The sequence below is a fragment of the Vibrio phycocola genome (assembly GCF_053850235.1).
The window spans coordinates 346,030-403,700 of the sequence record NZ_JBSQDJ010000002.1 but is presented as its reverse complement, the minus strand read 5'-3'; the positions used below and the strand labels follow the sequence as shown (position 1 = coordinate 403,700).

Below are 57,671 nucleotides of genomic sequence, written 5' to 3'. Positions count from 1 at the left end.
ACAGGAGATTGGGTTTTCGTCAACGTCACGAAAGGCGAAATCCAAGGCATTGCCGTCTCTCCAGCTAAGCGCATGATATCGTGTTTCGATTCACCCACCATGCCACTTAATTTAATGCTTGGGTTGACGACTAACGGTAAACGAAAATCTCGATAATACAGCCCTTGTGCCACACTCTGTAAAACAACTGGCGTATAAAAAAACCACGTTGGAAAAAACTCAAATCGAGAAATACTCTGCTCTGAATCAATCTCTAAAACGGGCATACCTGCATTAATTTTATGCGATGGAATTAAACGAACATCTGTCAACGAACTCATGCATGACCTTTTGATAGTGAATGGTTGAGAAAACGATTAACGAAAAATAATAGGGCGATAGCAAACGGTACAATCAACCATTGTAAATGCGACGCTTGCATCCATGCCTGACTCCCTAAATAGTAAATGGCGAAAAAGACTAATGTTGTCCATATCGCGGTAGCCGAAATGACCGCGCATAAAAATATGCTCAATGGGATAGTGAAAAAACCACTAAGAGTAAAACCAACACTTCTCATTCCCGGAATAAAACGAATAACAAAAAGATTGAAGAAAGCACCACGATGGAAACGAGCTCGCATAACTTTAAAGTGGCGATTTGTTAGTGCCTTATAGCGCAAAACACGAACTCTGCGCCCCACTCGTCCCAAACAGTACAACCCAAGATCACCACTCGCAATCCCAATGAAGATTGCAAATAGAGCAACCGATGGCAGCATACTGCCTTGTGCGGCCAACGTGCCAGCCGTCACTATGGCTAAATCTTCTAATAAGTAAGACAGTAAAATGATACCGATAAACAACAGTACATTTGATGTTTCACCACTTAAAAGAAATGCTTGTAATTCATCGATCAATTTAAATTCCTTGCGTCTTCTCGTTATTGCGATGTTATTTCAAAATAGACATCTACAAAGTGTAATTCAAATCAAGTATTTTACCTTTAAACATTAGTCGCTAATGACTGCCAAAATATTACACCGCAATTGAATATATTTTTTAAAACGTTCAAATTAAATACTAACCCTTTGATCTTATAGTAATAAAAGTTAAATATTTTAACTAAAACTTGAACTAACCAAAGCGTAGATAGGGAAAAATTAAGTACTAGAACAAAAAAACCGCTCACATAAAGTGAACGGTTTTGAGTTAGATTTGAAATGTAGATACCAAGTTACAGTGACATCAGCACGTATTATTCTTGATATTGACTGTGTGATTTCTCAAGTTTGTAGAAGGTTGCTTGTACATAATCATCTGGATCACCAGTGTTATTCTGGTTGTAAACCCCAGCTTTAAAGTACATGTATCTTCCGCCTTGATCGTAGCCACTTTCACTCATATCGACGACTTGAACTGCGTCAGGCTTGCCTTCACGCATTACCGTTACTGTCATTGTGTTGCCCACAACTTTGATTTGGTAAGAGAAGACTTCACCGAGTTTAATACCATCGTTTGTGACACCTTTCATGCCACCCACTAAGTCAAAGAACTTATCTGAGCCTTCATTTGTATTTTCATGTGCGAAGTAAACCGTACCCATCTCTTGATCTGGCAGTTTACGGTAGTAGAGGCGGATAGGTTCGTCATCTTTATCGTGAATTTGACCAATGATAAAGCGTCCAACTTGGCTAGGATCACCCGTTGTTGTTGTGTGATCAATCTTAAGTGTGGCGTTCATCACACCATCGATAGCAGCCGCAGCTTTTTGATCTTCAACTGGAGCAGAACTAAATACCCAGTTGTTTTTGTTCACCCCTTTAGTTGGGATAGACATGTCACCGGCACGAAGCATTTCACGTAATTCAGTACGGACATATTTGGTATTCTTAGAGGTACGAACACCTTTAATAAACGACTTAAATACCATGCCACCATCGTCAGCAGTATAAAAGTGCTCTGGGTGCTCATAGCCTTGGTTTAAATGTTGCTCAAATACATCATCTGGTCTGCCGTTGAAGTCATGGTCAAACGGTTGAGACAAATACCAAGTCGTTAGGTCAAAGTTCTGGCCTGGTTTATTCCCCGGAATCGGTGTTGCTGGAATGGTTGGGGCTTTTAACGGCACATCCCACCACGTACAGTTTGGATCCGCTTCTACGCAAGAACAATCCGAAACAGCTGGGTCACACTCAAGAGCAACTTTTGTTCCGAAATCACCTGGACGAGCTTTATGTTCGATACTCAACTTAGAGAACGTAGCTTCAAAAGCACCGCCAAACTCCTTATAGACTTGAGGATAAAGGCCAGCTTTGAAGTAGAAGGTTTCATTCTTCCATGCGCCATCCAGCTCTTTGCCAAACGATAACTTCTTAGTCACACCACCAGCACTAAGTTCGATGCCTCGGGCTGTCATTTTAATTTTGTAGCTCCAAGGCTGGCTTGGGTCATCAATTTTGCCAAGTTTAACCGAGAATGCGCTCTTCTCTGTCGACTTATTTAGGATAACGCGGACTGGCTTATCGTTGCCTTCCCACAAAAGCTTAGCGGTTGCTGCGCTTATGTCGTGAGCATGGATTTGACCCAATACCACTTTAGGATCGGTAGGTGTAATACCATCTTTTTTCAGCGGAAGATGTGGAATTTCATCCAAACTTAATGTCGCAACCAAAGTATGCTCGCCACCGTATTCCCAATTTGCAAGAGAGGTATCACCACAAGGTGCCCAATCACCTGCTAACTCACGCAGTTCTGAACGAATATAGGTTGAGTTTGGCGTCGTTGCGCCACCATCTAATGGAGTACGGAAATGCCAGCCTTTCTCGTCTGCCCAGAAGTAATCATTTTTCGTTGCAGCTGTTAAAGAAGAACCATCAACACTGCATTCACTAGGCAAGATTTCGGCTGCTTTATTAACATCGATCTCATTTTTAGCCAGTTCTTTGGATACACCGCTATAGAAACCACCGTAATTCTCAGGAATAGTCAGCTTCCAATCATCTAATGTTGTTTGCTTACCAACATGTTTGATAAAGCGCTTTTGCTTCTCTGCTTCAATTTTCGCCGCTTTAATTACTTCTTCGGTAATAACTTCATTCACTGGACAGAGATTGATTTTACAGTTCAGTCCAGCCATTTCCGTTAAACTGTTCCAAGTATTCGACGTGTTACCAAAGCCAACATATCGAATATATTGTGCAGTAACGGGCTCAAATTCAAAACGTTCGTAGGTTGTTAATGCGCCAGAGCTTGCTCCACCGGTGACCACTTTGGTCCAGGTTGTGCCATCTTCGCTAACTTCAATATCGAACTTAGTTGAGCGTACATCACCTTTATGGAAAGCAAGGCGAACCGCATCAAAGGTCTCTGCTTTACCGTAATCATACATTGCCCACTCGCCATCGCCATTGGCTGACCAACGAGTTTTAAGGGAGTCATCGAAAAGGCGTTCTGGTGTATTACCGTCATCGCTGCTTGCAGAAATCGCAACAGGTTTAAGAATAGGAGCCGATGGAACTTCACTATCACTACACACACTGGTGTTACAATCTACCGCATGTAATTCTGTTAAACTGGTCCATTTATTGGACGTATTTCCATATCCCGTTAACTTAATGTAACGCGCTTCTATTTCATCAAAATCATAACGTTCTATATCGGTTGTTAAGCCACTGCTTGCTTGCTGACTAATAACCTTTGTCCACGTCTCGCCATCGACGCTGACTTCTAGGTCAAACGTGGTTGTGCGAGCATCTCCTTTATGAAATGAGGCTTTTATTGCGTTGATCTTCGAGACGACCCCGTAATCAAACTCAACCCATGAACCAACGCCATTGGCTGACCAGCGTGTGTTGGTATCTCCATCAACAAGACGGTCCGGAACGTTGCCATCGTCGGAACTTGCTTTTATCAAGACTGGCTTTTCTGGAACGCCTGCAGCATAAGCAGTGCCATATGCGCCCAGTGCAGCCAAGACCGATACGGTCAATACTGAACTAAGAATTTTCTTCGTCATCTGGTTACCTTTAGTCATACATTATGATTTAAGAAATGAAATACTACCTATTTTCCACCTCAAGAAAATCGATATAAGTCTCATTGTGAGAGCTGAGATAATTGAACCAAGGGTAAACTTGTCGAACTAGCTGTAACAACATTGTTATCAATTAGGTTCGCTGAACTATAAGCTAGATCCCAGTTTCATAAACTCAGTGGTGTTCTAGTGCACATTATTAGTATTATTTTAATATTAAATATTTGTTAACTTGATCTCATTTCGCTATTGAATAAGCAGGGAATTGGGCTTCCTTATTAAACTACAACGTAATATCTCTGCTTCAAATTAGGGTTAACATCACACAAAATCATGGTCAAACAATGAGCTGTTATGAAAGTGTTAACTTGATCGACCTACCCAGTTCTCAAATACGGAATTCGTCACAAAACTCATACCAATGATCATTTAATATTACTTATGTTCACAGTAACAATTCTAACAATAATAAAACTTCTAACTATTTTTATTTCAATAACAACCTTACAGGGATGAACCCAACATGACTAAACTAACCAAAACCGTCGCGACAACCGTCGGACTTCTCGTTTCAACATTCGCACTTTCAACTCAAGCGGCTTACATCCAAGATGCACAATTAAGTGAATACCGTGCAAATAAAGGAGAAAGCGAAGTATGGGTTTCTCATGAAGATTCCGATGGAGGCAAAGGCGATGTAGGCAGTTCTGGCAACACCGCGTTTGGTGATGAAGGTTCTTCAAGATTTCGTTTTAAACAAAAAGTCGCAATTAATGATTACACAGCAACACCTGGTTTAAGCCAAATAGTGTCTGGATTACCACAAAATGCCGACATGCAATTTTCTTTATATTACTGTGATGAAAAAGGCGAAATGTCAGCAAGTACGCTTCACTATGGCGTGAATGAAGTTGTGGAAGGCGCAGCACTCACTGGTGCTGTCATTGCTGATGCTCGTGCACATGTCAAAGATCTAGGCGATGCACCTGTTGCTGAAGTAAAAGCTTGCTTTAAACAGATTAGCGTTGACTTCAACTCTGGCAGCACAGGAAGTGTCGAAATATTTGCTCTGTTGGAAACCGATCCAAGTGATGGAAACAATATGGCAAAAGATTCAGAAATTCGAGTTGATGAATTTGCGATCACAGCTAAGTAACTAAGTAACTAAGTAATAAAGAGTAAATCGAAAACAGCTCTATCGCACTCGGTAGAGCTGTTATCGTTAACGCAGTAGTATTCTCGGTTTACATCGCATCAAGAAAGTGTTGATCCGAACAGACCACCGAACAGTTTCTTCCTTCCTGCTTTGCTTGATACATCGCTTTGTCGGCAAGATTGTATAAATAACTGGTCGACTCATCACCATTAGGGACCATCGAAACAAGCCCTAGAGATACTGTTACATATTTCTCTACGCTACTTTTCTCATGTGGGTAATTTAAGAGCTTTATTGCGCTCATAATTCGTTTCGCAGCGAGCTGAGCCATTTGTAAATCAGAATGACTTAACAGAACAATAAACTCTTCTCCTCCATAGCGTCCGACATACTCGCCACTTCTCGTGAACAACTGGTTAAATGTTTGACTCAATGTATAAAGGCATTTGTCGCCTTCAGTATGTCCGTAAAAATCATTAAATATTTTGAATTGATCAACATCGAATAAAATGAGACTGAGTGGCAATTTATGTCGCCCGTGCCAACTGATCATTTCCGCGACTTTCTCATCCATATATCGGCGATTAAAGATCTGGGTCAGGCTATCTTCGTTAACTTGAAGTTGAAGGATATGGTTGAGTTCTGTAAGCCGAGAACTGGTACGTTTCAGTTCACGACGCATATCGGCAATACGCGACATAGCGAGCAGTTTGGACGTCAGCACCAGATTATCGACGGGTTTGACTAAATAATCGTCTCCACCGGCTTCAATGGCTTTAGCAATCATCTCTGGTTCATGATGACTACTCAAAAAGATAATTGGCACCCAATCATCGTGCTCTAAACGAATAGCAGATGCGACATCAAAACCTGACATACCTGGCATTATAATATCAAGCAACACCAGATCTGGTTCAAATGACGAAAACAAATTAAGCGCCGCTGAGCCACTAGATACTCCCTCAACTACATGCCCAAGCTGCTTCAATCTAATTGAAAGTTGCATGCGATCAAGTTGCACATCTTCTACAAGAAGAATTCTCAATGAACAGTTCATCTTTCCCATACCCATCCTTAGATATCGAATGTAACTATATGATAATAGTTAGATATAGCACAACATTTCTAGGCTTTCACTGATTTATTAGTTAAGTTATATTGACTTAACATTATTAATGATAGTTAGATCACTTCTTAAAATATAATGAGAGGCAAACCATGAGCCAACAAGAAACTGAGAATCAAACAACAGAAGTCGATCTCGACACTCTTTCTCCTGAACTTCGCCAAGTTATAGAATTTGACGAAGTTTCAGAAGACATAATTCCGATGGTCGCCTCATTACACGAGATATCAGAAGAAGTCGTACGAGAAGCTTGGGACCACCTACCTGGTAGCGCACAAAATATCCTAGATAATTTCGAGCAATTTCACGCTTTAATTTCAGTAAGCCAAGGGTTTGCGGGAGTTAACGTAATGCAAGAATTAGCGGTAAATCAGCCTCAGGATATGGATGAAGATGCGCTAAATGATTATAGAGCTGAAATCTTAAACAAAGTGTTAACCAACTGCGTAAAAGATATGGTCAAGCAAATTAAAAAAGCTCGTCGAGATCCAATCCTAAAACGTGATTTTACGGAAGTATTTACACGGGGTTAATCTCTTTACAACACGCCACAAAAAAGCCACCGACTTGGTGGCTTTTTTTAATGAAGTTCGAATGCTCGAATGTCAACTTCAGGTAACCCGTTTATTTGCGGTCGTGCAAAATAGAACCCTTGCATGTAACGCACTCCTGCTGAGCGCAGCCAACGCATTTCCTGATGAGATTCCACACCTTCTGCAATAACGTCAATATTGAGTTGATTTAGCATACTTAATGAATGCGTTAAGATAGTTTGACGTACGGTATCACGATCTATATTGCGAACAAGGGCCATATCTAACTTCACAATATCGGTTTGCAAGTCAGCTAATAACCCTAAACCAGCATACCCTGCTCCAAAGTCATCAATCGCCGTTTTGAATCCTAATTTTTTATACAGATTCAGTACGTGTTTAACCACACCAATATCATGAATTTTTTCTACTTCGGTAAACTCGAGAATAATTTTTTCGATCGGAAACCCCATATTTTTAGCGGCGTTTACCGTCGAAAGAATACTCTTCTCTGGGCAGTTGATCGCATTTGGCAGAAAGTTAATACTCAAGTACTTATCTTGAATATTAAAACCAGCGGCAACTTCAATTGCACGCTCACGGCACAATTGATCAAACTCGTAACGGTTTGCTCTACCCACTGTATGAATCACAGATTCTGCATCTAATTCGTCTTCTCCACGAACCAATGCTTCGTACCCAAATATCTTAGACTCTAAACAATCAACTATTGGTTGGAAAGCAATGTAGAAGTCCGTTGCTTGCCCATCCACCGCTTTAAATTGATCTTTTGCTCTCTTGTCTAACAAACGACATTGTTTAATCATAATTTTCAGACACCTCATACAAGAGCACTGTTTTAACTTTAGCGTTGAGAGCTTGACGCCACAAGTAACAGTATGCATATAGATGATTAATATTTTAAAAAGCAGGTTTGTGTATCAATTTTAAGATAAAAAATTGTCACCGTAAAAACAACCCTTATTTTTTATGTATCGCATTACTTAACATCACCACAGCGTTCTAAATATAAAACGGTCGCCGCAGTACGTGATGGAACACAAAGCTTTTTCAGCAAACTTTTCATGTGAACTTTGACCGTAGATTCTGTAATCATAAGTCGATCTGCAATCTGTTTATTACGATACCCTTTTACTACTTGCGCCAGAATTTGCATTTCTCGCTCAGTTAAAAGCTCAAAACCATCTACGTGATCTCCACGCTCGCGTAAATATCGAGAGACATATTCACTGTACGCTTTACCACCAGTAACTGCTTCCTTAATCAAGGTAACTAAGTCATCGGGTTCCGTATCCTTGAGTAAATACCCATCCGCTCCAGCCTTCACTAGTTTATCAATATCAAGTGAGTTATCAGAAACGGTCAATATGACAATCGCCGCCTGAGAACCATCTGCTCGTAATGCTTTTAATGTATCTAACCCCGACATTCCTTTCATATTAAGGTCAAGTAACACTAAATCAGGTTCGACTTCGTGAACTAAGGCAACGGCATCAGTACCATTACTTGCTTCGCCAACCACATTAAATTCGGGTTCAAAATCAAGTAACTGAGCAATCCCTTTGCGCATTAATGGATGATCATCAACGAGTACAACGTTATATATCATTGCTAACACCTTCCCGTGGTTTGTTATAAGTTAATGTCACTGTACACCCTTGATTCGGTGAAGAGTCTAAGGTCAATTCCCCGCCCAATCTTTCTGCTCGTTCTCGCATTATCGCCACACCATAGTGATTTAACTCAGCTTCTTGCTTATCAAAACCTTTACCATCATCGACGACTTGTAAAACCAAACTATCATGATTATCAATGCAGTTTATCTTAATTTCAGTCGCATCGGCATGTTTTATCGCATTTAGTACGGCTTCTCTAATTAATTGCAACAAATGCACTTGCTGATGAGCATCTAGAGTTTGTGTAGAAAAATAGCTGGTCAGTTTAATGGCGACTGATGATTGATCGTTCAACTGTTGTAACATTCCTTCAAGTGCTTGATCAAAATTGCCTTCTTTAATTGTTAAGCGGAACGTTGTCAGTAATTCGCGTAATTGGATATAAGCGTCACTTAACCCTTTATCAATATCGCCAATCACAGGTTGAACTCGTGACTGATCACAGGTTATCGATTGTGTCTTTAAACCACGTTTGAGTAACGACATTTGAATTTTCAAATAAGATAGAGATTGAGCTAATGAATCGTGCAGTTCACGAGCGATTGTTGCCCTCTCTTCCATTAAAATAATTTGTTCTGCTTGCCTTTGCGCTTGGTTAAAGTAAATCGCTCTCGCCAGCATTTGTGCGAAACTACTGATCAATGCTGCGTCATAATTAGGGTGAAAGTAGCACCAAGTAAGTTCACCGAGCTTTTGATTGTCTAAAATAAGCGGCAAACTAGCCGTTTCAGTTGAATCGTTATTCTCGCAAGCACCCGTCATATCTCCATGTTCTAAGTTCCATGATGTTTCACTATTCTCACCCACTTCTAAGCGCACAGCCGCAATACCATCGATATTGACCATATTGGCGATAATCGATTTAAAGTTATCTTCTCCAATTCGTGAAGCCGTTAACTGCTGCGATGAATCATAAAGCACTTTCAAGGCGTTGTTTGCATTTTGTAACTCGCGTGTTTTCTCATATACGGCCAACTCCATACCGCGGTATAACTTACCTAAGTCTTGTGCCATATGATTAAATGTGTTGGTCAATATTCCCATTTCATTTTGACTTTTTGAATTCAAAACCACATCAAACGAATGATTTTGAATTCTGCGGCTTGCAACCAATAAAGCTTTTAATGGTTTCACTACTTCTTTACGGATAAAGTGCACCACATAAATAGAAGCGATAAGAATTCCACCTAACCCAAGGCTTCCCACCCAAGCAAGAGCGATAAGCTTTCTTTCCGAGTGACGCTGTAACTTATATACAAACCCATCTATCTGACTTACGAAATCAGCTACAATATCAATATATTGCATACGATTAGAGCTAAGTAGGTTCTGCTTTAATTCATCCCAACGCGAGATAATAGCTCGATAGTCACTGGTAATATCTTTAGGCACTCCCCACGACTCAAGAGCTTGCATGGAAGGTGAAAGGAGTGATTGTTCAAATATCTTTAAGTGAGATTCAAACTCTGGAGACTGCTGTTGAATATCATGCGATAAACGGTAGCTTTGCATTCGCATACTACCTGAAACATTCACCGCCTCAGCATCATTCAACGATGAAGCCAGCGTTACGATTGCCAACGTCGTCGTAACGATAGAAAGCAATACAATTAGCAACATTGCTTTGGCTATCGTACGTGTAACTGATTTTTCCGCTTGTGTGACCAATCTGCTAACCTCTCTGTCCAACAACCACAGCATCAACTCAAAAATGTGAATAACTCTCAACATCGAAAATATGAATTTCGATAGCAAGAATTCCCATACTACCAATAAATTCGGTTACTTCTTTGATTTATTGAGGTATTTATCAAAACACATACGTAATCAGTTGAATTTAAATCTTATGTCCAAGACTGATCAAAGACAAATCTAATTCAACTAGTCAAATTTTCTGATCCATTTTCATCTAGAACAAGATACAATCGCGCCTCTTAAACACTTGGTCAATTTTTTGCATTACGTGCATTACGCTAGCAGAGATACAAAAGGATATTCGCGTAACATGACAACTGTTCCTCTTTTAGAGTTGAAGAAGGTAAGTAAGTTTTACCCCGGCGTTATAGCCAACAATAATGTCGATTTAAAACTGTATTCTGGCGAAATTCTCGCATTGCTGGGCGAAAATGGTGCGGGTAAGTCAACCCTAGTTAAAATGATCTATGGCGTAAGTAAGCCAAGTGAAGGTCAAATTTATTGGAATGGCCAACCCATCAATATTCTTTCGCCAAATCAAGCTCGTGCCATGGGAATTGGGATGGTGTTTCAACACTTTTCGGTATTTGAAACATTAACCGTATTAGAAAATATCGAGCTCGGTTTAGATAAAGAGTTTGTCAAACAAGTGGGCAATTTACATCAACGTATTGTTGAGATGAGTAGTCGTTACGATCTACATGTTGAGCCCGACCGCTACGTTCACACCCTTTCAATTGGTGAACGACAGCGTTTAGAAATTTTACGTTGTTTAATTCAAGATGTGAAACTTCTGATCCTAGATGAACCCACGTCTGTATTGACTCCACAAGAAGTCTCTGGCCTTTTCCGAGTCCTAAAAAAGCTGGCTAGTGAAGGCTGTAGTATTATGTTTATTAGCCATAAACTGAAGGAAGTGACCGAGTTGTGCGATCGCGCAGTGATCTTACGAGGGGGGCTTGTCAGTGGTTCATGTGTTCCTGCAGACGAAACGCCAAATTCAATTGCACGTTTGATGGTGGGCAGTGATGCTGAGTTATCAGAAAGTTATGATAAAGCATATAGTGACGCCGTAACCCTAAAAACAGATAACTTGACACTTCCACCTGCTCATCCTTTTGGATGTGGTATCTCAAACATCGATCTCGAGCTTCGTGCAGGTGAAATCCTCGGTATTGCCGGTGTAGCAGGTAATGGGCAAGAAGATCTACTCGAAGCTCTTAGCGGCGAAGATCCACGAGTTCCAAAGGCGTCAGTGTTATTTAACCAACAACCCATTGGACACCTTCATGCTGGTGCTCGCAGACTTATGGGTATGGCGCACGTCCCTACCAACCGTTTAGGTCAGGGTGCGGTGCCAGAAATGACACTAGAAGAGAACACACTGCTCACATTTAGTGCAGATATGTCACGCCACGGTTTGATTAATACACGCCGATTGAAGGAACTTGCTCGTTCCCTTATTAAGTCAAATAAAGTGAAATGTCGTAACGAACATTCTCAAGCAAAAAGTTTATCAGGCGGCAACTTACAAAAATTCATTATTGGTCGTGAGATACATCAACACCCTCAAGTACTGATTTGTGCACACCCGACATGGGGTGTTGATATTGGTGCCGCTAGCTCAATTCACCGTAAGCTTATTGCACTGCGCGATGCCGGAGCCGCAATTGTGGTTATCTCAGAAGACATTGATGAACTATTTATTATCTCAGACCGCCTCGCTGCACTCTATGAAGGAAAATTATCGCCAATGGTCAAAACAGGTGATACCAATATCGAAGAAATCGGACAATGGATAGCCGGTGGTTTTGTTAAACAGGAGAATAATACTCATGTTTAAAGTTCAACCAAGGATTGAAAGCTCTCAAGTCATGAAATGGTTATCGCCGTTGATTGCGGTAACATTAACTATGCTAACCTCTAGTCTGATGTTCATTTGGCTTGATGTCAGCCCACTTGCGGCATTTGAAGTATTTATTATTCAGCCATTTAGCGACAGCTACAACATCGGTGAGCTAATGGTAAAAGCGCCACCTCTGATGCTTTGTGCTATTGGTTTAGCTTTGTGCTATCGAGCGAACATTTGGAATATTGGAGCAGAAGGTCAACTTCTGATCGGTGCAGTTGCGGCAAGTGCTGTGGCGATTCAAATGGGAGAAGAAGCAGGTTTCGGATCTCAGTTGCTTGTTATAATGGCGGGTATCGTCGCTGGCATGGGCTGGGCAGCAATTCCCACATTGCTATACCGCATCTTCAACACCAATATCATCTTAACCACCATCATGCTCAACTATATCGGCTTGTATTTGCTGCTTTGGGCAGTACATGGCCCACTCAGCGATCCTAATGGATATGGTTTTCCTGAGTCAGCGATTTTCCCTGATGGTGTAATGCTTCCTCTATTAAATGAAGAAAGCCGTGCAACCGTTAGTGTGGTTATCGCTATCATAATCGCATTCATCACCAGTTTTGTTCTGTTTAAAACCCTCCCTGGATTTAAATTGAGAGTGTTTGGAGAAGATACCTCCGCTGCAACTTACGCTGGTTTTAATGGCAATAAAATCGTTTGGGGCGTCATGCTATTCGCAGGTGCACTCGCAGGTTTCGCAGGCGCAGCCGAAGTAACTGGACCAATTGGTCAACTTATACCATCGGTTTCTCCTGGATATGGTTATGCCGCAATCATAGTGGCATATTTAGGACGTCTTAACCCTATTGGCATCGTTTTATCCGCTTTATTTATGGGGACGCTGTACATGGGAAGCGATCTCGCTCAAATCGAACTAGGACTACCCACAGCCGTTACAGGCTTGTTTCAGGGAACGTTATTGTTCTTCCTATTAGCATGTGACTTCTTAATTTATTACGAATTTGTGTCTACAAAACGTAAACCTACATCTCCAGAACAAACGTTAACATTAGACAAGGATGAGACTGCCTAATGGATATTATACTAATTCAACAAATCGCTATCGCAGCTGTAAAAACCGGCACGCCTTTATTATTAATTGCGCTCGGCGAGTTGGTGTGTGAAAAATCAGGTGTTCTTAACCTCGGCCAGGAAGGCATGATGTTGATGGGTGCTATGGCAGGATTTGCCGGGACATATTTCACAGGAAGCTTGGCCGTTGGAATGCTTTGTGCCATTTTGGCAGGTATGTTAATGGCAGCGATTTTTGGCGGTTTAACACTATTCCTGAACTCTAATCAGGTCGCAACAGGTCTCGCATTAACCATTTTCGGTACTGGGTTAAGTGCGTTCTTGGGCAGCAACCTCGTTGGTTCTACCATATCGGGGTTTGAAACAATTCATATTCCACTGTTAAGTGATATCCCGTTTATTGGCCCAGTCCTTTTCCAACATGACTTCATGGTATATCTCAGCTTTAGTGCAGTAGCCATTATTTGGTACATCATGCACAAGACACGCCTTGGATTAACCATACGCGCAATTGGCGAAAACCCACACTCAGCAAACGCTTTAGGCATTAAGGTTATCCCGTTACGCTTTGCCATCGTTTTATTTGGCGGCGCAATGGCTGGGCTTGCAGGTTCGTACTTGTCTCTCTCTTATACACCAATGTGGATGGAAAGTATGACCGCTGGTCGAGGCTGGATCGCTCTAGCATTAGTTGTTTTTGCTTCCTGGCGTATAGGGTATCTCGTATTGGGCGCCTATTTATTTGGCTTTACATCGATAATGCATTTAATGATGCAAGGGTTTGGTTTTGATATCTCTCCAAACTTGCTCGCAATGACGCCATACGTATCAACGATTGTCGTTATGGTATTGATCAGCTCAAATAAAGTACGACAAAAATTAGCAACCCCAATGAGTTTAGGTAAACCTTTCGATCCTAAAGCTCATTAATAAAGCAATTATGAAGTTTCGTTTTGCTTGATCTCAGTGCAGTACTTGCCCAGAAATCAGGCAAAACAACCGATTTGTTTTTACGTTGAAAACAATCTGCCCAAGTAGATTTGGCATATAAATGATCTACATCAGCCGTATTATGGCTCAATGGCTAAATCAGACGTATTTCATGAATAAATACACGAATTGGTCAGTAATTTGCTATAAGTCGGTACTAATACAAATATTAACCTTTGGAAACGGAGTATTTCATGAAAATTAATCAGTGGTTGTCCATGGCTGCACTTTCTGTGTCAGCAATGTTCTCTGCTTCAGCCCTTGCAGAAGATCCTGTAAAAGTAGGCTTTGTATATGTGGGTTCTGTCGGTGATCATGGTTGGTCATACGAGCACGACCAAGGCCGTCTAGAAATGGAAAAACATTTCGGTGGAAAAGTAGAAACAACATTCGTTGAAAATGTTGCGGAAGGTGCGGATGCTGAACGTGTTATCACTCAGCTAGCAAAAGCCGGTAACAGCGTAATTTTTACCACCTCATTTGGCTTTATGAATCCAACGATTAAGGTAGCAAAGCGTTTTCCAAAAGTGAAATTTGAGCACGCTACAGGTTTTAAACGTTCTAAAAACGTTGGTACATACGCTCTACGTACCTATGAAGGTCGTTACGTTTCTGGTGTAGCTGCAGCGATGACAACCAAGACAAATACCATTGGTTATATTGCATCATTTCCAATTCCTGAAGTTATTCGCGACATTAACGCAGTATACTTAGGTGCGAAAAGCGTCAATCCTGATATCGATTTAAAAATTGTATGGGTTAACACTTGGTATGATCCAGGCAAAGAAAACGATGCAGCAAATGCGCTAATGGACCAAGGTGTCGACGTGTTACTTCAACACACAGATAGCCCTGCCCCTGTTATCGCAGCTGAAAAGCGCGGCATGAAAGCAATTGGTCAAGCATCAGATATGAGCCATTTCGCTCCTGAAGCTCATATGTTCTCAATACGTGATCACTGGGCTCCTTACTACATCAAAACAGTTCAAGCAGCTATCGACGGTACTTGGACTTCAGAAGACTACTGGAATGGCTTCCAAGATGACATTCTTCAAATCGCATCGGTAAACGATAACCTTCCTGAAGATGTTAAAGCGGCGATCACTGAAACTCACGATAAAATCAAATCAGGTGAAATCGTTCCTTTTGCTGGTCCTCTAAACGACAACCAAGGAAATGAGAAAATCGCTGCGGGTGTTTTACCACCTGATGCAGAACTTGTTGGTATGAACTGGTATGTTGAAGGCATCAAAGCAACGATCCCTTCAAGCAACTAAGCTACATTGTTCACTCGCGATATCATTTAGATAGTGCTAGCGAACGATTAAAAATAAAAACGCGCTACTGAGTAGCGCGTTTTTTATCTTAATGCTGTTGCTAACTTACACGTTACCGTCATTCAATGAAACCTCTCTAACACAGAGACATATCTAGCTAAGCACTCCCTCAACTTGTTACTAAATTTCCACTTTTATGTAATTAAATTACCAAATAAGTTGACATGGGTCACATTTTTACCAATAATGTGATCAGATACTTAATAATAATCAAATTAAACAACATAAAGGATATCACTATGAATTCAACATTAGCTTCTCAAATAGAAACTACTCAGGAAACAAACGCATTTATTTCTTTCGCTAAAGAAGCCGTTAGCGTTTTAACTCTTTTTGCATGTGTCGCAGTTCCTATCCTACTTTTATCACTCACGTGGGCTGGTTAATTCCCATTCGGCCACCAATGGAAAATGTTACTCGGCTACGAGCACCCAACTGCAAATAAAAAACGGCGAACCAGATACTTCTGATTCACCGCCTGTACAAGCCGAGCCTATGCTTTCTATCTAAAACATTGTGCCTACCGAAAACACTTCTCTACATTCAGTGCAAAACCTCACCTGACTGCACTTTATATTACTGAAACCTAGCTAAAAGCCTTCTTAATCAAGTTGCTTGTTTGCTCTGTGATACTCTTTCTTCAGGCTATTTATCTCTTTAAGTTGACCACGTGCCGCATCGATATCGCCATTTGCGAGTGTTTCGTCTATTTCAGCAAATGCAACAGTTAGCTTTTCAAATCCTTCTTGGTATAACTCATTACGCTCTGGTGAATAATCGCCTTGTTTCGCTTTTTCGATTAATACATCAATGTTATCGATTCGAGACTGCATATCTTCAACGGTTTCTGCACGAGCGGCTTTTTTATAATTTAAATTAATTTCTTTCATTACTGCTTCAAGATCTATGTCTGCAGCGAATAAATTAAAACTGAGTCCGACACCAACTAATGCTAATACTATTTTTTTCATTTTTATCTCCAGCTTCCTAATTTAAAGTGAGTTTATGTAATCTCACTCTTTTAACCACACTAAATTTGTTTCAAATTATAATAGGTGTATCGTTTTATAAAAATTTAACCAAGCGTCGAAAATGCGTCGATTGGCTGATGGCCGCGTAATGCAAGAAATGAGAGAAACTGCGACGCACGGTGAGTGATCACCTGTTGTGAATCAATCCCAACTTTGTTTATTAATGCTTGGGCTAGATCGAGCTTACCGATCGCATCACAAAAATGTGCATCACTTCCTGTGGTTATAAATGCGTTGTATTGTTTTGCGATTTCACCAATTTTATAGCAACGATCGATACTTCCAACGCGGCTATGCCCAAGTAAGGTACTATTATTGAGTTCTATCGCGACATTATGTTCCGCTGCGCATGAAATAACTTCGTCAAAATCAAAATCAAACCGGGGATTTCCCAGATGCCCTAATGCATCAACACGCCCATTCTTAATCACATTAAGTAATGCGGTAGTGTGATTTTTCGTATTGTTCGGCGCAAATACCGGCTCATGGAAACTGGCAATGATCCAATCAAGGTTTTGATCCATAAAGGGCTGAATATCGATATTGCCGGTTTCATCTATTATATTTGATTCAACACCCCTAATAATCGCAACATTTTCGATAAATCGAGGGAGAACTTTCTGGTTAACAAAAAACCAAGGGTGCGGTGCGCCTGGCATTAACTCAGCATGATCCGTTGCACACATGATCTTTAATCCGTTTTCACGAGCGACTTTCGCATTCTCGATAAGCGTACTGTATGCGTGCCCACTCGCGATAGTATGAGTGTGAGTATCAACTTCTAAGTGCATTGCTTCCTCCTTGTTAACCAGATCACATTCTAACAGTGCAATGAAATAAGTAACAATGTAAATGCCAATTAAATTCCCCACTTACCTTATGGTTGAAATCAGGCTTGCGCTTACTTATAGTGACGTAGCTCACGTTATTTATGACTCGTAGGGAAGCTGATAAACTCTAGATTACAAGTAGGTCACCCAGTTATCGTTTAGTCATGAAAAAACGCTATCGAAAGTACGTTCTTGCTTGATGAAATTTAAATTGTCGTACAAAATAGAGAATTGGTTAAGACCCTATATTACGTGTTGATATCTCAACATCAAGTAGCGTCAGCCTATCAGTATGATAGAGAAAACCAATTTTTCAGTAGTCTAATGCGCTGATAGTCTAAGCAAAATTACTAGTCAGCTCGCTTTAAGGGAAGAATAATGGTTATACCTGAAAATAGTAGCATCGTAATTTTTGGTGCTTCTGGTGACCTTACGTACCGCAAACTTATTCCGGCTTTATATCACCTATATGCAAGTAATCAGCTGCCTAAATCGTTTACCATTCTTGGAGTGAGTAGAACCGTATACACTGATGACTCTTATCGAGAGAAGTTAGCTCAGTCCATGCGAGAGTTAGAGGAAACCAAACCGGAAGTCCTCGATCGTTTTTGTCAACATATACACTATCAAGCACTTGATACTGCTGATGTCGATGACTACCACAAGTTAACGACTCGCTTGGATCAATTAGCTGAGCAATATCAATTAGAACAACGTAATACTATGTTCTATTTAGCCACGCCGCCAAGCCTGTATGGTGTGATCCCAACCTGTCTTGCTGCCCATAACCTTCATGATGAAAGTGATGGTTGGAAACGTCTGATTATCGAAAAACCGTTTGGGTATGATCTTGAATCAGCACGAGCCTTAGATATTGAAATTCATAAGAACTTCAAGGAACACCAGATCTACCGCATCGATCATTATCTTGGTAAAGAGACGGTACAAAATCTATTGGTTTTACGTTTTGCCAACGGTATGTTTGAACCTTTATGGAATCGTAACTTTATCGATTACATCGAAATTACTGGTGCTGAATTCCTTGGAGTAGAAGAGCGAGGCGGCTATTACGACGGTTCAGGTGCTGTACGTGATATGTTTCAGAACCACTTGCTCCAAGTTGTTGCTATGATGGCGATGGAGCCTCCCGCAGCAATTACTGCTGACTCTATTCGAGACGAAGTCAACAAGGTGCTGCAAAGCTTACAGCCATTAACTGACAAAGACTTAGACGAGAACTTAGTGTTAGGTCAATACACCGAATCCAGTGTGCGTGGAGAATTCTTGCCCGGATATCGAGATGAAACAGGTGTTGCTGATGATTCGCGTACCGAAACCTATGTCGCATTGAAAATGTTCATCAATAACTGGCGATGGAATGGAATTCCTTTTTACGTTCGTTCTGGTAAACGCCTACCTACCCGTGTGACAGAAGTGGTCATACACTTTAAGCGTACGCCTCACCCTGTATTTGGTCAAAACGCGCCTGAAAACAAACTTATCATTCGAATCCAGCCTGATGAAGGCATTCTCATGAGTTTTGGCTTAAAAGAACCAGGCGCTGGATTTAATGCCAAAGAAGTATCGATGGACTTCCATTATGCAGAGTTGGAAGAAACCAAGATGCTCACCGCCTATGAACGACTATTGCTCGATGCACTAAATGGCGATGCCACATTATTTGCACGTACAGATGCCGTCGAAGCCTGTTGGAAGTTCGTTCAACCAATCATTGATTATAAACAAGACCCGAAATCTCTCTATGGTTATGCGTGTGGTACTTGGGGGCCAAAAGAAGCGGACAATTTATTGAACAAAAACAACCGCGAATGGCGTTTTCCATGTAAGAACTTAACAAATACGGACTATTGCGAACTATGATCAGTCATAAAATATTTCCAACATCTAATGAAGTTGTACGATCACTTGCCGATGATTTAAACATTTACAGTCAGAAAGGTACGCCGGTACACATTTCATTGTCTGGCGGCAGTACCCCTAAAATGTTGTTCAAACTATTAGCAACAGCGGAATATGCTGCAACGATTAATTGGCAGAATTTGCATTTCTGGTGGGGTGATGAACGTTGCGTTGCTCCAGAAGATGCAGAAAGTAATTATGGTGAAGCCAATACTCTGTTGTTTAGCCAAATCGACATTCCAGCCGAAAACATCCATCGCATTCGCGGAGAATCCGATCCTAAGAAAGAAGCATTGCGTTTCGCTGATGAAATGAAAGCCGTCATTCCATGTGAGAACGACACGCCCATTTTCGATTGGATTTTGTTAGGTATTGGTGGTGATGGCCATACTGCATCTCTTTTCCCTAACGTGACCAATTATCAGGATCCTAATCTATCTGTCGTTGCGACTCACCCAGAATCGGGACAGTTTCGAGTATCAAAAACAGCAAAGGTTATACAAGCAGCAAAACGTATCAGCTATTTAGTGCTAGGTTCGGGTAAGGTTGAAATTATCCAAGAAATTTCATCCACACCAGCAGATGAATTGCCATACCCAGCCGCTAAAATACAATCAACTCATGGTGAAACCGAGTGGTATCTCGATTCAGCCGCCGCCGAAAAGATGGCATAAAGGAGCAGAAATAATGAAAGGTGATATTGGTGTAGTTGGACTCGCGGTTATGGGTCAAAACCTTATCCTAAATATGAATGACCATGGTTTTAAAGTCGTGGCTCACAATCGTACAGCGGCTAAAGTTGACCAATTTCTAGAAGGTCCAGCAAAAGATACAAACATCGTCGGTGCTTACTCGCTACAAGAAATGGTCGATAAGCTAGCTTCTCCACGCAAAGTGATGCTAATGGTTCGTGCTGGAGAGGTCGTTGATAACTTTATTGAGCAGCTGATTCCACTTCTCGATAAGGGTGACATTATCATTGATGGTGGTAATACGAATTATCCAGATACTAACCGCCGTGTGGCCTATTTACGAGAAAAAGGCATCAACTTCATTGGAACAGGTGTTTCAGGTGGTGAAGAAGGAGCTCGTTTTGGACCTTCAATTATGCCAGGTGGGTCTCCTGAAGCTTGGGAAGCAGTTAAGCCGATTCTTCAAGGTATTTCCGCGAAAACAGATAAAGGCGAACCTTGTTGTGATTGGGTTGGTAACGATGGTGCTGGCCACTTTGTGAAGATGGTTCACAACGGTATCGAATACGGTGATATGCAGCTTATCTGCGAAGCGTATCAGTTTATGCAAGATGGCCTTAAAATGTCTGCCGATGAAATGCAGGCAGTTTTTGCTGATTGGAACACGACCGAACTTGATAGCTACCTTGTCGAAATCACTGCTGATATTCTTAAATACAAAGACGAAGATGGTGCGCCTCTCGTTGACAAGATTCTCGATACAGCAGGTCAAAAAGGCACAGGAAAATGGACCGGTATTAACGCACTTGATCTTGGTATTCCTCTTACTTTGATCTCAGAATCAGTATTCTCTCGCTGCTTATCTTCACTAAAAGAGCAACGTGTTTCAGCAGAAGCACTATTTGGGAAAAAAGTAGAAACGGTAGCAGGTGACAAACAAGAGTGGGTTGACGCGCTTCGTCAAGCTCTTCTGGCTTCGAAGATCATTTCCTACGCACAAGGTTTTATGCTGATGCGTGAAGCATCAAATGAAAACGGCTGGGATCTCAACTACGGTAATGTGGCGTTAATGTGGCGCGGAGGCTGTATTATTCGTTCAGCATTTTTGGGCAACATTCGTGACGCATTTGATACTGACCCAGAAATAGCATTCTTAGGTTCAGACCCTTACTTCAAAGCTATTTTAGAAAATTGCCTAAGTGCATGGCGTAAAGTGGCCGCGAAATCCTTAGAAGTTGGAATTCCAATGCCGTGTACGACATCAGCCCTTTCGTTCCTTGATGGATATACGACTGCTCGACTACCTGCTAACTTGCTGCAAGCTCAGCGTGATTACTTTGGTGCTCACACCTATGAGCGCACAGATAAACCGCGCGGTGAGTTTTTCCATACTAATTGGACAGGAACTGGTGGTGACACAGCGTCAACCACTTATGATGTTTAACAATTCGCTTTGTTCTCACTTTTGAGCGAGATTTACTCAATATTTGTATTATAATTACAGCGAAAATGAGATATTAGAATAATCAATATCTCATTTTCCTTTTGAATCAACAATTTATGATTCAAACTTACTGCATTTAGTGGAGAGATAATTATGTTCAACAAATATTATGTGTTTGTTCCGAGCGAATTAGATACTGCTCAAGCGCGACTAAGCAATGCAACGACCATATCTGATGAAGAACTGAAACGCCGACGTCTTGTTGCTGAAGCACAAGTTATTTTGCGTGAATGTCCAAAGTCAGAAGTCGCAGAGCCAGCTTATAAAAAGTGCGCTTAATTTTAGTGTTTAAGCCTTATCAAAATGCCACATATTAAATGTGGCATTTTTAATCGGGTGTCCAACCATTCTACGCGCTCTAGCGTAAACAATAAGCCAATCCTTCACTCCCGTGCAACTCCAATCAGAAGTATTTTTCTGTCTATAACATTAACGAGAAAACATTAACAAGGCTCAATATTTTACATCACCACACATTGTAAACTCTGATGTTCTTAGATATGGCCGTAGAGTACTCATTGATGGTTATCAGCGCGCTGATTGAGCTCTAACGAAAAGAAAAAACACATCACAATAGTTAGCGTGCGCACTTAGAAAGTAGATGACCATATCTAAATTTGACCAAACGGGCCATACACTGTCGATTCACTACGAGACCTCTCTGTTTAAGGAATGGGCAATAAATATAATAAGTAAGCTGTATATACAGTTTATTGATCGCCGATTTCGAACACACAGCAACACCAATAACTCGCTTAATCACTATAAACAAAAAGGTATAAATATAATGAAAAGAAACATATCCCTACTAAGCCTACTGTGTGCAACATCTCTCTTAATCTCTGCACCTAGCTTTGCTGCTGACCAACAAAAAGGTCACCCTGGTCCACCACCATCTTTTGATCAACTTGACGCAAACGGAGATGGGGTACTATCTAAAGACGAAGTTCAGGGACCATTGGTAGACGAATTTGACCACTTTGATGAAAATGGTGATGGCGTGTTATCTAAAAATGAACTTCCAGCGCCTCCAAAGGACTAACCCCATAGATACAAAGAATTCAGGTGATATCCCCCTATCATCTGGGTAAAACAGTGAGACTGTTATGGTCTCACTGTTTTTTTCATCTCAACTCTAGAAGATGATTCATTCTTGTTCTGTATGACATGTTTTAAATTCGCCACCTTCCGAATTAGCGAATGCTGCAGAGTGATATACTCAACACCTAACATCTTAGCCCTCGCCAAAATATTGTTATGTATAATTCTGTTTGACGATCCAATTCGTCTTGTGAGTGACTCGCTCTCTTAATTCCGTCGATACCGAGTAATAAAAGTTGAGCGACTTCTCGTGAACCGATATCAAGTGCCCTAAAGTTAATCAATTGCTCTTCTTGAGCTTTTTCAAGGTTCAAAACAATATGAGCCAAAAATCTTTCTTCAAACTCTTCCATCAAGTTAGGTGCCATTTTCTTCGATAAAAGAAACAGCTCTTTACCATTTGGTTTGCTAAAAATTGGAGAAAATATAACTCTCTCCATTTCCTGAACACCATGGAGCAAACAATCAAAATGATCATCTGAGCGGCCAAACCCACGAATAGCCGCTTGTTCTCCTAATTCCAACATATGATCGACCAAAGCAAGAAAAATTGATTCTTTGTTTTTATAGTATTGGTAGAGCGCTGGTCGAGAGATATCGAGCGCATCAGCGATGTCTTTCATTGACGTTTTTTTATAGCCATAAGTGCCAAAGACATCAATGGCAGCTTCAATGATCTGAAATTTTCTATCGTCGGCTAACATATTGGTAACCCTTAGGTTAAGTAACACATGCCATGTGTCACGGTTAGAGGTGTAAAAATAACATCTTGACATAAATTACACTTTTTGTCAGTATAACATTTCTGACAAAAAACGTAATTTGTGTCACCTAAAAGGAAATGATTTATGAACTCGAATAACTCAAAAACAGTTGTCGTTACGGGGATTACCGGTTTTCTCGGCAGCCATATCGCAATTCAGTTACTCAATCGTGGATTTAATGTACGAGGAACACTGCGTTCACTTGACCGTTCAGCTGACATAAAGAAAATTATTCATAGTCATGTTGCGAATTCTGACGCAACACTGAGTTTCGTTGAATGTGACTTGATGGTGGATGATGGATGGGACTCAGCAATGGTAGGAGCCGACTATGTCATTCACAGTGCATCGCCATTTTTATCTTATGTCCCCAAAGATGAAAACGAGCTAATTACGCCTGCGGTTGATGGGACTTTACGAGTGCTGAAAGCCGCAAACAAGCACCAAATTCAACGTGTCGTATTAACCTCTTCTGTCGCAACGGTGCTGTATGGTGAGGATCAAGATATTCAAACCGAGCTGAGTTGGAGCAACCCAGACAATAAACGAGTTACCCCTTATTATAAATCCAAGACACTCGCTGAGCGCGCCGCTTGGGATTACGCGAATCAATCAGGGCTAGAACTAACAACGGTGCTACCAGGAATCATACTAGGACCTGTTCTTGAGTCTGACTACGGAACGTCTGCAGAAGTCATCATAAAGCTAATGGATAAGTCACTCCCAGCGATCCCTAAACTTGGGTTTACTATCTCAGATGTTCGAGATGTCGCAGAAGCTCATATCCTCGCAATGACTTCAGACGCTGCCAATGGTGAGCGCTTCCTCGCAACGGGTGATTTCATGTGGATGAGTGATATTGCCGAGGTGCTACGTTCTGAATACCTAAATTATAAGATTCCAAAATACGCATTACCTAACACTGTTGCTCGACTGGTTTCCTATTTTGATCCAGCTTTGAAAACCGTCGTTGAAGATCTCAACTACAAACATAACGTCGACAATACGAAAACGAGAGAAAAACTTAACTGGCAGCCAAGAGCCGAGCGTGAATCTATTCTGGCCACGGCTCAAAGCCTCATTAAACATGGTGCAATCTAAAAAAGATTACTATCAACAAACAAAGGCAAATAAGCATGTTGATAAGCAATCGTGGTTGCGGCGTATACGAGTAGAATCGACATCAGCGCGTTGAAATAAGCAAAGTACTGCTGACGTTGGACTCGTTTCCCTAGTATAGAACCGACCAACGCGTAACCTGCTGGGGCCCCAAATGAGAATACCGAAAGGACGATAGACCATAGGATAATCTGAGGGCCAACGATGCCCATTGCAGGAAACTGAATGGTCGCGATGGGTAGCGTGGCAATAAATGCCTTAGGATTAAGAATATGCATCACCAAGCCATCTCGAAATGTAAGATCACCCTGCTCTACTTTCTGATCCTTCATATTCACTTTGGCTTGCGATATTTTCCAAGCGATCACCAACATATAACTGCACCCAATAATACTGATGTATGGAAGTAATGACTTGCTAATAATCTGAGACCCAAGAAATGCAATCGAAATAAATAAGATCAGCATTGCAGTACTAATACCGACGTAAAATCCAATATTGGCTTTTGCTCTACCTTGAAAACCGAGATGAAGGCCAAGTAAATTCATTGGTCCAGGACTGTACATTACGCTAAATGCGTAAGCGAATATGGCTAACATAAAAAGGCTCTTTTTTATTGGGTAAGTTGCAGTTGATACTGTTTGGGTGTCATACCGAAATAGCTTTTAAATCGCCGATTTAAGTGACTGCTATCTGCAAATCCACACAGTTGTGCGACTTCGACTGAAGACAAACCAGAATCGAGCGCTTTCTTGGCTAAGTTAATTCGGCAATTAAGAACATATTGATGAGGTGTGATACCAAATTGGGATCGAAATAGGCGTATAAAATGAAACTTCGACATGCTTGCAACATTAGCAATATCATCAATGCTAATATCGTTATTCAAATTGGCAGCAATATATTCCTTCGCTCTCAATAATAATTTATCTTTACGTCTCACCAATATCGGAGCTGATAGACTGCCATTAAGTCTGACTAATGACTGGGCAATTTGAAATATACTCGCTTCTTCCTCTAATTTTGACGTTTGTTCAGTACTGATTAGATTCGAAAGATTCAAAATCTGATGCTTTAACAATGGATCATCAAAGACTGACCCTTTTACTCTTAATGGATGTGAACTCGACACACCGAGTGCGCGAAATTGGCACAGCATCTCTTCTGGACGAAAATACAACATTTGATAGTGTAAATTCGCATCACCTCCTGAGTGTCCATCGTGTACATCTTCAGGATTAAAGATAATCACCTTACCGGGCGAACTCTTATGAAAAGCTCGTTGAGCGAAGAAATCTTGTCTTCCCTGAAGCGTAACACCTAGCGAATACTCTTCATGAGCGTGCTTCTCATAAGAAAAGTCACTCATGCTCGCTTCTAAAACCGTAACTCCAGCGAGGTGACGACTTGCAGCAAACTGAAATTGATTCTTTGACGTCATCGCTCCTCTCCTTTTCCAAGATAAATCGGTTCAGTTGATTACCATAAAATAATTATAATGAGGAACAGATAAGAAAACTTGAACAAAATTGCTGAATTGAGTTATTTAATTTCAGTTCTACCAAATGCTGAAACAAAAGGCGATAACTTCGATATAGACCACACCTATCAAGAACGTCATCATCGATTATCCATTAAATAGTCATTAAAAAAGCACTTACCTGCATATGAGATAAGTGCTCTTAAATTGCAATATAAATACGTCTAAGCTAGTGCATCTAAGCAATATCGCTTAACACCTAGTGACAAAAAAACCTGAAACTAATCACCAAAAACACTTTGTAATAGTGAAGTCGTTTGAGCAATTGGATCTTGACGAATCGATGCTTCTTTTTCAGCAATCATTGTAAACAAACCATCAATCGCCTGCTCGGTTACATATTCATCTAAATTTTGATCGCTTGATGAAGGAATATAACTGTCTACACCTAGTGACTTAGCTAAGCTAGAGACATTCGCACTCTCAACCAGTTCACTACCGTATTCTTTATAGTAATCATTGAAAGTGTCATAGTATTCAGCAACTTTATTCTCTTCCATTGTTTCTTGAATAATTGGAGATACTAACGATGTCAACGAATCGGTAGTATTCGCCGAGAAGTATTCTGTTGCCGCATTATCACCACCATTGAGAATCGCTTTTGCGTCATCAAGGCTCATATTATTGATTGCATCGACAAAAATAGACGCGGTTTCAGGCGCGGCTTTGGTAGCTGCACTGTTCATTGAGTTGATCAAATTATCAGCAATTTCATCACCACCGGCTTTGCGAATCAAAGACTCAACTGACTGTAAGTTTTCAGGTAACGCAATTTTCACCAGATCATTATTTAAATAACCATCATCAGCACCTAAGCTGGTTACTGCATAATCAACGCCGAGGGTTAGCGCTTCTTTAACCGCACTGGAAACCGTTGAATTACTAAGATCTGATGACGATGATGAATCAGTCGCACTACTCTCTGACGTGCTGTCTGATGATTCTGACACTTTACTCACAACACTTTCAGCAACGCTCTTCAAATCAAACCCATGACTAAAGGTTGAACATAAAAGTAGTGAAGAGACAATAGCGACTTTTTTCATAATAACTTCCTATAAATAAAACTGATAAACAATTAATAACGAGGGGCAATGTGCTTAGGGTTTTGCCCATATTCATTTTCGTTTGTATGGCCATCAAGAATAGCAAAGATAAATAGTACCAATATACCAATTAGGGGAACCAATAATAACAGAGCCCACCAACCTGAACGCCCAGTATCATGTAAACGACGAACTAACACAGCTAAATTAGGAATAAAGATAAATACACCGTAGACAAAGCTCAGGACGTCGGTTCCAAACATTCGGTCAACAAAACCCAATGCGATTGTGAATATCAGATTAAAGAGAAAGAACATCCAATATTCTTGGCGTCTTGCTCGACCAGAGAATACCGCGTATTTACTCAATACCAACAGATACCAACTCATATTAATTCCCGTAATTCGATTTATTTGATGTGATCGAGGCACGGCGTTTGACGAAACGATAAATCGGCCATGTCTATACTTTAATGAGTATACGTATCACACAAATATAAAAGCTAAGTTAAACCAAAGGATTAAACGCCCTCTTGATAAGTACTTGATTGATTTCGACCATGCTCTTTAGAGAAATACAGAGCTTTGTCAGCACACTCGAACCATTCAAGGTGGCTAAGAATATCACTATTCAGCTGAGCAATACCAAGACTTATTGTAAAACTAATATCTCCTGTCTCAGTTTTAACGATTAAGGCTTCAATTCGCTTTCTCATTCGCTCAGCAAAATACTTCGCTTGGTCCGCGGTTGTATCAGGCAACAGTGCGACGAACTCTTCGCCACCATATCGACCACATACGTCAGTACGTCGGGCCGTCAATAGTAACGCTTTGGCAGTCTGACGAATGACTTCATCACCTGCGGCATGACCATAATTATCATTGACTTTCTTAAAGTGGTCAATATCCAGAACTACCACACTACAGCACTGATCAGTAATGGATGATCGTTGATATTCTTCCGCAAATCGAGATTCCCAATATGAGCGGTTAAATAACCCGGTTAACCCATCTTGTTGGCTGATTTCAGATAAATGCGCATTGGATTCACGTAGTGTTATCTTATTCTTCGCAATATCAGAAACATCTTGGATCATTAGGCAAACATGAGAAATTTCACCATTTAACGATTTCAATGGCGTCAGTACCAAATTTTGGTACATCACATCCATACCATTTGAGATCGGAGAATAATTCACAAACTCGAAAATAAATGGTCGGTCTTCCCAATTTGAAAAGCTGCGGCTCCCCAACTCAGCACAGCTATCTATTTGGGATTTCAGCCACTGTTCCGGGAGACCGTCGATCACAGAAAACAGGTTATTCGACATGATCTTATCAGCACGCACACCACTATAACCCTGCATAAAGCTGTTCCAAAGGCACACATTGTATTCACGATCCACAACAACAAGTCCGACATCGATCGTGTCCATGACTTGCATAGCCCAATGGAATTCGCTCATTCCAACCGTTAATTCACCTTGCTTCATAGTGTATCCATCACAGAGTTAATCGCACCTACAGACTGTTGATCAAAGAAAAGAAGTACTTCACATTCAAAATCGGTATTCTCAGCATAATACGTAAACTCCACAGCAAACGCTGCTTCATTACTCTCTTTAACAACACACCTTTCGCTATATGAATTTTTTAACGTGACAGGTTGGCGTAGCGATAAGTCGATTCCCATTTGATCTGATAAAGAATTAAGAAATGTAGAAATCAAAAGGTTTGAGAGGTTTAAAACAATTTCGTTCAAACTACTTTGTTCAGGAGAGAACCCTAAAGAACGGCCAATACCATCAATCCCTTCACCTCGCATGCAGACAAGTGCTTCACCGTGAAAACCTGATCCAACGAACCGCTGAGCAACACCATGTAGGTTCTCTCGTTGGAGAGCATCGGTAATCGCCATATTGAGTTCGCTCGTCTCCAAAACGCCGACAGTCGGAATAGGGAGCTCGATAAATATTCCTATTTTGTCCGAAACAATAGCTGCAGCAAGTCCGAGAGCGACGTTAATCAATTCTTTGAACTTAACTTGAGGATCTATGGCGTCTTCATCTGCTGTGACCACATCAGATGCGCCCTTCTCACCCTTTTTCGTAACACCAATTTGCGACAATAAATTAAACACAGCATCGCGATTAAATGGCTTTTCAATGAAATCGATTGCACCTAATGCCAAACAACGATTTTTCGCTTCTTGCTGAACATCGCCTGAAACAACGATAACTTGAGTCGGATAATCGTTAACAGGTAGCGCTTGGAGTACGCCAAAGCCATCAACGATAGGCATAGTAAGGTCGAGAAAAAGGATATCAACAGGGTGTGCTGCGAGATGATCTAACGCTTGCTGACCGTTTTCACAAAAAACGACATCAAATTCGAATACAGCACTGATCGTACGATGTAACGATTTTCGAGCAAGAGCAGAATCATCACATATCACTACATGCATGTTTAGTACGCCATTTTAAGTAGAGTTCAAAATAATTTTAGTTTAGCTGAATATCTAGCGTTTGCAAAAAAACTATATTCATTTTAGCAAGTTATCTATATACACTTATCAATGATTAAGGCTATTCACCAAACCGAAGTCGCGATCGACCACCGTCTGTCGCGGCTTCAATCATTACCTGCTCTTTAGGGTTTCTTTTTTTATTCGTCGTGTCACTTTTTGAAGCCGACGCCTTTTTTGCTTTCTTACTATTTTTTACTGGAGCGCTCTTTCGCGGGGTACTTGGCACCTTTTCCTTAGGTGTATTATCGACGGGCTGATCACAAATCACCAAATAGTACTCTTGGTTAAATTCTATCAAATCACCATCGAATAATTTTCGACGCTTACGGATTTCTAATTCACCATTAACGGCAACATATCCTTCTGAAATTGCATATTTAGCTTCTCCACCGCCACTAACGGCATTCGCTATTTTTAAGACTTTATACAGTTCAATGGGTTGCGAATCGACCTCAATACCAATGGCTTCTACTTCAATTTCTTCTTGATCTGAACTCATTCTCATTCCTACTGTCTGTCATATAACGCAACTAAAATATTGATTTGAGGGTAGCGATTTTGAATGGGTGAGTCACGTTATTTCCAATGTTATCGCGTATAATAGCAACTTGTATGCACCCATTATCACTTACTTTTCAAATGGAAAATCTTCTAACTATTAAACGAGGCATTCTCATCAATTGGCGATATGGTTTACTGCTTTACTATTTAGAAGACTTTATAGACGTGCTAACTTAGAATACAATGTATCGTTTATGAGATACCTACTTAATAACTATATGTGAGTGAAAAGGAAAAATGGCAAGAGCCCGCAGTTTTAACAGGGAAGAAAAACTAAAACTTGCAATGGAAGTTTTTTGGGAAAAAGGATTTGAAAATACCTCTGTCGCTGATTTAGTCGCGAAGTTACAAATAAATCGATTTATTCTTTATGATAGTTATGGTGATAAACAAACACTTTATTTTGAATCACTAATTTACTATTTTAAAAAGATCTCTTGGCCTGCATATAGAGAATTGTGTAGCGACTCCGCCTCTTGGCCTGAGGTAGAGTTCTTTCTAAACAACTTTACTGAGCGTCAATCGAGCTCTAGCTTTGGGTATTATATTCTCAATGGTTTGTTTGATAACATTAATGAAAGTGAAGATATTCGCAAAACCTGTGACCACATATTAGCGTCCATCGAAGAAGCGGCATATTCGGCGATAAAACGTGCTCAAGAAGAGAACTTAATCACGGATAAGGTAGAGCCGAGAGCAATCGCCAAAGCAATATTGGTGCAAATGCAAGGCATCCGCGTTATGACAAAAGCTGAGCGCTACCAAGATGTAGAAGCTTCAAACAATGCATTTATTGAGTTGATAAAATCATCTAAATAGAAATATCAGTGAGAGAGACCCACATTTCACTCTCTCACTGATTGCGCTTGTTAAAACGTCGACAATGCCACGAGTTGCTGCGTGTACTCTTGCTGTGGCGAAGAAAATAGCTGTTGGGTTTCACCTTGCTCAATAATCACACCTTGTTTCATCACTATCGTAAAATGACAAAGTGATTTTACAACGTTAAGATCGTGGCTAATAAACAGATAAGTCAACCCATACTTTTTCTGCAACTCCTTAAGTAAATCAAGAACTTGAGCTTGAACCGTTCGATCGAGAGAGGACGTTGGTTCATCGAGTAAGATAAACTCGGGTTGCAGCACTAACGCTCTGGCAATCGCAATTCTCTGGCGCTGCCCTCCTGAAAACTCATTGGGATAGCGGTGACGCGTTTCGGGGTCAAGATCAACTTCTCGCATAACTTCGCAAATCCGCCGATCAATGTCATCGTCACTCAGTTCTGTGTGAACCCGCATTCCTTCTCCAATCACTTGCGCAACTGACATTCGAGGGTTAAGTGCCGAAAAAGGGTCTTGAAACACAACTTGCATGCGACTACGAAATGGCAGCATGGCCCGGCGATCTAAACCTTGAAGTTCGGTACCTTGATATTGAATGGAACCTTGAGAGTTAACTAACTTTAACAGAGCCATTCCCGTGGTCGATTTTCCCGAACCACTCTCTCCCACTAAACCAATCGAGTGTCCTGATCTTAAGTCAAACGCCATATCAGTCACGGCTTTGATGTGGCCGACTGTTTTCTTAAATAGACCACCTTTAATAGGAAACCATACTTTTAAGTCATCCACTTTAACCAATGATTCTGTTTGTGCGTTTATGGTTACAGGTCGCCCTCTCGGATCCGAATCAATGAGTTTACGAGTATAGGAGTGCTGGGGCGTATCGAACAAAGTTTTACAGTCGGCGATTTCCACCAGATTGCCATCTTGCATCACCGCCACTCTGTCAGCGATGCGGCGAACAATACTTAGATCATGGGTAATAAATAACATCGCCATCCCCAGCTCTTGCTGAAGGGCTTTTAACAAATCTAAAATTTGCGCCTGAACGGAAACATCCAAAGCAGTGGTTGGCTCATCGGCAATCAATAGCTCCGGTTCATTGATTAGCGCCATGGCGATCATCACACGCTGCCGTTCTCCACCGGATAGTTCATGGGGATAGGCTTCGATTTTTTGTTCCGGTTGGCGAATTCCCACCTTGTCGAGCCAACTAATCGCAAGCGCTTGTGCTTTGGTTTTTCTTAAACCACGGTGAATTTCAGCAGTTTCAACCAGCTGGCGTCCTATTTTATGCAGTGGGTTTAGCGATACCATTGGTTCTTGGAAAATCATGCCAATTCTCCCACCTCGAATGCCACGAAGCTCTCGTTCAGAGCAGGTTAACGTATTCGTACCATTAAAGTTTATCGAACCATTAAGATAGTGCGCTGATCCTTTCTCAAGTAACTTTAACACGGCATTTGCGGTTACCGATTTCCCAGAACCACTCTCGCCGACTAACGCTAACGTTTCTCCCTTATCAACCGACAACGACACCTTATGAGTGACTTCCTCGACACTCCCTTTTCGTCCAAAGCCAATAGAAAGATCGCTAATATTTAATACTGGTGTACTCATTAGCCTCTCCCCTGTTGATGCGGATCAAATGCATCACGTACTGCTTCGCCGACAAAAACCAATAGCGTTAACATTAATGACAACACAACAAACGCGGAAATACCGAGCCAAGGTGCTTGCAAATTAGCTTTGCCTTGCGCTAGCAGCTCTCCAAGAGAAGGAGAACCAACGGGTAAACCGAAGCCAAGAAAGTCGAGTGAAGTTAAGGTGGTAACCGAACCTGAAAGAATAAACGGCATCATGGTTAACGACGCTACCATGGCATTAGGCAGCATATGGCGCAGCATAATACGTCTATCGGAAACACCCATGGCCTGAGCTGCTTTGACATAGTCGAAATTTCGACAACGTAAGAATTCGGCGCGAACCACGCCAACCAGACCCATCCAACTAAACAGCACCATAATACCTAACAGCCACCAGAAGTTGGGCTCAATAAAACTCGAGAGAATAATAAGAAGAAACAACGTTGGCATACCAGACCAAACTTCAATGAATCGCTGACCTGCTAAATCAATCCAACCGCCATAGTAACCTTGTGTTGCACCAACAACGCCGCCGATAGCCGATGATATGATGGTTAACACAAAACCAAAAAGCACCGATATTCTAAAACCGTAGATAATCCTTGCAAAAACATCTCGCCCTTTGTCATCGGTCCCTAACCAGTTGGTGTCATCAGGAGCAGAAGGCACGCTTCCACCTTGAATATCATAATTTATGGTGTCATAACTAAACCGAATCAGTGGCCAAATAATATAGCCATTCTCCTCAATCAAATCAGTAACATAAGGGTCGGTGTAATCGGCTTCTGTTGGAAACTCACCTCCAAATTGCGCCTCTGGATATTCGTAAAATACTGGGTAGTACCACTGCAATTCATAAGAGACAAGTAAAGGCTTATCATTGGCGATAAATTCGGCAAATAAACTGAAAAAGAACAATAATGAAAAAATCCAGAGAGACCAAAAACCGCGACGGTTCGCCTTAAAACGTAGCCAGCGAGCGGCATTTATCGGTTTCATCGTTTCGACACTAAACAACATCTAGCGAGCCTCAAAATCAATGCGCGGATCAACCCACGTATAGGTTAAATCGGAAATAATACTCAGAATAAGCCCCAAAAGCGTCATAATGTACAAGGAGCTAAACACGACCGGATAGTCACGTTGAATTGTCGATTCAAAGCCAAGCAAACCAATGCCATTCAGAGAGAACATCACTTCAATCAACATCGAACCGGTAAAGAAAATACTGATAAACGCGCTCGGAAAGCCTGCAATAATGATCAACATCGCGTTACGAAATACGTGCTTGTATAAGATACTGCCTTCGTCTAAGCCTTTAGCTCTAGCCGTCACCACGTACTGCTTATTGATTTCGTCGAGAAAAGAGTTTTTCGTGAGCATACTTAACGTGGCAAACCCACCGATGACCATGGCAAAAATCGGCAACGCCAAATGCCAAAAGTAATCAATGATCTGTTGATACCAAGTCAACGACGCAAAGTTATCCGACACCAGTCCACGCAATGGGAACCAGCTAAAATAGTTTCCACTGGCAAATAAAATAATCAAAATAATAGCAAACAGAAAACCGGGTATCGCATAACCCACAATCACCAATGCGCTTGACCACACGTCAAAACGCGAACCATGATGAATCGCCTTAACAATCCCAAGAGGAATGGAAATAAGGTAGATAATCAGGGTACTCCATAACCCTAGGGAGATAGAAACAGGAAGACGTTCCTTGATTAAATCAATCACGTTACCGCCTTTGAATAAGCTCTCTCCAAAGTTAAAGGTAATGTAATTTTTAAGCATATCCAGATAGCGTTCTAGAATCGGTTTATCGAACCCAAACTGACGTTTTATGTCTTCGACAACTTCAGGGTCTAGTCCGCGTGACCCCTTGTAGCCAGAACTGCCACCTTTATCAAGAGCAGCGAGTTCAACTTCAGAGCCACCACCTGAAAAGCGCTCCATAATTCCCGAGGAATGCCCTTCTAAATTGGCGATTGCCTGCTCTACTGGGCCGCCTGGTGCAATCTGAATAATAAAAAAGTTAATCGTGATAATCGCCCACAAAGTAGGAATGACCAACAATAGACGACGGAATATATACGCTGCCATAGCTTACTCTCGGTTAACGACGTTTTTCAGGCAGTTTTGCCGCTTTCTCTTGCGATACCCACCACGTATCAATACCTAAATCGTATTTTGGCATCACATCTGGGCGTTCAAACTTATCCCACGTCGCAACACGGTACTGACTAATGTACCACTGCGGAATAATGTAGAAATTCCACGTCAGCACTCTATCCAATGCATGACCTAATGCCGTGAGTTTTTCGGTGTCTTCTTGGCTTTTCGCAATCTGTTCGGTTAACGCATCAACCACTGGGCTTTTAACGCCTGCCGTGTTGTACGTCGAATCGATATAACTTGAATGCCACTGAATCAGTAGATTTGGGCTAGGATAAGGATTCGCACCAAAGGACGACGACACCATATCGAAATCACGGTCACGTAGACGTTTAGTGTATTGCGTCACATCGATGGAGCGGATCTTCATATCAACACCAAGCAACTTCAAGTTTTTCTGCAGGGGCGTAGCAAGGCGTTCTGTGGTTGGGCTATATATCATTAACTCAAACGTTAACGGTTCACCGGTTTCAATGTTGGTCATCACTTTATCTTTGACTTCCCAACCGGCTTCTTTTAGCAATGCAAAAGCTGTTCTTAGTTGTTTGCGAATTCGACCTGAACCATCGGTTACAGTAGGTTGATACGATTCAGTGTAAACACGTGATGGGATTTGATCTTTGAACGGCTCTAAGATTTCTTGCTCACTCTGTGTTGGTAAACCTTGAGCCTCAAATTCGGTATTCTGAAAATAACTGCGCGTTCGAGAATATTGGTTATAGAACATATTCTTATTCATCCACTCAAAGTCCATTGCGTAGTTCAATGCTTCTCGGACTTTAGGATCACTAAACACACTGCGTTCAGTGTTGAATACAAACCCTTGTGTAGGCGCAGGATTTTGATGAGCAATTTCTTCTTTTTTTATGTAGCCAGCATCAAAATTCGCACCAGTATAAGAATTGGCCCAAAACTTTGCGGAAGATTCTCGACGTAAGTCAAACTCGCCAGCTTTAAACGCTTCAAGCATCACCGTGTCATCACGATAATAATCATATTGAACTGATTTAAAATTATTTCGACCAACGTTAACCGGGAAGTCTTTTGCCCAGTAGTTGTCGTCAAGTTCCAAGGTGACACTTTGGCCCGGTTTATAAGAGACAATTTTGTAGGGGCCACTTCCGACCGGCGGTTCGGTTAACGGTTCAGATAAATTTTTATCTTTCCAATAGTGTTCCGGTAACACTCGAGTTGTTTCTGCGAAGCTAAACAGTTTTTCTCTATTAGGTGTTTCCATCTCAATTCGCACAGTCAAATCATCAAGCGCGGTAACCGATTTAATCTCTTTGTAGTAGACACGATATTGTGCCACACCTTCGGTCATAAATTTGTCGAAGGTAAACACGACATCGTGAGCGGTAATTGGCTCACCATCATGAAAACGCGCTTTTGGATTAATTGAGATTTCCAGCCAAGAGTAATCGTCGGAGTATCGCACTTTTTCGCTAATGAGCGGATAGTATGAGTCAATTTCATCATTAGGAGAGAACATCAAGGTATCATAAAGTTCGCCAGACCCTGCTGCGGCGACACCGCGAGAAGCGTAACGATTGAAATTATCGTAAGTCCCAACTTGCCCATAAGTCACATCGCCAAATTTAGGAGCCTCTGGATTAACATAGTCAAAATGCTTAAAATCCGCTGGGTATTTAGCTGAACCAAAACCCACTAAGCTCGTGGTTTCAATGACATCAGCCAGCGCAGTTGTATGCACGGAACCTAACAGTAGACCCAATAAAAATAGACGTTGTTTTCCCATCTTAAATCCTTGTAATGAACTTATGTCCCTAGTCAGAGCTCCCTGACTAACGATTGTAAAGCGAACACTCTTCTACAGACCATCAAACTATAATGTTAGTTCCATAATGAAACCTATGCTGAGAATACTTATAAATCATGTTCTTGGGCGATTTTACGTAAGAGAAACGTCTCGCGCTCAATACTCATTCCCTTTTTTGCACTGTGCGCCATCGTCTCTTCATTGTGTTGAATTGCTTGATGGATATCGAGCCACACTGGTCTCATACCATTTCGTACTTCGTGATCTTCTAACCGAGTCTCTCCAAGTTCACGATCTATTTTGCAGGTGTAACAATGAGAAATCATATGCATCACTTCAGCATTATCACGAGCCCAAGGACGAAATTCTTCATAAATACCAAAGTCCTCGACCATCGATATATTCATCGCACCGGTTTCTTCTTGCAGCTCACGAATCACCCCTTCAATCGGATCTTCGCCTTCGTTAAGCCCACCACCCGGTAAGGTATAGTCATCATACCGCTCAGTATAAAGCAGTAGGATATTCGCCTGGTCAATAACGATCGCACGGGTTGCCTGGCGAGTTATAGTGGTTAGATTATCTAAAGAAGGTATATCAGGATGAATTGTTGTTCTTAAATGTCTCATTAGTCTCTGGCGTGTTTAGCAAGGTGGCAATGTTTCAATGCTAACACAATCCCATGCCAGCGTCCTTCTAGCAAGTGATTGAAGTGTAATCAAAATCTATTTGTCGCCTCGAGCTGAAGCGTGTTATGACGCCAGTACGCGACCTCTGCAAACAACACCTGATCTTGAGAGTTATAAAATCGCCGTGTAATCACCAAAGCTGGCGTACCTGGCGTTGCATGAAGTTGTTGACAGATATCTCCCAACAAAGCGCAAGTTGTGATCTCATGGTGAATGTTAACCACCTCGACACCATAGTGTTGCTCACAGCATTCAAGTATCCCATGCTCCACCGAATGTTGAAAAAGATCGCTAAAATGCTCGCGGTTAATATAACAAGTTGAATAACAGACCGGACGTTGCTCGAGATAAAATAGTTGATCTAACTGAAGTACTTCACTGAATGGTGCCAATTGCAGCAACTGAGTGGCTAATTTGTTCGCCATTAAGCTTTTTTGCTCAACGGTTTCGACTCGTGGCTGGCGTTGTTGATCGTTTGCTAACGTAACAAAGCTCTGCTTTGAATTTAAGTTCACACGCAGCCGTGGGTGAGAGATAAACCAACCTCTACGATCTTCTCGATAAATCAACCCGTCCGCTTCAAGTAACGAGAGAGCTTCTCTCAAAGTCACTCGAGTAGTATCAAAAGACTCCGCCAATTTACGCTCAGATGGCAGCTTTTGTCCAGACTCCAACATTCCTTGCTCAATTTGCTCCGCAATGACTTGGTTAATTTTTATATACTGCACAAAATAGTCCTTACTCTCACCAAACCAATCAGCGTTTAAATCTCGTGCCCAACAGGGTGCTTAGCCTCTTACTATAGCATTGAACCTTTGTTTTCGGATAATAAGAGTTAGCACTAAACAGCCTAACGACAATGAAGGTAGACTCGAGATCGCTCTCGTGTTTGAGTAGGGGTTTCGCCAAATAATTGCTTATAATGCTGGTTAAAAGTACTGATGTGATAAAAGCCGAACTCTATCGCTAAGTCGGAAATGACTTTGTGATGATGTGTATCTTTAAGCAGGATTCGACGAATTTCATTTAGTCGACGATCGCGAAGGTATTGAATCGGTGACACCCCAAGCTCATGTTCAAAACAGTATTGAAGTGTTCTTCGACTTACAAACGCGATATTACATAACTCGGTAATGGTTAGCGGATAATTTCCCGTTTGATCAATATGGTTGTAAATTCGCTGCAACACTCTGCGCCGAGTTGGTGCAGATGAATGAACCTCGCGTAATCCAGATTCGGTTTCAACCAATAAATCAGCAATAGCAGAACTCACCATAGGTGTTAATCGTTCAATTCTCGCTTGCTGTATATTTTCATTAGACGACAATGGCATGCTATCGAGATTATTGAGCATCATTCGAATGATTTTCGCCAACTCAAAACTGACTCTAGGGTTCGATTCGCTGACCATTACTTTTGAAATGCGATCACTCCATAAATCAGCATCCAAGCCAATCAGCTCTTTTTGTATTACTTCGCTATCCAATACCAAGCCAAAAATATGAAAATCTTGGGGAGTGATGAGTTCGAATTCAACACCCGATGGACGAATCATCAACTGCCCTTCATTAATCTGAGTACCATTAATTTTAGGACGTTGCTTCTGCAATGAAAAACCCAACCATATGCTTTGTTCATTAACGCAACACTGCTGCAATAATGTCTGGTTGGTATATTCTTCGAAGAGGTGTATTCCCCCCATCGAAAGTTCATCAAGATAACCTGCAAACGTTCCTTGGCCATGTTGATCGTAACGTTGCTCCCACTTAACCAGACTTTCTGCCTGTTGATTGACATCGAACGCATACGACTTGCACCGCTTTGGCGCAAATGAACTTTCTTCATAATGCACTTGGGGAAAACTCATTTTAACTCCTTACCTTACGCCGTGCATTAACATGACGCATCAACAAAATAAGAACATGAAATCATTAATAAAAATACAATTGCGTAATAACGTTAGTTGCTCGGAACGTGAATCGCATATTGACTGTATTTACCTGAATTCATAAATAAGCAAAGTTTACGCCTAGTTTTAATTCGTTCATGGGGCATCAATGGCAAAGTATCGTTATCAACTGGGAACTCACACCTATCAATTCAGCTCGCTTAAGGAAGTAATGGCCAAAGCGACTCCACTTCGATCCGGTGACCAACTTGCTGGCGTCTGTGCTGAGTCCGCTGAAGAAAGAGCCGTTGCACAAATGGTATTAGCCGATCTCCCACTCAAAACATTCTTGAACGAGGCGCTCATTCCCTACGAAATCGATGAAATCACTCGCCTAATTATTGATGAGCATTGCGCTAAAGCATTTCTCGAAATTGCCCATTTAACCGTTGGGGATTTTCGCAATTGGTTACTCCAAGAAACCACTACCAGTAACGTACTAGCTCGTATAAGAGCTGGGGTTACACCAGAGATGGCTGCCGCTGTTTCGAAAATAATGCGCAACCAAGATCTGATTTTGGTCGCCAAAAAATGCCAAGTGATCACCAAATTTCGCAATACCATTGGATTGCCTAAACATCTTTCCACTCGCTTGCAACCAAATCATCCCACCGATGATATGAATGGCATTGCGGCTTCTATCTTTGACGGTTTAATGTATGGCAATGGCGATGCTGTAATAGGCATTAACCCAGCAACCGACAGTGTTAGCCAAGCCATGAAGCTGATGACACTAATGGACGATGTTATTCAACACTATGAGATTCCGACTCAATCCTGCGTCTTAACCCACGTAACCAATACAATCGAATGCATTGAAAAAGGCGCGCCTGTCGATCTCGTGTTCCAATCGATTGGCGGTACAGAAGCCACTAACCAAGGGTTTGGCGTCAATGCAAATATCTTGGCGGAAGCGAACGACGCAGCACTCCAACTTAATCGAGGTACGGTTGGCAATAATGTGATGTATTTCGAAACGGGACAAGGCAGTGCGTTATCTGCCAATGGTCACCATGGCGTCGACCAACAAACCTGTGAAACTCGAGCGTATGCGTTAGCACGTAAATTTAATCCATTACTCGTCAACACTGTGGTTGGATTTATTGGGCCCGAATATCTCTTTGACGGTAAACAAATTATGCGCGCAGGACTTGAAGATCATTTTTGTGGCAAGCTACTTGGGTTACCGATGGGATGTGACATTTGCTACACCAATCACGCTTACGCCGACCAAAATGATATGGATAACCTTCTCACGCTATTAGGTGTGGCTGAATGTACGTTTATTATGGGCATTCCCGGTTCAGATGACATCATGTTGAACTATCAGACAACCTCTTTTCATGATGCTTTGTATGCTCGACAAGTATTAGGTTCTCGTCCCGCACCTGAATTTGATCAATGGTTAAAATCAATGCGGATTACCCCAGAAAATAGACAATCTCAACTTAGTGATGCACTACCATCCATGTTTGCCGATACCCTTAAGAAAATTCAGGTGGCATCATGATAAAAAAAACACAGCATGATCAATTGGTACATCAAGATCCTTGGGATAGGTTACGTCAATTTACCGATGCTAGAATTGGTCTAGGCCGAGTAGGCACCAGTATTCCCACACATGAACTACTCAAGTTTCAACTGTCTCACGCTCAAGCAATGGATGCGGTACACGTACCTCTCGATTCAGACGCGTTAATAAAGAGCTTTGAACAGAGTGATTCCATTCGCACTTTGCTTCCGGCCTTTATGTTACAAAGCTGTGCCAACAACCGAATGGAGTATTTGCAGCGCCCTGATTTTGGTCGTCAATTGAATGATGCCTCTCTGTTTCGTTTACAAAATTTTCAGAATGAACAGTCGAATGACGAACAGTATGACTTAGCCATCGTTATTGCCGATGGACTTTCATCCTATGCTATTGCTCATCACGCACAACATTTTATTGAAGCATTGCTTAATCAGTTACGTTGTGACGAAAATAAAGAATGGAATATTGCGCCTATTAGCATTGTGGAGCAAGCCAGAGTCGCGGTCGGAGACGATGTCGGAGAAGCACTAAAAGCAAAAGAAGTGTTATTGCTCGTCGGGGAACGCCCGGGCTTAAGTTCCCCAGACAGTATGGGATTATATCTGACTTGGAACCCCAAACGAGGTACGGAAGACTCACTGCGCAATTGCATTTCAAACGTACGGCCACAAGGGCTTAATTACCTCGCAGCGGCTCATAAATGTTTTTATCTTTTGAGTGAATCACATCAACGTAAACTCACAGGGGTTGAATTAAAAGACCGTTCCGACGATATACAACTCGAAAGCCAAACTAAACCGCAATTTAGCCTTACAGTGTCATAGCGTTTTCATGTGCTCTATCTACTCTTTGCAAGATATCCATAGAAACAAAAATAGCCTCTAAAGTAGAGGCTATTAAAGTATCAATTACATATTGTCAGGATTGTAGGAACTAACGCAATCCAGAGAAAAACTCCGCACGAGTGGCGGGAATAGATTTGAAAATACCGCCTAATGCTGTTGTGGTGGTTTCGCTGGTCGCGTCCATAACACCACGAGATTTAACGCAGTAGTGAGTAGCATCCATAGTCACCGCAACATCATCAGATTCTAATAAGGTTTGCAGCGCTACCAGTATCTGTTGTGTCATACGCTCTTGAACTTGAGGACGCTGCGCAAAGAAGCGCACAATACGATTGATTTTCGAAAGCCCAATGATCTTACCGCGCGGAATATACGCCACGGCCGCTTTGCCATCAATCGTGACAAGATGATGTTCACAAGTGCTGGTGACGGTAATGTCTTTTACTCGTACCATTTCACTCACATTCATTTTGTTTTCGATCATCGTTATTTTGGGGAAGTTTTTATAATCCAAACCTGAAAAGACTTCATCAACATACATTTTCGCAATTCGACGAGGCGTTTCTTCCAAACTATCATCCGTTAGATCAAGCCCAAGCAAGGTTAAAATCTCATGCATATGACGTTCAATGTGATCTTTTTTCTCTTCACGTCCGATACTGTTTAGCTTCATTGGCGTTTCCAAGCCACGTTGTTCAAGCGCTTGTTTTACCTTGATTGCTGATTCACTTAGATCTGTCATACACTTCCTCATCGACAATTCTTTTAGAGACTAGCCCTAGCCCCCCATCCGAATGGCGTAAAGGATACTCGCAATTTAGAGGAATTACATCCACAAATTCTGACAGGTATTTGATCTAGTCATGGAAAGCAACGCATCGGTTACTTGCCTATTGCATTTGTTGCAGTACTATATTGTCGACGTATTTCCTCGTTCACCGGTTCAATCTCGTTGCGATAAATACACCCCGAAACAAAAAAAGAAACACATACTAATTATAGATAGGAAGGGAATGGATATGGGAAGCTGTGATGCACCTGGATTACTGGCAATCGACAAAGCCATCGAGCAGATGCTACTGGCAACGTCTGTAGTAAACACAAGCGAAAACTTACCACTTGAAGAGTGCTTAGGCAGAGTATTAGCGCTCGATGTTTGCTCTCCAATTAATGTTCCGCCTTTCGACAACTCCGCGATGGATGGATATGCTGTCCGCATCGACGATCTCAAACAAAATCTCACCTTAGAAGTTGCTGGTCGCGCATTAGCCGGACAGCCTTTTCAAGCTCAATGGCCAGCAATGAGCGCGGTACGCATTATGACTGGCGCTAAAATTCCGTCAGGTTGTGATGCTGTGATTATGCAAGAGTACACCACTGTCACTGATAATAAGGTGACTTTTGAACTCGATGCCACCCAACTCAAACCTCTTTCAAATATTCGCCCTACTGGTGACGACTTACATTCCGGGGATATTGTTTTAGGTAAAGGACATCGTATTACACCTCGAGATTTACCCCTCATCGCTTCCCTTGGGATCCCTACTCTCGATGTTTATTCGCGTCCCAAAGTCGCCTTTTTTTCCACGGGAGACGAGCTTAAGCCTTTAGGAACGACATTAAATGAAGGGGATATTTACGACAGTAACCGCTATGGCATTGAAGCATTATTAAGCCGATTTGGATGCGAAGCAATTGATCTGGGCATTATTCCTGACTCTCAAGAAACCATAGAACAAGCCTTTGATAAAGCCCAAGCGATGGCCGATGTTGTCATTACCTCTGGCGGTGTCAGTGTTGGCGAAGCGGATTATACCAAAGACATACTTGCTCGACTGGGAACGATTAATTTTTGGAAATTGGCTATAAAACCCGGCAAGCCTTTTGCCTTTGGCGCATTAGATGGAGCACTGTTCTGTGGTCTGCCTGGAAATCCAGTATCAGCCATGGTCACTATGTACGTTCTTGTTCAGCCACTGCTCGCTAAACTGTCAGGAGAAATTGATTGGCAAGCTCCGCCATCAATACCGGCGACAAGTAAGTCTAACTTTAAGAAAGGCAAAGGACGCACCGATTACCAACGTGGTGTTTATTGGGTCGAAGATGGAAAACTGGTTGTTGAGACTGCCGGAAATCAAAGTTCTGGAGCCTTTACCGCAATGAGCGCGGCTAACTGCTTTATCGTGCTAGAGCAAGAGCGCGGCAAAGTAGAAATGGGTGAATCGGTTAATATTGAACCGTTTAATTCTTCGCTGTACTAACCGATTTGAGATAGACCAATGAGCACGTTAACCGATTCAGAGATGTTGCGTTACAGCCGCCAAATAAACCTAACGGGTTTTGATTTTGAGGGACAAGAAGCCCTTAAGTCGGCCAGAGTCCTTGTCGTTGGCGTTGGGGGATTAGGGTGTGCAACGACGCCTTATTTGGTCAGTGCGGGTATTGGTCACTTGACCATCGTCGACGATGACCAAGTCGAGTTTCACAACTTACAGCGTCAAGTTCTTCATGGTGATCAGGATGTGGGACGAGACAAGGTCGAATCTGCCCGCGACAGTTTACTTCAAATTAATAACAGCGTATCGATAAGCGCGATTGCGCAACGGCTTCATGATGGCCCGATGATGACCCTCATTAAACAGCACGATATCGTGGTCGATTGCTGTGATAACTTGGCGACTCGAAATCAACTAAATAAACTTTGCCACAGCAACAAAACACCGTTAGTTTCTGGAGCTGCAATTCGTATGGAAGGCCAGGTGAGCGTGTATACTTATCAACCTGATACACCTTGCTACCAGTGTTTTAGTCAACGCTTTGGTGAGCAAAACCTTTCCTGTGTGACCAGTGGGATTTTAGCCCCGGTCGTTGGTGTTATTGGGTCCATGCAGGCGATCGAAACCATTAAAATGCTTACTGGCTATGGCGAAGTCGCACAAAGTAAAGTCATGTTATTTGATGCCTTATACGCAAACTGGCGCGAACTCAAACTAAGTAAACTAGATAGTTGCGCAGTATGTGGTGATATTCAATCCGATTAACCTAAACAAGGAAGTCTTACTATGAGTCCATTAGTTTCTGCTCAATGGTTACGCCAACGGTTAGCTGACCCATCGGTTGTCATTTTAGATTGCAGTATGGCATTCCAGATCCCTGGAGAAATTGAAAAAGATACAACCAATGTGATTCCGGGCGCTCGCCGTTTTGACTACGATAATGTCTTCTGCGAGTTAGACGCGACACTGCCTCATATGATGCCGACTGAGGAAAGGTTTAATCAATTAGCTCAAGAGCTTGGCCTCAATAATGATTCCACCATCATCGTTTACGACAACACTGGCACATTTGCGTCACCACGGGCTTGGTGGATGTTGAAAGCAATGGGACACAAAAATGTTGCGGTTTTAGATGGCGGACTGACCTCTTGGAAAGCTAACAATTACCCACTTGAAACCGAATATCACCAAACGTCGACACCAGGTGATTTCAATGGCAAGCTCAACGGAAATTCTTTCATTGATAGCCAGTATGTGCTCGCACAGATAGACAACAATAACAGCGTCACAATTGATGTTAGAAGCTTGGAAAGATTTAATGCTGAAGTACCCGAGCCACGAGCGGGAATACGCAGCGGCCATATACCTCAATCTGTATGTATTCCGTTTCTTGATCTCATGGATCAGCATCAGATGAAGTCACCCGAACAACTCGCTCCTTACTTCAAAACGATTCAAAACGAGCAACCCAATGAACTTATTTTCAGTTGTGGCTCTGGTGTTACTGCTTGTATTGTTCTGCTCGCTGCCTTGCTATCAGGAGTCCCCGAATCGACAATGAAGGTTTATGATGGCTCATGGACAGATTGGGGAGCCGATCTCAAACTGCCTATCGAGAAATAGCGCTAACTAGGATACTAGTTGTTCGTCTAGATTCAATATGGTTAAGGCGTTACTGACACTGGTCGCTAAGATATCAATAGTGCCAGTGCGAAGTGCCCCAAGTAACGCCAATGGTTTGGTATTTTCCGATGCAATCGCAATTACTTCTGAAATCGGTCTGAACTCGTTAATACTTAAACCGATGATACGATCACTCATTACCGTTTTTGCCTCTTTTCCTTGGATATCGAAGAAATCATAGCCAGCAAAATCACCAACAACGCCTTGCTGAGATCTCGATAACAAAACTTCTTCAGCGGTAAACCATCCCAAATCAACCATATAACTGTTTTCACTCATATCACCGATTCCCACTAGGGCGACGTCGGCTTTTCGAGCCAAATCTAATGTTTGCTTGACGGTTTCATTTTGCATAAAGGCTAGCCGTTGCTCCCGATTCACTGCGTATGCTGGCGCGTACAACGTCTCCGACGTACCACCATACTTCTTCGCAAGTTGCCGGCATATATGATCAGCATTGAACGCACCACCTCTAGGGTGAATACCACCAATACTGCATACAAACTTTACATCTCTTGGTGTGATAACCCCGACATGATGTGCCACCTCAGAAACATTGCGTCCTTGACCAACCGAGACAACCATACCGCTGCGTAAACTGCTTGATAAGTAATTGGAGACTAAACCCGCGACTTGCTTTCGCTGGAGATCTTCATTTGGCTGATCGAGGGCTATTAACGCGCGTTTAATACCAAACCTTTCCATAAGCCGTTGCTCAACTTTGGTACTAAATACAGGATGGTATTTCACGGTAATTTCCACGATACCTTCATCTCGAGCTTGTTTTAGCATCCGCCCCACTTTGGCCCGCGATACGTTGAACTTTCGAGAAATTTCTTCTTGTGTCGCCCCGTCCTGGTAATAGGCCACGGCGATTTCTGTAAGCAAATCCGTATCATTCGAAGTCGAACTGAGTTTTGAACTAGCCATTTCCATTCCTACTTATAGCCTCCCAATGAGCAATTATCATTGTTGAGCAAATGTACACTCCCCTAGCATATGCTATTACCTTTTATTCTGCGAGCAATTTCTCTCTACCATTACATATGCTCAAGAAATATGGTCAGTCTAAATTCACCAAACACCTGCACGTCTGACTCTATCAGCAATCGTCATTTTGCTACTATTTGCTACTAAGTAAGGAATTTCACCATGTATGTCTTCATTTTACGATATAAGTAAAGATAGAATTGACATTCCCAGCTGTTAGGATAATTATACCCATATCATTTACTCAACAACCAAACATATGCTCACATGATGAGAGTAACTGATTATAATTGAGTGACGGCCGTACGGAAGTACTTGAATCGTTGCCGCACGTTAAACAACTGCCTAAACGAAATGAGAAGAGATGATATGAACAATAAATTAGAGCAACTGCGTAAAGTCACCACGGTAGTTGCAGATACTGGTGAAATCGATATGATCAAAAAGTATCAGCCAGAAGATGCGACAACCAACCCATCACTCATCCTAAAAGCGGCTCAGATTCCTGAATACAGCACGTTTATTGATCAAGCCATTACTTATGCAAAAAGCCAAAGTGATGATAAAGCGCAACAATTGATTGATACTGGCGACATGCTTACCGTTATCATCGGTAAAGAAATTCTAAAAACGATCCCTGGTCGAATTTCAACTGAAGTCGATGCTCGTCTTTCTTACGACACAGAACAAACCATCGCGAAAGCACGTAAGCTTATTGGCTTGTACAATGATGCTGGTATCACTAATGACCGTATCCTAATTAAAGTCGCTGCAACTTGGGAAGGGATTCGTGCTGCCGAAGTACTAGAGAAAGAAGGGATCAATTGTAACCTAACTTTACTCTTCTCTTTCGCTCAGGCTCGTGCGTGTGCGGAAGCGGGTGTTTTCCTTATCTCACCATTTGTTGGACGTATTCTTGATTGGTATAAAGCCAAAGAAGGCAAAGAGTTCACGAGCAGTGAAGATCCTGGCGTTGTCTCGGTAAGTAAAATCTATAACTATTACAAAGAGTATGGTTACCCGACGGTTGTTATGGGAGCAAGTTTCCGTAACATCGGCGAGATTCTTGAATTAGCAGGCTGTGATCGCCTAACAATCGCGCCAAGTTTACTTCAAGAGTTAGAAGATTCAAGCGGTGAATTAGAGCTGAAACTTAGCCCGGTAAGCGATACCAAGCCCGCGCCTGCTGCTCTAACACATCCAGAATTCCTATGGGATCACAACCAAGATCCAATGGCAGTTGAGAAACTTGCAGAAGGAATCCGTAACTTTGCCATTGACCAAGGTAAGTTAGAAGCAATGCTTAAAGCTCAGCTTTAATCGGTAATTTTCAAAAACCGCTCAAATAAAAAATGCCAATCTAGATTGGCATTTTTTTTCAATTTCATCATAGTAGATAGGTATTAGGAAGGAAGGATAAAAAAGACTTCCACTCGACGATTACACGCCTTGCCACTCTGGGTGGTATTTTCACATGCGGGTACCGCACTGCCGTAGCCACGGACGTAAATATTTTTCAAATGACTAAAGCGTCCAACCACCCATTGTTTGACCGCGTTGGCTCGCTTTAACGATAACGTATCATTGTAGGCCGAAGCACCAGTATTATCAGTATGCCCTTCGATGACCATTTCAACACCTTGATAATTTGCCAAATAACGAGCGACATGGTCTAAAAAGTCTCGCGATTGGTCTGTCATTTTCATCGAATCAAGTTGAAAGTATATTGGTTGTAATAGACGCAGCATGGCGTGTTTGCCAGGGATAAGCTCGTAACGAATACTGTTGCGCTCAAAATAATTCATAAGAACCTTGAGCGACCCTTTTACATCATGACTGGCTTTAGATTGATGCGTGGTATTGTTTCGACTTGTTGACGTTGCTTGCGCGGTTCTAGGAAGCGGCGTACTAGAGATTTTTTTTAATCCCATTTGGTCGTTCGATGCAACTCTAGCCACTCGCCCCCACTCTGGATGAGCAACCTCATGATCAAACTTAGGCGCGACATCAAGTTTACTTTTCCTCATATAGCTTGAGTTCTTCATTGAACTGCAACCAGTCAATAACACTATCATTAAGCAAACCATGTACTTCATTATCGTGCACTCTTCATTTCTTCGTCTTATGCTGTATCGGCAAAATTTCGAAAACTTTATAGTTAAATTTTGTAAAACCTTCCTATTTGTTAACATATAGGGATTGCTTCACACCACGCTTTTTAGTCAAATAGCCATGAGTATAATTTAAGGACACTTTATGGATAATAACCAGATTTTCGCGGGTATTTTGCTCGCAATGGGCATAATACTTTTTTATCGTAACTGGAAAGCAAGTCGAGCAGCCGTTGAACATATCGAAGCAGGTACACGTTTTCTTGCAGAAAATGGCCAACGTGACGGCGTCATTACGACAAAAAGTGGTTTGCAGTATGAGATTGTCGAAGAAGGCACTGGTGAGGTTCACCCAAGCAGCGCTTCAAAAGTCACCGTTCATTATCACGGGACGTTGATCGACGGGAGTGTATTTGATAGTTCTGTTGAACGTGGTGATGCAATTATTTTTAAGGTGAGACAAGTAATCAAAGGGTGGCAAGAAGGCTTACAACTGATGGTAGCCGGACAAAAGATACGCCTCTATGTGCCACATAACCTTGCTTATGGCAAACGTGGTGTAGGAAAAGTACCACCAGGTTCCGTACTCATCTTCGATGTGTTACTTATCAACGTACAGTAATCTGCGACGGTTAATTCATCGTATTGCTGTCATATCAAAAAAAGAGCGATATCCATATAACTGGCTATCGCTCTTTTTTTTATCAATCTTTTACTATCTTTTAACAAAAACTCTAGTCACCAATAGCATCAAGAAGCGTCTGAGGTGTCTCCCATGTAAAGACACGTTCAGTAATACTTGCGCCACAAGGTGTATCCCAAACCTTTTTCGATGTACTAATACCGCCAAGTCCGCTGTAGTATGCTAAAGCTTCGGTATTTTGCTCGCCTATTTCGACATAGATTCCAGAATCTGGGAAATAACGCCCGATCCATTTAGTCATCTCGACCAAAAGACGTTGGCGGCAACCTTGACTTTGATACTCTGGAGCCACATTAAGAGATTCGATAATTGAGCCTTTTTCAAAATCATGATTACCGAATGCACAAACAAACCCACATAGGGAGCCATTGTTTTCAAAAACAATAACATGCTGATTCATTGATTGATTTGTTAAGCGAGTTTGCCAAATCATCTTCCTATCATCTTCGACTTCTTTGAGTAAGTAGTCAGCACTCATAATGTCACGATAATAGTTTTTCCAATTCTCAGCTTGCATGCGAGCTATCTGTTCATAATCGCTATACTGCGCGACTCTAAAATCCATTTTTCTTGTCCTTCTAACGTCCTGTTAGCCTGTGATAATTCGAATATCTTGATAAAGGTAATGCAACCTTATGACTTTACCATCAATACAAATCAAAAGAAGTTGCTTAAAAATACTGTGTCTACGTGTTATTTACAACACACAAGACATCAAATGTGGTGGAATATATAATATATTACTCTTTTATTCAGTCCATTGTTATGTATAAATACGTCGCTTTCAAGATAAAGGCACAATCACCTTGTCCTGATCTGGTGTTACATGGGTTTTATTCTAATATCCAGCTTCGGTGTTTTTCGCTTTAGAACGCCATTCAAACACTAAAAAGATAGAAAATGAGAGAAATATTGCCACCATCGACACGTACAATGTGTTTCTAAAACCATGGTATTGTGCAACGATGCCTAATATTGACGTACCACACATATTTCCAATCGTCATACAGTTGGTATAAAAGGCCGATAATTTCCCTACTATATGAGGTGCAAAATCTTGTAGTACCGTGACACCTAAACCGGCGAACGTCCCATAGAATAAACCATTTAACAATTGCAAAGCGATAAAGCTCCCATAGCCGTCAAGCCATTCCATCCCTATGTAAAATAACAGGCCAAATAAAAAGCTTATTCGCATCATTCTTATTTTACCTACTTGTGCAGACCAATGCGCGGCAACGAGCATTACGGGAATTTCGAGCCCTGCGGTTAGACCTAACAGTATTCCTGGTAAGGACACAGGCATATCTAACTCATCAATCATAAAAATCGGCATCGAATTCAAATAGACCGAATTGGCTAAACTGGCGAAGAATATCCCTGAACCCAAAGCCCAAACCGAAAAAGGTATCGCTACTCTTTTCTTGATTGCTTCATGGGAAGTCACATAGTTATCTGATTTAGTTTCAGGTGTCAGTTTCAGTGCCGCAAAAATAAACACGGTAACACTAATGACCGAAGCCAAGATAAAGTTGCTTCGTGTCCCTAAGTACTCCATTGAAGCAAAAGCCAACGTTGGCCCTACCACCCAAACTAAGGACATTGCAGCCCGCATCTGAGAGCTAATACGAGTGCTATTTTGTCCACTACGCTCGGAATAGCGACGAATCATAGCAAACAGCAGTGACATTGACGCACCACCAAATGACATAAAACACACACCAACAATCAGTGCTTGCCAAAATTGCGTCAATATTGCGAATGAAAAACCTCCAAGTGCCATAGCAGCAGCGCTAAGAAGAAAGAGATATTTGCTATCGACACCACGATCGCTCATGTTACCCAGTAACTGACTAATTACCATGGTAGATAATGCAGTACTAACCGTATATAAACCAATATAACTGGGCTCGATCTGGAGCTCTTTGACTAAGAAGAGAGCCATAATTGGAATGATGAAAGCGAATGACAATCCCGTTAAACCAATAATGGCGAAGTAGACTCCCGACTCCCCTCTGAACAATTTAGAATTCATAGTTTCTCTTTTAGAAAAACAAAAAGGAGAGCCGAAGCTCTCCTTTTCAGAAAACGGGAACTGCTTACTAATTAAAGTGCAGCTTTTGCTTTCTCTACAAGCACAGCAAATGCTGTTTTATCGAATACTGCGATGTCTGCAAGGATCTTACGATCGATCTCGATAGATGCTTTCTTAAGACCGTTGATGAAACGGCTGTAAGATAGACCATTTTGGCGAGATGCTGCATTGATACGTGCAATCCATAGTTGACGGAATTGACGTTTCTTATTGCGACGGTCACGGTATGCGTATTGACCAGCTTTAGTTACAGCTTGGAAAGCTACGCGGTAAACACGTGAACGTGCTCCGTAGTAACCTTTAGCTTGTTTTAGAACTTTCTTATGACGTGCACGAGCTTGTACACCACGTTTTACGCGAGGCATTATGCTTCTCCTAAACTAAACGAATAAATATACAAAAAAGAATTAAGCGTATGGCAACATACGAACAACACCAGCAACTTCACATTTAGGAAGAATGGCATTTGGACGTAGCTGACGCTTGTTCTTAGTCGTACGTTTAGTCAAGATGTGACGTTTAGTAGCGTGCTTAAATTTAAAACCGCCACCAGTTTTTTTGAAACGCTTCGCAGCGCCTTTATTGGATTTCATCTTAGACATGATGAATAACTCCGCATTGTAGTTAAGTTAATAAACGTGTAATTAGGGCGAATAAAAACCCCACCGTGCTCCTTTTTATAAAAGGAACGGCAAGGTTCTATTACTTGTAAGCCGTTAATTACTTCTTCTTAGGGGCTAAAACCATGATCATTTGGCGGCCTTCAATTCTCGTTGGGAAAGATTCAACAACTGCAAATTCAGCCGTATCTTCTTTCAAACGATTAAGAACGTCCACACCGATCTGTTGGTGAGCCATCTCTCGGCCACGGAAGCGAATTGTTACCTTCACCTTGTTGCCGTCTTCAAGGAAACCAGTCAGGTTGCGTAGTTTTACCTGATAGTCTCCTACATCAGTTCCAGGACGGAATTTAACTTCCTTAATCTGAACCTGTTTTTGCTTTTTCTTTTGATCTTTAGCTGCTTTAGCCTTCTCAAAAATAAACTTACCATAGTCCATCACACGACAGACTGGTGGTTCCGCATTAGGGCTGATCTCAACTAGATCCATTCCGGCCTCTGCAGCGATATCCATTGCTTCATCAAGTGAAACAATTTTTGAATCATCACCGTCGGTGCCACTTCCACTTAAGCGAACTTCGCTAACGCCACGGATATCGTTGTTAATACGATGCAGTGATTGTTTAGCTGGCACTTGGCCACGTCTTCCACCTTTAATAGTTTATTCCTCCAGATTAAGCTTACGGCTAGAAACTTCGGTTTGAACGTATGAAATAAAGTCGTCCAATTTAAATTTACCTAAGTCCTTGCCCTTGCGTGTACGAACAGCAATTTCGCCGGCTTCCATTTCTTGGTCACCACAAACGAGCATATAAGGTACACGTTTCAAAGTATGTTCGCGAATTTTAAAGCCAATCTTCTCATTTCTCAAGTCCGCTTTTGCTCTAATACCACTTTTTTGCAGTTTTTGTGCAACTTCTTGAGCATAATCAGATTGTTTGTCCGTAATATTCATGACAACAACTTGTTCTGGTGCCAACCACGTTGGGAAGAAACCAGCATATTCTTCAACTAAAATACCAATAAAGCGTTCTAACGACCCTAAAATTGCTCGGTGAATCATCACCGGAACTTGGCGTTCGTTGTTTTCATCGATATAAGTCGCACCTAAACGGCCCGGCATTGAAAAGTCGAGCTGAATAGTACCACACTGCCACGCACGATCGAGACAATCATAGAGCGTAAATTCAATTTTCGGTCCGTAAAATGCCCCTTCACCCGGCTGCAATTCATAGCTCAAGTTATTGGCTTCGAGAGCCTCTTCAAGTGCTTTTTCTGCTTTATCCCAAGTTTCATCGGAACCAACACGCTGCTCTGGACGGGTTGATAACTTAATATCAATATTTTCAAAGCCGAAAGTACCGTAAGTATCAAACACCATTTCAATACAAGAAGAGACTTCCTGCAAAATTTGGTCTTCGGTACAGAATACGTGAGCGTCATCCTGTGTAAATGAACGAACTCGCATCAAACCGTGCAATGAGCCAGACGGCTCGTTACGATGCACAAGGCCAAATTCCGCCATACGATAAGGAAGATCGCGATAGGATTTAAGACCTTGGTTAAAAATCTGTAAGTGACCTGGGCAATTCATCGGTTTAACCGCGTAAGTTCGCTTTTCCGACTCAGTTGCAAAGATCATATCACCATACTTATCCCAGTGACCGGATTTCTCCCACATACTCACATCAAGGATAAGCGGTGCTCGAACCTCTTCGTAGTTAAACTTAACCAACTGCTGGCGCATAAAGTTTTCGAGCTCTTTATAGACAGTCCAACCATGATTGTGCCAAAACACCATACCTGGCGCTTCTTGCTGCATATGGAATAAATCAAGTTGTTTACCCAATTTACGGTGATCACGTTTGGCCGCTTCTTCTAAGCGAGTTAAGTGCGCCTTAAGTGCTTTTTTATCATGGAATGCTGTGCCATAAATACGTTGCAGCATCTTGTTATCGCTATTACCGCGCCAGTATGCACCAGCCACATTAAGCAACGTAAAATGCTGACAAAAGCCCATATGTGGTACGTGTGGACCACGACACATATCGATATATTCTTCGTGGTGGTATAAGCCTGGACGATCATCACGAGACACATTTTCGTCTAGGATTTCAATTTTGTAGGATTCTCCACGAGCGTCAAAAGCATCGCGAGCTTCTTGCCAACTTACATTTTTCTTAACGACAGCATATTTGGTTTTCGCCAATGCTTTCATACGAGCTTCGATCTTCTCTAGATCTTCGTCTGTCAGTGACTCCTCTAGGTCGATATCGTAGTAAAAGCCGTTATCGATTGTAGGACCAATCGCCATCTTTGCATCAGGGTATAACTGCTTAATTGCATGCCCCAACAAGTGCGCACATGAGTGACGAACAATTTCAAGTCCATCTACGTCATCTTTATTGGTAATAATTTCCAGTGCAGCATCTTGCTCGATGACATCACACGCGTCAGCGCGAACACCGTCTACTCGTCCAGCTATGGTTGCTTTCGCAAGACCAGGACCAATAGATTGAGCGACTTCTAAAACAGAAACAGGAGCATCGAATTGACGTTGACTACCGTCGGGAAGAGTAATAATAGGCATGTGGAATCCTTACAGTGGTGTTGCACACTAAGCAACACTTGCATTTAAAAGTAAATACAGTTGGTAGAACCAACCAATAATAATAAAAAAAGGAGAACAAATACGAATGCCCTCCGATAAACGAAGAGGTATTTTAAAGCAAATGGTTTAAATGACAATGGATAAATCTTATTTCCCCCAAATACACAAAACCCATGACGAATCATGGGTTTTATTTGTCACTCAATTGCTTAAATTAAGCGTCTGCGCGACGAGTTCTGTTTGGGTTATGACCACGTTCACCACGGTAACTACCACGGCTATCACCACCACGGTTACGGTCAAAACGACGCTCTCCGCCGTTACCACCATTACCGCCACGACGGTTATTGTCACGGTTGCCGCCACGATTACCACCACCGCCGTTGCCACCACGAGGAGCTCGGTTTTCACGGAAGTCACTAAAGTCACTAACCACTGCGCTTACGTCTTTTTGGCGAATGCGTAGCTTGCTGAGTTTACGAGTTACATCAGCAGACATGGATTTTGGTAACTGAACAAAGGTATGGCCTGGAGCAAGTTTAATTGCACCGATCGATCCTTTGGTTAAACCAAGTTCATTGGCCAACGCACCAACGATATCTTTAACTTGTACGCCTTGTTCACGACCCACTTGTAATTGATAGGTTTCCCAATCTTGATTACGGTCACGTGAATAGCCACCAGAATCGCGAGAATCACGACGTTCGCTACGACGCGCTTTATCACGAGCGATTTGCGCAATCATTGGGTCCTCACCCACATAAAATAGTGGACGTTTACCTTGTTGACGCTTAAGCAAAATCGCCGCGAGAGTCGTTGCATCGATCTCTAAAGATGTTTGCAGCTTTTCAACCAACTCAGAGAATTTGTCTAATGCTTTGTGACCGGTCTCTGACGCAAGTTCTTCGCCTAACTTAATGAGACGTGCTTCAGCGACTTTGTCACGAGCTGGAAGTTGAATCTCTTCCATTGACGAACGAGTAACACGTTCAATAGTACGCAGCATACGAATTTGGTTGGTGCGAACCAATAGAATCGCTTTACCTTTACGTCCAGCACGGCCAGTACGACCAATACGGTGAACGTAAGATTCTGCATCAAACGGAATATCGTAGTTAAATACGTGCGTAATACGAGGCACATCAAGTCCACGAGCAACGACGTCGGTTGCAACAAGAATATCGATAACGCCATTTTTAATATGATCAACAGTGCGCTCACGCAAAGATTGAGGAATGTCACCGTGCAGAGCTGCAGCTTTAAAGCCACGCTCACCTAACCAATCTGCCAAACGTTCGGTGTCTTGACGAGTACGAACGAATACGATTGACGCATCGGTTTCTTCGGTTTCAAGCAAACGCATCATTGCTTCGTCTTTCTCTACGCCTTTAACAACCCAGAATTGCTGCTCTACTTTCGCAACAGTTTGGTTTGTTCCAGCCACATCTACACGAGCTGGGTTACGTAAGAAACGATCAACGATGGTTTTAACCATTGGTGGCATGGTCGCAGAGAATAGTACACGCTGTGCAGTTTCTGGCGCTTTTTCCAAAATCCACGTTACGTCGTCAACGAAGCCCATTTTTAACATTTCGTCGGCTTCATCCAAGATGAATGTTGTAACTTCATCAAGGTGTAGACGGTCACGAGTGATCAAATCTTTAACTCGACCCGGTGTACCAACAACAATGTGAGCACCTGCGCGTAGAGCACGCATTTGATCAACGATTGAAGCACCACCGTAAATCTCAAGAACTTTTAAACCCTTGATGTTTTTACCAAGTAATTTAATTTCTGCTGCAACCTGAATCGCAAGTTCGCGAGTTGGAGCAAGAACGATCGCTTGAGGTTTATGTTGAGCAAGGTTGATTTTGTTCAATAAAGGAAGCGAAAATGCAGCTGTTTTACCAGTACCGGTTTGTGCTTTACCGAGAGCATCACGCCCTTCTAAAAGAAAAGGAATGGCAGCGGCTTGAATTGGCGTTGGGTTTACAAATCCCATTGCATCTAATGCAGATAGGACATCTTTGTTTAACGCTAATTCACTAAATTGGATTGTTACTTCTTCTGGCATGGGGTCCCCACTAACTATACGTAAATATCAGGTCCCATGCGCTTCACCATTCCCCATTTAAACTGGGAAAGATACTATTCTAAGATGCAAAGCTACTTACTGAAATACTCCAAAGCGGCTAGGGACGTCTCAAAGGACGCGGATTATTCCCTAATTGCCCTTAAAAAGCCAGAAAAAATTGAATTCCGTCACATATTTTTACTTTTTAGTTGTTATATCAGCGAAAAAGCCCCCGATGCCCAGTTGCGACAGGTACCGCCTACCTCTTTCGGGTAACTTAATTGCTCAAAAGACCCAGATCAACGTGTGAATAAATCGACATTCTTACTATCATTAGTTGACGACCTTTTTCATAAGCACAAATCAAACACCTGATAAGTACACTTTTCGCCGATTAGCTAGTAACATGTGACTCAGTAACCGTTTAGATAGATGTACTTCGCAAGGTTATTACCCTAACCGGGTAAATTGTCCTAACCGGGTAAATTTTCGTTTTTGGGGAAAGATTACTCCTCATAAAAAATCAAAGGCATACAATACACTAATGTTTCAAGACAACCCGCTACTCGCACAACTCAAACAGCAAATTCAAGAAACCCTACCCAAGAAAGAAGGAACCGTTAAGGCAACTGATAAAGGGTTTGGTTTCCTCGAAGTGGACAACAAAACCAGCTTCTTTATCCCACCGCCGTACATGAAAAAATGTATGCATGGCGATAAAGTGACGGCGATTATTCGCACAGAGAAAGAGCGAGAAGTAGCCGAACCTGAAACATTGATTGAACCCTTTCTGTCTCGATTTATAGGACGAGTAAAGCTAACAAAAGGCAAACTCAATGTTGTGGTCGATCATCCACAACTAAAGAAGCTCCCATTACGAGCAAAAATAGCCAAAGGGCAGAATCCAACCCATTTCCAAG

At 41.9% G+C, this 57,671-nt stretch carries 56 protein-coding genes and 1 pseudogene (2 of these 57 only partly in view); 22 read left to right on the top strand and 35 right to left on the bottom strand.

The window, feature by feature from the left end; genetic code table 11:
- The 4 genes and pseudogenes from ACWU4D_RS05165 to ACWU4D_RS05150 form a co-directional block, all read right to left on the bottom strand.
- A protein-coding gene (locus ACWU4D_RS05165) for a D-alanine--D-alanine ligase (protein WP_456050326.1) crosses the window boundary here: on the bottom strand, positions 1–320 show its 5' portion. Its footprint begins 814 nt before the window's first position; 320 of the gene's 1,134 nt are visible here — the first part of the coding sequence; its start codon is at positions 318–320; its stop codon lies beyond the left edge, outside the window.
- On the bottom strand, positions 317–898 hold the full coding sequence (locus ACWU4D_RS05160) for a DedA family protein (RefSeq protein WP_456050325.1): 582 nt from the start codon (positions 896–898) through the stop codon (positions 317–319). The genes ACWU4D_RS05165 and ACWU4D_RS05160 overlap by 4 nt, the downstream gene beginning before the upstream one ends.
- A gap of 338 nt (positions 899–1,236) precedes the next feature.
- Positions 1,237–3,117, bottom strand: coding sequence for a polysaccharide lyase family 7 protein (locus ACWU4D_RS05155; protein ID WP_456050542.1), 1,881 nt, complete (start codon positions 3,115–3,117; stop codon positions 1,237–1,239).
- A 57-nt stretch (positions 3,118–3,174) separates the two neighbouring features.
- Positions 3,175–3,996: pseudogene (locus ACWU4D_RS05150) on the bottom strand (discoidin domain-containing protein); the annotation flags it as partial.
- 541 nt (positions 3,997–4,537) lie between these two features.
- Here ACWU4D_RS05150 and ACWU4D_RS05145 point away from each other — a divergent pair.
- Complete coding sequence (locus ACWU4D_RS05145) at positions 4,538–5,170, top strand: hypothetical protein (protein WP_456050324.1); 633 nt, start codon at positions 4,538–4,540, stop codon at positions 5,168–5,170.
- An 88-nt stretch (positions 5,171–5,258) separates the two neighbouring features.
- Here ACWU4D_RS05145 and ACWU4D_RS05140 read toward each other — a convergent pair whose 3' ends face one another.
- On the bottom strand, positions 5,259–6,236 hold the full coding sequence (locus ACWU4D_RS05140) for a diguanylate cyclase domain-containing protein (protein ID WP_456050323.1): 978 nt from the start codon (positions 6,234–6,236) through the stop codon (positions 5,259–5,261).
- Positions 6,237–6,388: 152 nt separating this feature from the next.
- On the opposite strand from ACWU4D_RS05140, the gene ACWU4D_RS05135 reads away from it, so the two are divergent.
- The gene (locus tag ACWU4D_RS05135; protein WP_456050322.1) at positions 6,389–6,829 is read left to right on the top strand and encodes a DUF3069 domain-containing protein; all 441 of its coding nucleotides are present in this window, start codon (positions 6,389–6,391) and stop codon (positions 6,827–6,829) included.
- A 47-nt stretch (positions 6,830–6,876) separates the two neighbouring features.
- On the opposite strand, the gene ACWU4D_RS05130 is transcribed toward ACWU4D_RS05135, so the two are convergent.
- From ACWU4D_RS05130 to narQ, 3 genes are all read right to left on the bottom strand, one after another.
- Positions 6,877–7,656: an EAL domain-containing protein gene (locus ACWU4D_RS05130; protein WP_456050321.1), complete on the bottom strand. Its 780-nt coding sequence runs from the start codon at positions 7,654–7,656 to the stop codon at positions 6,877–6,879.
- A gap of 173 nt (positions 7,657–7,829) precedes the next feature.
- Positions 7,830–8,459 (bottom strand): response regulator, encoded by a 630-nt coding sequence (locus ACWU4D_RS05125; RefSeq protein WP_456050320.1) that lies wholly within the window; start codon positions 8,457–8,459, stop codon positions 7,830–7,832.
- Entirely contained in the window at positions 8,449–10,194 is a 1,746-nt protein-coding gene (gene narQ, locus ACWU4D_RS05120; RefSeq protein ID WP_456050319.1) for a nitrate/nitrite two-component system sensor histidine kinase NarQ, read from the bottom strand. The genes ACWU4D_RS05125 and narQ overlap by 11 nt, the downstream gene beginning before the upstream one ends.
- A gap of 337 nt (positions 10,195–10,531) precedes the next feature.
- Here narQ and ACWU4D_RS05115 point away from each other — a divergent pair, with 337 nt between their 5' ends.
- The 5 genes from ACWU4D_RS05115 to ACWU4D_RS05095 all read left to right on the top strand — a co-directional run bounded on the left by ACWU4D_RS05115 (position 10,532) and on the right by ACWU4D_RS05095 (position 15,878).
- The gene (locus ACWU4D_RS05115; protein WP_456050318.1) at positions 10,532–12,064 is read left to right on the top strand and encodes an ABC transporter ATP-binding protein; all 1,533 of its coding nucleotides are present in this window, start codon (positions 10,532–10,534) and stop codon (positions 12,062–12,064) included.
- Positions 12,057–13,166, top strand: a complete 1,110-nt coding sequence (locus ACWU4D_RS05110; protein WP_456050317.1) for an ABC transporter permease — start codon at positions 12,057–12,059, stop codon at positions 13,164–13,166. Before ACWU4D_RS05115 ends, ACWU4D_RS05110 begins: the two co-directional genes overlap by 8 nt.
- Entirely contained in the window at positions 13,166–14,095 is a 930-nt protein-coding gene (locus ACWU4D_RS05105) for an ABC transporter permease (protein ID WP_456050316.1), read from the top strand. The genes ACWU4D_RS05110 and ACWU4D_RS05105 overlap by 1 nt, the downstream gene beginning before the upstream one ends.
- Positions 14,096–14,349: 254 nt before the next feature.
- Entirely contained in the window at positions 14,350–15,432 is a 1,083-nt protein-coding gene (locus ACWU4D_RS05100; protein ID WP_456050315.1) for a BMP family ABC transporter substrate-binding protein, read from the top strand.
- Between the two features lie 299 nt (positions 15,433–15,731).
- Entirely contained in the window at positions 15,732–15,878 is a 147-nt protein-coding gene (locus ACWU4D_RS05095) for a hypothetical protein (protein WP_456050314.1), read from the top strand.
- 216 nt (positions 15,879–16,094) lie between these two features.
- On the opposite strand, the gene ACWU4D_RS05090 is transcribed toward ACWU4D_RS05095, so the two are convergent.
- Both ACWU4D_RS05090 and ACWU4D_RS05085 read right to left on the bottom strand, forming a co-directional pair.
- Complete coding sequence (locus ACWU4D_RS05090; protein ID WP_456050313.1) at positions 16,095–16,463, bottom strand: cytochrome b562; 369 nt, start codon at positions 16,461–16,463, stop codon at positions 16,095–16,097.
- Between the two features lie 104 nt (positions 16,464–16,567).
- The gene (locus ACWU4D_RS05085) at positions 16,568–17,314 is read right to left on the bottom strand and encodes a PHP domain-containing protein (protein WP_456050312.1); all 747 of its coding nucleotides are present in this window, start codon (positions 17,312–17,314) and stop codon (positions 16,568–16,570) included.
- A gap of 417 nt (positions 17,315–17,731) precedes the next feature.
- On the opposite strand from ACWU4D_RS05085, the gene zwf reads away from it, so the two are divergent.
- The 5 genes from zwf to ACWU4D_RS05060 all read left to right on the top strand — a co-directional run bounded on the left by zwf (position 17,732) and on the right by ACWU4D_RS05060 (position 22,511).
- Complete coding sequence (zwf, locus tag ACWU4D_RS05080; RefSeq protein ID WP_456050311.1) at positions 17,732–19,234, top strand: glucose-6-phosphate dehydrogenase; 1,503 nt, start codon at positions 17,732–17,734, stop codon at positions 19,232–19,234.
- A complete protein-coding gene (gene pgl, locus ACWU4D_RS05075; protein WP_456050310.1) occupies positions 19,231–19,947 on the top strand; it encodes a 6-phosphogluconolactonase in 717 nt (238 codons plus the stop codon). The genes zwf and pgl overlap by 4 nt, the downstream gene beginning before the upstream one ends.
- A 13-nt stretch (positions 19,948–19,960) precedes the next feature.
- A complete protein-coding gene (gene gnd / locus ACWU4D_RS05070) occupies positions 19,961–21,409 on the top strand; it encodes a decarboxylating NADP(+)-dependent phosphogluconate dehydrogenase (protein ID WP_456050309.1) in 1,449 nt (482 codons plus the stop codon).
- A 153-nt stretch (positions 21,410–21,562) separates the two neighbouring features.
- Complete coding sequence (locus tag ACWU4D_RS05065; RefSeq protein ID WP_456050308.1) at positions 21,563–21,748, top strand: hypothetical protein; 186 nt, start codon at positions 21,563–21,565, stop codon at positions 21,746–21,748.
- Positions 21,749–22,256: 508 nt separating this feature from the next.
- Positions 22,257–22,511 (top strand): hypothetical protein, encoded by a 255-nt coding sequence (locus ACWU4D_RS05060; protein WP_456050307.1) that lies wholly within the window; start codon positions 22,257–22,259, stop codon positions 22,509–22,511.
- A 184-nt stretch (positions 22,512–22,695) separates the two neighbouring features.
- Here the strand turns inward: ACWU4D_RS05060 and ACWU4D_RS05055 are convergent, their stop codons facing one another.
- Positions 22,696–23,346, bottom strand: a complete 651-nt coding sequence (locus ACWU4D_RS05055; RefSeq protein ID WP_456050306.1) for a TetR/AcrR family transcriptional regulator — start codon at positions 23,344–23,346, stop codon at positions 22,696–22,698.
- 72 nt (positions 23,347–23,418) lie between these two features.
- On the opposite strand from ACWU4D_RS05055, the gene ACWU4D_RS05050 reads away from it, so the two are divergent.
- Positions 23,419–24,435 (top strand): SDR family oxidoreductase, encoded by a 1,017-nt coding sequence (locus tag ACWU4D_RS05050; RefSeq protein ID WP_456050305.1) that lies wholly within the window; start codon positions 23,419–23,421, stop codon positions 24,433–24,435.
- On the opposite strand, the gene ACWU4D_RS05045 is transcribed toward ACWU4D_RS05050, so the two are convergent.
- The 7 genes from ACWU4D_RS05045 to ACWU4D_RS05015 all read right to left on the bottom strand — a co-directional run bounded on the left by ACWU4D_RS05045 (position 24,432) and on the right by ACWU4D_RS05015 (position 30,064).
- Positions 24,432–25,052: a LysE family translocator gene (locus tag ACWU4D_RS05045; RefSeq protein ID WP_456050304.1), complete on the bottom strand. Its 621-nt coding sequence runs from the start codon at positions 25,050–25,052 to the stop codon at positions 24,432–24,434. The genes ACWU4D_RS05050 and ACWU4D_RS05045 overlap by 4 nt on opposite strands.
- 14 nt (positions 25,053–25,066) lie before the next feature.
- Positions 25,067–25,894: an AraC family transcriptional regulator gene (locus ACWU4D_RS05040; RefSeq protein WP_456050303.1), complete on the bottom strand. Its 828-nt coding sequence runs from the start codon at positions 25,892–25,894 to the stop codon at positions 25,067–25,069.
- 320 nt (positions 25,895–26,214) lie between these two features.
- Complete coding sequence (locus ACWU4D_RS05035) at positions 26,215–27,039, bottom strand: DUF4197 domain-containing protein (protein WP_456050302.1); 825 nt, start codon at positions 27,037–27,039, stop codon at positions 26,215–26,217.
- A 32-nt stretch (positions 27,040–27,071) separates the two neighbouring features.
- The gene (locus ACWU4D_RS05030; protein ID WP_456050301.1) at positions 27,072–27,428 is read right to left on the bottom strand and encodes a DUF805 domain-containing protein; all 357 of its coding nucleotides are present in this window, start codon (positions 27,426–27,428) and stop codon (positions 27,072–27,074) included.
- Positions 27,429–27,559: 131 nt separating this feature from the next.
- The gene (locus ACWU4D_RS05025; RefSeq protein ID WP_456050300.1) at positions 27,560–28,531 is read right to left on the bottom strand and encodes a GGDEF domain-containing protein; all 972 of its coding nucleotides are present in this window, start codon (positions 28,529–28,531) and stop codon (positions 27,560–27,562) included.
- Positions 28,528–29,502 carry a response regulator gene (locus ACWU4D_RS05020; RefSeq protein WP_456050299.1) on the bottom strand — a complete coding sequence of 325 codons (975 nt, stop codon included), beginning with the start codon at positions 29,500–29,502 and terminating at the stop codon, positions 28,528–28,530. Before ACWU4D_RS05020 ends, ACWU4D_RS05025 begins: the two co-directional genes overlap by 4 nt.
- A 121-nt stretch (positions 29,503–29,623) precedes the next feature.
- Positions 29,624–30,064: an RNA-binding S4 domain-containing protein gene (locus ACWU4D_RS05015; RefSeq protein WP_456050298.1), complete on the bottom strand. Its 441-nt coding sequence runs from the start codon at positions 30,062–30,064 to the stop codon at positions 29,624–29,626.
- Positions 30,065–30,363: 299 nt separating this feature from the next.
- Between ACWU4D_RS05015 and ACWU4D_RS05010 the strand changes: the two genes are divergently transcribed.
- Positions 30,364–30,945 (top strand): TetR/AcrR family transcriptional regulator, encoded by a 582-nt coding sequence (locus ACWU4D_RS05010; protein ID WP_456050297.1) that lies wholly within the window; start codon positions 30,364–30,366, stop codon positions 30,943–30,945.
- Between the two features lie 50 nt (positions 30,946–30,995).
- On the opposite strand, the gene ACWU4D_RS05005 is transcribed toward ACWU4D_RS05010, so the two are convergent.
- The 7 genes from ACWU4D_RS05005 to ACWU4D_RS04975 form a co-directional block, all read right to left on the bottom strand.
- Complete coding sequence (locus ACWU4D_RS05005; protein ID WP_456050296.1) at positions 30,996–32,588, bottom strand: ABC transporter ATP-binding protein; 1,593 nt, start codon at positions 32,586–32,588, stop codon at positions 30,996–30,998.
- The gene (locus tag ACWU4D_RS05000) at positions 32,588–33,634 is read right to left on the bottom strand and encodes an ABC transporter permease (RefSeq protein WP_456050295.1); all 1,047 of its coding nucleotides are present in this window, start codon (positions 33,632–33,634) and stop codon (positions 32,588–32,590) included. Before ACWU4D_RS05000 ends, ACWU4D_RS05005 begins: the two co-directional genes overlap by 1 nt.
- Positions 33,635–34,723 carry a microcin C ABC transporter permease YejB gene (locus ACWU4D_RS04995; protein ID WP_456050294.1) on the bottom strand — a complete coding sequence of 363 codons (1,089 nt, stop codon included), beginning with the start codon at positions 34,721–34,723 and terminating at the stop codon, positions 33,635–33,637. It abuts the gene before it with no gap.
- A 13-nt stretch (positions 34,724–34,736) separates the two neighbouring features.
- Positions 34,737–36,554 carry an extracellular solute-binding protein gene (locus tag ACWU4D_RS04990; RefSeq protein WP_456050293.1) on the bottom strand — a complete coding sequence of 606 codons (1,818 nt, stop codon included), beginning with the start codon at positions 36,552–36,554 and terminating at the stop codon, positions 34,737–34,739.
- A gap of 128 nt (positions 36,555–36,682) precedes the next feature.
- Positions 36,683–37,204 carry an NUDIX hydrolase gene (locus tag ACWU4D_RS04985; RefSeq protein ID WP_456050292.1) on the bottom strand — a complete coding sequence of 174 codons (522 nt, stop codon included), beginning with the start codon at positions 37,202–37,204 and terminating at the stop codon, positions 36,683–36,685.
- Between the two features lie 89 nt (positions 37,205–37,293).
- Entirely contained in the window at positions 37,294–37,992 is a 699-nt protein-coding gene (locus ACWU4D_RS04980) for a UTRA domain-containing protein (protein ID WP_456050291.1), read from the bottom strand.
- 122 nt (positions 37,993–38,114) lie between these two features.
- Positions 38,115–39,131: a helix-turn-helix domain-containing protein gene (locus tag ACWU4D_RS04975; protein WP_456050290.1), complete on the bottom strand. Its 1,017-nt coding sequence runs from the start codon at positions 39,129–39,131 to the stop codon at positions 38,115–38,117.
- A gap of 190 nt (positions 39,132–39,321) precedes the next feature.
- On the opposite strand from ACWU4D_RS04975, the gene ACWU4D_RS04970 reads away from it, so the two are divergent.
- Both ACWU4D_RS04970 and eutC read left to right on the top strand, forming a co-directional pair.
- Positions 39,322–40,722, top strand: coding sequence for an ethanolamine ammonia-lyase subunit EutB (locus ACWU4D_RS04970; protein ID WP_456050289.1), 1,401 nt, complete (start codon positions 39,322–39,324; stop codon positions 40,720–40,722).
- A complete protein-coding gene (eutC, locus tag ACWU4D_RS04965) occupies positions 40,719–41,567 on the top strand; it encodes an ethanolamine ammonia-lyase subunit EutC (RefSeq protein WP_456050288.1) in 849 nt (282 codons plus the stop codon). The genes ACWU4D_RS04970 and eutC overlap by 4 nt, the downstream gene beginning before the upstream one ends.
- A 109-nt stretch (positions 41,568–41,676) precedes the next feature.
- Here eutC and folE read toward each other — a convergent pair whose 3' ends face one another.
- Positions 41,677–42,330, bottom strand: coding sequence for a GTP cyclohydrolase I FolE (folE, locus tag ACWU4D_RS04960; protein WP_456050287.1), 654 nt, complete (start codon positions 42,328–42,330; stop codon positions 41,677–41,679).
- 277 nt (positions 42,331–42,607) lie between these two features.
- Between folE and moeA the strand changes: the two genes are divergently transcribed.
- The 3 genes from moeA to ACWU4D_RS04945 are packed head-to-tail and all read left to right on the top strand — an operon-like array spanning position 42,608 to position 45,487.
- Positions 42,608–43,849 (top strand): molybdopterin molybdotransferase MoeA, encoded by a 1,242-nt coding sequence (moeA, locus tag ACWU4D_RS04955; protein WP_456050541.1) that lies wholly within the window; start codon positions 42,608–42,610, stop codon positions 43,847–43,849.
- Between the two features lie 18 nt (positions 43,850–43,867).
- Entirely contained in the window at positions 43,868–44,629 is a 762-nt protein-coding gene (moeB, locus tag ACWU4D_RS04950) for a molybdopterin-synthase adenylyltransferase MoeB (protein ID WP_456050286.1), read from the top strand.
- A 21-nt stretch (positions 44,630–44,650) separates the two neighbouring features.
- A complete protein-coding gene (locus ACWU4D_RS04945; protein ID WP_456050285.1) occupies positions 44,651–45,487 on the top strand; it encodes a sulfurtransferase in 837 nt (278 codons plus the stop codon).
- A gap of 6 nt (positions 45,488–45,493) precedes the next feature.
- On the opposite strand, the gene ACWU4D_RS04940 is transcribed toward ACWU4D_RS04945, so the two are convergent.
- Positions 45,494–46,477 carry a sugar-binding transcriptional regulator gene (locus ACWU4D_RS04940; protein WP_456050284.1) on the bottom strand — a complete coding sequence of 328 codons (984 nt, stop codon included), beginning with the start codon at positions 46,475–46,477 and terminating at the stop codon, positions 45,494–45,496.
- Between the two features lie 429 nt (positions 46,478–46,906).
- On the opposite strand from ACWU4D_RS04940, the gene tal reads away from it, so the two are divergent.
- A complete protein-coding gene (gene tal, locus ACWU4D_RS04935; protein WP_456050283.1) occupies positions 46,907–47,857 on the top strand; it encodes a transaldolase in 951 nt (316 codons plus the stop codon).
- An 83-nt stretch (positions 47,858–47,940) separates the two neighbouring features.
- Here tal and ACWU4D_RS04930 read toward each other — a convergent pair whose 3' ends face one another.
- Positions 47,941–48,564, bottom strand: a complete 624-nt coding sequence (locus ACWU4D_RS04930; protein ID WP_456050282.1) for an OmpA family protein — start codon at positions 48,562–48,564, stop codon at positions 47,941–47,943.
- A gap of 229 nt (positions 48,565–48,793) precedes the next feature.
- Here ACWU4D_RS04930 and ACWU4D_RS04925 point away from each other — a divergent pair, with 229 nt between their 5' ends.
- Positions 48,794–49,270, top strand: a complete 477-nt coding sequence (locus ACWU4D_RS04925) for an FKBP-type peptidyl-prolyl cis-trans isomerase (RefSeq protein WP_456050281.1) — start codon at positions 48,794–48,796, stop codon at positions 49,268–49,270.
- 112 nt (positions 49,271–49,382) lie between these two features.
- Here the strand turns inward: ACWU4D_RS04925 and ACWU4D_RS04920 are convergent, their stop codons facing one another.
- The 7 genes from ACWU4D_RS04920 to ACWU4D_RS04890 form a co-directional block, all read right to left on the bottom strand.
- On the bottom strand, positions 49,383–49,916 hold the full coding sequence (locus ACWU4D_RS04920; RefSeq protein ID WP_456050280.1) for an N-acetyltransferase family protein: 534 nt from the start codon (positions 49,914–49,916) through the stop codon (positions 49,383–49,385).
- Between the two features lie 273 nt (positions 49,917–50,189).
- Positions 50,190–51,386: a sugar efflux transporter gene (locus tag ACWU4D_RS04915; protein ID WP_456050279.1), complete on the bottom strand. Its 1,197-nt coding sequence runs from the start codon at positions 51,384–51,386 to the stop codon at positions 50,190–50,192.
- Positions 51,387–51,457: 71 nt separating this feature from the next.
- Positions 51,458–51,811 (bottom strand): 50S ribosomal protein L20, encoded by a 354-nt coding sequence (rplT, locus tag ACWU4D_RS04910; RefSeq protein WP_456050278.1) that lies wholly within the window; start codon positions 51,809–51,811, stop codon positions 51,458–51,460.
- Positions 51,812–51,853: 42 nt separating this feature from the next.
- Positions 51,854–52,048: a 50S ribosomal protein L35 gene (rpmI, locus tag ACWU4D_RS04905; RefSeq protein ID WP_456050277.1), complete on the bottom strand. Its 195-nt coding sequence runs from the start codon at positions 52,046–52,048 to the stop codon at positions 51,854–51,856.
- Positions 52,049–52,166: 118 nt separating this feature from the next.
- Positions 52,167–52,700 (bottom strand): translation initiation factor IF-3, encoded by a 534-nt coding sequence (gene infC, locus ACWU4D_RS04900; RefSeq protein WP_456050276.1) that lies wholly within the window; start codon positions 52,698–52,700, stop codon positions 52,167–52,169.
- Between the two features lie 27 nt (positions 52,701–52,727).
- Complete coding sequence (thrS, locus tag ACWU4D_RS04895; RefSeq protein ID WP_456050275.1) at positions 52,728–54,656, bottom strand: threonine--tRNA ligase; 1,929 nt, start codon at positions 54,654–54,656, stop codon at positions 52,728–52,730.
- Between the two features lie 235 nt (positions 54,657–54,891).
- On the bottom strand, positions 54,892–56,751 hold the full coding sequence (locus ACWU4D_RS04890; RefSeq protein ID WP_456050274.1) for a DEAD/DEAH box helicase: 1,860 nt from the start codon (positions 56,749–56,751) through the stop codon (positions 54,892–54,894).
- Positions 56,752–57,295: 544 nt separating this feature from the next.
- Between ACWU4D_RS04890 and rnb the strand changes: the two genes are divergently transcribed.
- On the top strand, positions 57,296–57,671 hold the beginning of the coding sequence (rnb, locus tag ACWU4D_RS04885; protein ID WP_456050273.1) for an exoribonuclease II. The gene runs 1,625 nt beyond the window's last position; only the first 376 of its 2,001 coding nucleotides appear in the window; its start codon is at positions 57,296–57,298; its stop codon lies beyond the right edge, outside the window.

Coding starts and splice junctions, on each gene's coding strand:
- ACWU4D_RS05155 (WP_456050542.1), bottom strand. CDS start 3,117: ATGGCTGGACTGAACTGTAAAATCAATCTCTGTCCAGTGAATGAAGTT.
- ACWU4D_RS05145 (WP_456050324.1), top strand. CDS start 4,538: ATGACTAAACTAACCAAAACCGTCGCGACAACCGTCGGACTTCTCGTT.
- ACWU4D_RS05140 (WP_456050323.1), bottom strand. CDS start 6,236: ATGGGAAAGATGAACTGTTCATTGAGAATTCTTCTTGTAGAAGATGTG.
- ACWU4D_RS05135 (WP_456050322.1), top strand. CDS start 6,389: ATGAGCCAACAAGAAACTGAGAATCAAACAACAGAAGTCGATCTCGAC.
- ACWU4D_RS05130 (WP_456050321.1), bottom strand. CDS start 7,656: ATGATTAAACAATGTCGTTTGTTAGACAAGAGAGCAAAAGATCAATTT.
- ACWU4D_RS05125 (WP_456050320.1), bottom strand. CDS start 8,459: ATGATATATAACGTTGTACTCGTTGATGATCATCCATTAATGCGCAAA.
- ACWU4D_RS05115 (WP_456050318.1), top strand. CDS start 10,532: ATGACAACTGTTCCTCTTTTAGAGTTGAAGAAGGTAAGTAAGTTTTAC.
- ACWU4D_RS05110 (WP_456050317.1), top strand. CDS start 12,057: ATGTTTAAAGTTCAACCAAGGATTGAAAGCTCTCAAGTCATGAAATGG.
- ACWU4D_RS05105 (WP_456050316.1), top strand. CDS start 13,166: ATGGATATTATACTAATTCAACAAATCGCTATCGCAGCTGTAAAAACC.
- ACWU4D_RS05100 (WP_456050315.1), top strand. CDS start 14,350: ATGAAAATTAATCAGTGGTTGTCCATGGCTGCACTTTCTGTGTCAGCA.
- ACWU4D_RS05095 (WP_456050314.1), top strand. CDS start 15,732: ATGAATTCAACATTAGCTTCTCAAATAGAAACTACTCAGGAAACAAAC.
- ACWU4D_RS05090 (WP_456050313.1), bottom strand. CDS start 16,463: ATGAAAAAAATAGTATTAGCATTAGTTGGTGTCGGACTCAGTTTTAAT.
- ACWU4D_RS05085 (WP_456050312.1), bottom strand. CDS start 17,314: ATGCACTTAGAAGTTGATACTCACACTCATACTATCGCGAGTGGGCAC.
- zwf (WP_456050311.1), top strand. CDS start 17,732: ATGGTTATACCTGAAAATAGTAGCATCGTAATTTTTGGTGCTTCTGGT.
- pgl (WP_456050310.1), top strand. CDS start 19,231: ATGATCAGTCATAAAATATTTCCAACATCTAATGAAGTTGTACGATCA.
- gnd (WP_456050309.1), top strand. CDS start 19,961: ATGAAAGGTGATATTGGTGTAGTTGGACTCGCGGTTATGGGTCAAAAC.
- ACWU4D_RS05065 (WP_456050308.1), top strand. CDS start 21,563: ATGTTCAACAAATATTATGTGTTTGTTCCGAGCGAATTAGATACTGCT.
- ACWU4D_RS05060 (WP_456050307.1), top strand. CDS start 22,257: ATGAAAAGAAACATATCCCTACTAAGCCTACTGTGTGCAACATCTCTC.
- ACWU4D_RS05055 (WP_456050306.1), bottom strand. CDS start 23,346: ATGTCAAGATGTTATTTTTACACCTCTAACCGTGACACATGGCATGTG.
- ACWU4D_RS05050 (WP_456050305.1), top strand. CDS start 23,419: ATGAACTCGAATAACTCAAAAACAGTTGTCGTTACGGGGATTACCGGT.
- ACWU4D_RS05045 (WP_456050304.1), bottom strand. CDS start 25,052: ATGTTAGCCATATTCGCTTACGCATTTAGCGTAATGTACAGTCCTGGA.
- ACWU4D_RS05040 (WP_456050303.1), bottom strand. CDS start 25,894: ATGACGTCAAAGAATCAATTTCAGTTTGCTGCAAGTCGTCACCTCGCT.
- ACWU4D_RS05035 (WP_456050302.1), bottom strand. CDS start 27,039: ATGAAAAAAGTCGCTATTGTCTCTTCACTACTTTTATGTTCAACCTTT.
- ACWU4D_RS05030 (WP_456050301.1), bottom strand. CDS start 27,428: ATGAGTTGGTATCTGTTGGTATTGAGTAAATACGCGGTATTCTCTGGT.
- ACWU4D_RS05025 (WP_456050300.1), bottom strand. CDS start 28,531: ATGAAGCAAGGTGAATTAACGGTTGGAATGAGCGAATTCCATTGGGCT.
- ACWU4D_RS05020 (WP_456050299.1), bottom strand. CDS start 29,502: ATGCATGTAGTGATATGTGATGATTCTGCTCTTGCTCGAAAATCGTTA.
- ACWU4D_RS05015 (WP_456050298.1), bottom strand. CDS start 30,064: ATGAGTTCAGATCAAGAAGAAATTGAAGTAGAAGCCATTGGTATTGAG.
- ACWU4D_RS05010 (WP_456050297.1), top strand. CDS start 30,364: ATGGCAAGAGCCCGCAGTTTTAACAGGGAAGAAAAACTAAAACTTGCA.
- ACWU4D_RS05005 (WP_456050296.1), bottom strand. CDS start 32,588: ATGAGTACACCAGTATTAAATATTAGCGATCTTTCTATTGGCTTTGGA.
- ACWU4D_RS05000 (WP_456050295.1), bottom strand. CDS start 33,634: ATGTTGTTTAGTGTCGAAACGATGAAACCGATAAATGCCGCTCGCTGG.
- ACWU4D_RS04995 (WP_456050294.1), bottom strand. CDS start 34,723: ATGGCAGCGTATATATTCCGTCGTCTATTGTTGGTCATTCCTACTTTG.
- ACWU4D_RS04990 (WP_456050293.1), bottom strand. CDS start 36,554: ATGGGAAAACAACGTCTATTTTTATTGGGTCTACTGTTAGGTTCCGTG.
- ACWU4D_RS04985 (WP_456050292.1), bottom strand. CDS start 37,204: ATGAGACATTTAAGAACAACAATTCATCCTGATATACCTTCTTTAGAT.
- ACWU4D_RS04975 (WP_456050290.1), bottom strand. CDS start 39,131: ATGAGTTTTCCCCAAGTGCATTATGAAGAAAGTTCATTTGCGCCAAAG.
- ACWU4D_RS04970 (WP_456050289.1), top strand. CDS start 39,322: ATGGCAAAGTATCGTTATCAACTGGGAACTCACACCTATCAATTCAGC.
- eutC (WP_456050288.1), top strand. CDS start 40,719: ATGATAAAAAAAACACAGCATGATCAATTGGTACATCAAGATCCTTGG.
- folE (WP_456050287.1), bottom strand. CDS start 42,330: ATGACAGATCTAAGTGAATCAGCAATCAAGGTAAAACAAGCGCTTGAA.
- moeA (WP_456050541.1), top strand. CDS start 42,608: ATGGGAAGCTGTGATGCACCTGGATTACTGGCAATCGACAAAGCCATC.
- moeB (WP_456050286.1), top strand. CDS start 43,868: ATGAGCACGTTAACCGATTCAGAGATGTTGCGTTACAGCCGCCAAATA.
- ACWU4D_RS04945 (WP_456050285.1), top strand. CDS start 44,651: ATGAGTCCATTAGTTTCTGCTCAATGGTTACGCCAACGGTTAGCTGAC.
- ACWU4D_RS04940 (WP_456050284.1), bottom strand. CDS start 46,477: ATGGCTAGTTCAAAACTCAGTTCGACTTCGAATGATACGGATTTGCTT.
- tal (WP_456050283.1), top strand. CDS start 46,907: ATGAACAATAAATTAGAGCAACTGCGTAAAGTCACCACGGTAGTTGCA.
- ACWU4D_RS04930 (WP_456050282.1), bottom strand. CDS start 48,564: ATGAGGAAAAGTAAACTTGATGTCGCGCCTAAGTTTGATCATGAGGTT.
- ACWU4D_RS04925 (WP_456050281.1), top strand. CDS start 48,794: ATGGATAATAACCAGATTTTCGCGGGTATTTTGCTCGCAATGGGCATA.
- ACWU4D_RS04920 (WP_456050280.1), bottom strand. CDS start 49,916: ATGGATTTTAGAGTCGCGCAGTATAGCGATTATGAACAGATAGCTCGC.
- ACWU4D_RS04915 (WP_456050279.1), bottom strand. CDS start 51,386: ATGAATTCTAAATTGTTCAGAGGGGAGTCGGGAGTCTACTTCGCCATT.
- rplT (WP_456050278.1), bottom strand. CDS start 51,811: ATGCCTCGCGTAAAACGTGGTGTACAAGCTCGTGCACGTCATAAGAAA.
- rpmI (WP_456050277.1), bottom strand. CDS start 52,048: ATGTCTAAGATGAAATCCAATAAAGGCGCTGCGAAGCGTTTCAAAAAA.
- thrS (WP_456050275.1), bottom strand. CDS start 54,656: ATGCCTATTATTACTCTTCCCGACGGTAGTCAACGTCAATTCGATGCT.
- ACWU4D_RS04890 (WP_456050274.1), bottom strand. CDS start 56,751: ATGCCAGAAGAAGTAACAATCCAATTTAGTGAATTAGCGTTAAACAAA.